This window comes from Pseudomonas sp. B34(2017) (genome assembly GCF_002112915.1).
Taxonomy (GTDB): Bacteria; Pseudomonadota; Gammaproteobacteria; order Pseudomonadales; family Pseudomonadaceae; genus Aquipseudomonas; species Aquipseudomonas pharyngis.
Genome location: NZ_NEJA01000001.1, coordinates 283,850 through 341,520, shown reverse-complemented (window position 1 = coordinate 341,520; position 57,671 = coordinate 283,850). Strand labels below are relative to the sequence as shown.

Below are 57,671 nucleotides of genomic sequence, written 5' to 3'. Positions count from 1 at the left end.
ATCATCGACGACCTGCCGACTGCCAAACCCGACACCGGCTCGGTGGCGGAGGGCGGCACGGTCAATATCAGCGTGCTGGGCAATGACATCAGCGGCGCAGATGGCGCGGCGATCGTGGTCGGCGTGCGCGCCGGCGGCAACACCGCGACCTCGGCCATCGGCGGCCTCAACAGCAACATCAACGGCAACTACGGTTACCTGACCCTCGATGCGGCCGGCAATGCGGTCTATCACAGCAACCCGAACTCGGTGAGCCCGCCGGGCGCCACCGACACCTTCACCTACACCATCCGCGACAGTGACGGCGACGAAAGCACCACCACCATCACCGTCAACGTCGCCGACAGCAAACTCGTGGCCTCGACCGATCAGGACGTGACCGTCTACGAAAAAGCCCTCGACCTGACCAAGGACGGGCAAGACCTGGCCCCCGGCACGGTCACCGGCAGCGACCCGGGCAACACCGGCGAAACCGCGACCGGCACGCTGGTCGGTTCGGTCAGCGGCGGCAGCGGGGCGATCACTTACACCCTGGTCGGCAGCGCCACCGGCACATACGGGCAGATCCAGCTCAACGCCGACGGCACCTACACCTACACCCTGACCTCGGCGCCGAAAACCACGCCGAACGCCAACGACGGGCCGAACACCCTGAGCGAAAGCTTCACCTACAAAGCCACCGATGCGCTGGGCAACAGCACCACCAGCACCATCGTGGTCAACATCGTCGACGACGTGCCAAAAGCGGTGGCGTCGGATCGTTCGGTGGCGGCGGTGGAGATCGACTCCAACATCCTCATCGTCCTCGACATCTCCGGCAGCATGGCCGATGCCTCCGGCGTGCCGGGCCTGTCGCGGCTGGAACTGGCCAAGCAGGCGATCAGCGCCTTGCTCGACAAGTACGACGATCTGGGCGATGTGAAAGTGCAGCTCGTCACCTTCAGCAGCAACGCCACCGACCGCACTTCGGTGTGGGTCGATGTCGCGACGGCCAAGACCCTTCTGGCCGGCCTCAGCGCGGGCGGCGGCACCAACTACGACGCTGCCGTGGCAACCATGTACAACGCGTTCAACACCTCGGGCAAACTCACCGGGGCGCAAAACGTCGGCTATTTCTTCTCCGACGGCAAACCCAACGAGGGTGACATCGGCACCGCCGACGAAGCGACGCTCAAGGCGTTCCTCGATGCCAACAACATCAAGAACTACGCGATCGGCCTGGGCAGCGGCGTGAGCAACGCCAACCTCGATCCGCTGGCGTACGACGGCATCACCCATACCAACACCAACGCGGTGGTGGTCACCGACCTCAACCAGCTCAACTCGGTGCTGTCCGGCACCGTAGAGGGCGCGCCGGTCACCGGTTCGTTGATCGGCGAGGGCGGTACCTTCGGCGCCGATGGCGGGTTCATCAAATCCATCGTGGTCGACGGCACCACCTACACCTATGACCCGAAAGCCAACGGCGGCCAGGGTTCACTGGTCGCCAGCGGCGGCGCCAACCACGGCACGTTCAACACGGTGAACAACACCCTGAGCATCGCCACCAACAATAGCGGCACCCTGGTGGTCAACCTCGACACCGGCGACTACAGCTACACCTCGCAAAAAACCACCGCCGTGGTGATCACCGAGAACATCGGCTTCACCCTCAGCGACAACGATGGCGACCTCGCCAGTTCGACCCTGACCGTGAAAGTGATCCCCAACGCGCCTCCGGTGGCGGCGGATGATCACATCATCACCAACGTGCTGTCGGGCAACATCGTGGTGCCGGGCGAGCTGTTGCTGGCCAACGACACCGACCCGAACGGCGACACCCTCAACGCCACGCCGACCTCGTTCAACACCGGCTGGATCTCCAGATCGGCAGACTTCACCGGCAGCGGCGCGATCAGCTTCACCGGCACCAATGCCAACACCGCCGCCAACCAGAACCTGGCCAACGTGCGTAACTCGTTCAGCGCCAACGCTGCGACCATGACCGCCGTGCTGGTGGTCAGCGGTTACCTCGGCGCGGTGACCAACACCAACGCCAACGATGAAGACCGCATCACCGTCAACCTGCGCCAGGGCGAAACCCTCAACCTGGACCACAACCTGGCGGCCGGTCACATCACCATGGAGTACTCGATCAACGGCGGCGCGTACATCGCCCTCGCGGACGGCCAGACCCTGACAGCGACGTCCGACGGCGTCTACCAGATCCACATCACCAACATCAGCAACACCACGGGCAACAACGTCAACGCGGCGGAAAACTACCAGCTGACCATGACCCTCAACTACGCCGGGGCCCACGACATCACTCCGGACTACCACGGCACCTACACCGCCAACGACAACCACGGCGGCAGCGACACGGCGAACGTGACCATCAGCTATCAGGACGGCCACACCCTCACCGGCACCTCGGGCGATGACGTACTGGTGGCCGGCACCGGCGACAACATCATCAACGCCGGCGACGGCAACGACGTGCTGACCGCAGGCTCCGGCAACAACGAACTGCACGGCGGCGCTGGCAACGACTTGCTCTACAGCGGCCCGGGCAACGACCTGCTCGACGGTGGCACTGGCATCGACACCGCCAGCTACGCCCATGCGACCGCCGGGGTGACGGTCAACCTCGGCCTGCTCGGTGCGCAAAACACCATTGGCGCCGGCACAGACACCCTGACCGGCATCGAAAACCTCGTCGGCTCGAACTTCAATGACACCCTCACCGGCGACAACAATAACAACGTGATCAACGGCGGCCTGGGCAACGACATCCTCAATGGCGGCGGGGGCGATGACCTGCTGATCGGCGGGATGGGCAACAACACCCTGACCGGCGGGCCGGGCGCTGACACCTTCCAGTGGCTCAAGGGCAACAGCGGTCACGACCTCGTCACCGACTTCACCCCCGGCACCGACAAGCTCGACCTGTCGCAACTGCTGCAAGGTGAAAACGGCACGTCGGCGTCACTGGATGACTACCTGCACTTCACCGTCACCGGCAGCGGCGCCTCGCTCATGACCAGCATCGACGTCAGCGCCATGGCCGGCGCCACGCCGAACCAGACCATCGACCTGGCCGGCGTCAACCTGGCCAGCCACTACGGGGTGACACCGGGGGCGGGTGGTCTGATTGCCAGCGGGCACGACACGGCGACCATCATCAACGGCATGCTCAATGATCATTCGTTGAAGGTGGATACGGTTTGATCTGAACGCTGAAACGACAAAACCCGCCGCCCCGATCAAACGGGACGGCGGGTTTTTCTTTGCGCGTAGATCGTTCCCACGCTCCGCGTGGGAATGCAGCCCGGGACGCTCCGCGTCCCAAACAGCGGACGCAGAGCGTCCATTGAGGCATTCCCACGCAGAGCGTGGGAACGATCAGGCGGCGATCAGGCTACAGCGGACGCCTCAGCCTTCAACTCCAGATTATCCAGCGCCCGATTCACCGCCAGCTCCCCCAACATGATCAACTGCGCAATCCCCAGCAACACATGCCGCTGCGGGCCGTCCACCAGCCCGGCGAAGTCATTGGCCATGATCTTGGCCGAGGTCAGGGTTTCGCAGGCATCGGCCAGCAGTTCTTCGCTGTCGATGCCGGGGGCGATGAGGTAGCGGGTGTTGGGTTTGAGCAGCGGTTTGCGGGGGAGCAGCGGATTGAGGTAGTGATCGAGGGCGCGTTCGGCGGCTTCGTGGAATTTCTTCGAATCGAGGGTTTCGTAGGGGGATGTCGAATCGACTTCCGGCGGGTTTGGCGTAGGTTTGATCATTGTGAAGCTCCTTGAGAAATGGAGCCGTCATCCATCGCTGCTAAACGAAGAGGGTGGCGGCTGAACGCGGGTTAGCAGACCAGGCTCAAGGATCCCGGCGCACCGAAGTGCCCCACGTCAGCCGCCATAAAAAACATTGGCGACACCAACGTGCCTTGAAGTTAACCGGGCTGCTAAACCCGATCGCTGTTTTTCAGCGACCGCCAAACAATAGAACCCGCCCCCAAGGCGCACAAGCCGGCGGATTCTGGCGGATGCGTAGGCAAAGGCGCAAGGTTGCGTGGCTTTGCGGACATGTTCTTAAACATGATTCAACTGGGTGTCAGGTTGAAAGGACTGAGTTGCGCCATCGCCCCTTGTCAGGATTTGCGCAACGTCTTCTGCCGCAAGATATAAACCGTCACCAGCACCGCGCTGGTCAACATGAACCCCCGGGCCCAAGGCAGCGGCACCAGGTAGCACGAGAACAGAATGCTCGCCCACATCAGCCCGATCGCGTAGACCTTGCCCTTGAGCGGAATGCCGTTGCCATCCAGGTAATCGCGGATCCATGGCCCGAGCCGGGGATGCTCGACCAGCCATTGATAGAAACGCGGAGAGCTGCGGGCGAAGCAGGCGGCTGCCAGCAGCAGGAAGGGGGTAGTGGGGAGAACAGGCAGGAAAATCCCGATCACCCCCAATGCCACGCTCAGCCAGCCGATGGCCAGCAGGATGTAGCGCAACATCAGGGAGCGGTTGCCTATGGGATTGTCCATAGGCCGGATCTTAGTGGTGACGTGGCTTGAGGATCGCCGGTTTTTCGTCGGGCGCCTGGCACAGCAGGTACAGCGCGGTCAGGGCTTCCGGGATCTGCACGATCATGTCGTCCATCAGGTTGGCGTCCTTGGCGATGTCTTCGAACTCGGGCTGTTCGTCGAACAGGCCCGAACCGACCATGATCGGCAGGAGCATTTCGCTGACTTCTTCTTCGGCGGTTTCGAACCAGGCCGCTTCGCGCAGGAACACGCCTTCCATGAAGCCGATGCACCAGCCGCGCAGTTCGGAATCGTCCGGGTCGTCGCCCAGGTCCAGTTCGCATGGCAGCTCGAATTCTTCGTCCGACGCCAGTTGGCGGGCGATGTGGGCCTTGAGTCCGATCAGCGTGGCTTCGATCTCTTCACGCTGCGCTTCGCTGCTGTAATGCGGCTCTTCGGCGAACAGGGCGTCGATCCATTCACGCTCCGGCACGTCTTCGGCGCAGATCGACAGCGCGGTCAGGTAACCGTGAGCGGCCACGTAGTCCAGCGCCTCTTCATGCAGCTCGTCGGCGTCGAGGAAGACTTGCAGGCGGGTTAGTTGCTCGGCGAAGGACATTAAAGGGCTACCTTGGGGGAATAAACAATGCGGGAATTCTAGGCCTTCTTGAGCCCTCAAGCCAGCCGCACGGCAGATTTGCCCGCACAAGCTTCTTATCGGCGGTGCCCTTTGCCGGGGAGGGCTCGGGTATACTGCCGCGCTTTGCGATCCCTGCCGGTGTCGCGGCTGATTATGTACGGCGCATGCAATGCACGCTTACGTTTTGTTTAAAGCAGCCTCGGCTGTCTTGAACCAGCCTGTGCAGGGATGTTTCGGTGGATTTTTGGAGTTTTTATGCTCGAACAGGCTCAACGCGTCCTCAAGGACATCTTCGGCTACGACAGTTTCCGTGGCCGTCAGGGTGCAATCATTGAGCGCGTGGCCAGTGGCGGTGATGCCCTTGTGCTGATGCCGACCGGCGGTGGCAAGTCCCTGTGCTTCCAGGTGCCGGCGCTGCTGCGCGATGGCCTGGCGGTGGTGGTGTCGCCGCTGATCGCGCTGATGGATGATCAGGTCGCCACCCTCGAAGAGCTGGGCGTGGCCGCCGCGGCGTTGAACTCCACCCTGAGCGCCGAACAACAGCGCGACCTCGCCAACCGGATCAAGCGCGGCGAAGTGAAAATGCTGTATCTGGCGCCGGAGCGGCTGGTGCAGCCGCGCATGCTGTCGTTCCTGCAAGGCTTGAACATCGCCCTGTTCGCCATCGACGAAGCGCACTGCGTATCGCAATGGGGCCATGACTTCCGCCCGGAATACCTGCAACTGGGGCAGTTGGCGGAAATGTTCCCCGACGTGCCGCGCATTGCCCTGACCGCCACCGCCGACAAGCGTACCCGCGAAGAAATCGTCACCCGCCTGCACCTGCAGAATGCCGAGCGTTTCCTCTCGAGTTTCGACCGGCCGAACATCTTCTACCGCATCGTGCCCAAGGAGCAGCCGCGCAAGCAGTTGCTGGCGTTCCTGGCCGAGCGGCGCAGCGATGCCGGCATCGTCTACTGCCTGTCGCGCAAGAAGGTGGAAGAGGTGGCCGCGTTTCTCACCGAGCAGGGTTTCCCGGCGCTGCCGTACCATGCCGGTCTGCCCAACGATCTGCGTGCCTATCACCAGAAACGCTTCCTCAACGAGGAAGGCCTGATCATGGTCGCCACCGTGGCGTTCGGCATGGGCATCGACAAACCCAACGTGCGCTTCGTTGCTCACCTCGACCTGCCGAAATCCCTTGAGGCGTATTACCAGGAAACCGGACGTGGCGGCCGTGACGGCCTGCCGGCGGACGCGTGGATGGCCTACGGTCTGCAAGACGTGGTGATGCTCAAGCAGATGCTGCAGAACTCCGAAGGCGACGAGAGCCACAAGCGTCTGGAGCAGCACAAGCTCGACGCCATGCTCTCGCTCTGCGAAGAAACCCGCTGCCGCCGTCAGGCGCTGCTGGCCTACTTCGACGAAGACATGCCCGAGCCGTGCGGTCACTGCGACAACTGCACCGACGGCGTGCAGACCTGGGACGCCACCGAGCCTGCGCGTCAGGCGCTGTCGGCGATCTACCGCACCGGCCAGCGTTATGGCGTCGGCCATCTGGTGGACGTGCTGCTGGGCAAGGACAACGAAAAGGTCCGCAGTTTCGGCCATCAGCACCTGTCGGTGTACGGCGTCGGCAAGGCGCTGAGCGAGAGCGAATGGCGCTCGCTGTTCCGTCAGTTGGTGGCCCGTGGTCTGGCGGATGTCGATCACGAAGGCTATGGCGGCCTGCGATTGAGTGATACCTGCCGGCCTTTGCTCAAGGGTGAAGTGACCCTTGAACTGCGCCGCGACCTCAAACCACAGATCACCGCCAAGAGCGGCAGCAAGAGCCCGGCCAGTCAACTGGTGCGCGGCGAAGAACGCGAACAGTGGGAAGCCTTGCGCGCCCTGCGGCGCAAACTGGCGGAAGAACACGGCGTGCCGCCGTACGTCATCTTCCCCGACTCGACCCTGCTGGAAATGCTCCGCAGCCAGCCGACCTCGCTGGCGGACATGGCCCGGGTCAGCGGCGTCGGCGCGCGCAAGCTGGAGCGTTACGGCGAGGCCTTCCTCGAAGTGCTCGGCGGCGAGGCCGAGGCGCCGAAAGTGGTGGCCGACGTGCGTCACGAACTGATCACCCTGGCCCGCGCCGGCATGACGCCGTTGCAGATCTCCGGTCAATTGCAGTGCTCGGAAAAGAACGTCTACGCCATGCTCGCCGAAGCCATCGGCAAGCAGCAGCTGTCGCTGGAACAGGCGCTGGATCTGCCGGAAGACCTGATGGGCGAAGTGCAGGATGCTTTCCTCGACGGCGAAGGCGAGTTGCCGTCGGTCGCCGAAGTGGCCGAGCTGTTTGCCGGTCGAGTGCCTGAAGGTGTGCTGTATTGCGTACGGGCTGCGCTGCAATCCGAGTTTGAAATGTGAGAGGGCGTTTGTGCCAACCGCTATACCGATGTAACGATTCAGTACAGGACGCCTCTTGCCTATAGCCAAATGTCATGCTTAGCTGACTAATAATTAGTTTTTCTCTATTTGTTCAGTCTAATCATGAGTGTTTTATGCCGTTAACCGATCAACACCGTTTTGGCATGCAATTGGCCCAGATGTCCCGTGGCTGGCGTGCCGAACTGGATCGCCGGCTGGCCGGTCTGGGCTTGTCCCAGGCACGCTGGCTGGTGCTGCTGCATCTGGCGCGTTTCGAAGAGGCGCCGACTCAGCGGGAGCTGGCGCAGAGCGTCGGCGTCGAAGGGCCGACCCTGGCCCGTCTGCTCGACAGCCTGGAAAGCCAGGGCCTGGTGCAACGCCAGTCCGTGATGGAAGACCGCCGGGCGAAAAAAATCGTGCTGTGCGCACCGGCCTTGCCGCTGATCGAGCAGATCGAAACCATCGCAACACAATTGCGCAAGGAATTGTTCGAAGGCGTCGACGAGGCGGATCTGAAGGTCTGCATGCGGGTTCACGGGCACATTCTGGCTAACCTGGAAAAGTCTTGAGGCATAACCGCGTGCCGTTTTTTTGAGAGATCGCGCTGGGCGGACTATAAGAACTACTGGGCAATATCGTGTTCGTACCGGATGTGCGAACGCATAGAAGTCGGTTTTGCTTATTCAAGGGATGCTCATGCTCGGAAGTCGGCACGTGGTAAAGCGTTGCGCCAACTCGCTGCTGGTGGCCGGTGTTCTCACCTGGTCCACCGCCTCATTGGCGCTGGGGCTCGGTGACATCACCGTGCATTCAGCCCTCAATCAGCCGCTCAAGGCTGACATCGCGCTGGTGGATGTCGGGGGCGTCAGCGAAAGCGAACTGGCGGTTCGTCTGGCCTCGGCGGACGAGTTTGGCCGCGCCGGCGTCGAGCGCGTGTTCTTTCTCAACAACCTCAAGTTCACCCCGATCCTGCGCGGCAATCGCAACATGATCCGGGTGACTTCGACCAAACCGGTCAACGAACCCTTTCTGAATTTCCTGGTGCAGCTCGATCAGCCCAACGGCCACCTGCTGCGCGAATACACCGTGCTGATCGACCCGCCGGGCTCACCGGGAATTGTTCCGGCCACCGACGAGCCGACGGCGCGCGCGCAATCCTCGGAATTCCCGACCCCCGAGACTCCCACCGCAACTACGCCGGCCAAACCTGCTGCGCCGGTGCAGCCACCGGCTCCGGTCGCCGACGCGCAGGCCGAGCAACTGGCGGCGAGCATTCTGCAGAACCAGCAACTGCAAAAAACCATCGATGCATTGAACGTGAAGCTTCAGGCGCAGGAAGTGCTGATCGCTGACGGCAAGAAACAGCTCGGTGATTTGCAGGCCCATCTGATTGAAGTGCAACAGGCGCCGCCGGCACCTGTCGCACCCGTGGCGCCTGTGCCTGCGCCGGTCATTGCCCCGGTTGAGTCCCCGGAGGATTCACTCAACTGGCCGCTGCTCGGCGGACTGCTGCTGGTACTGGGATTGCTGGTGGCAGGGCTGTATGTGCGTCGGCACCGCCAGCAGGAACAAGGGGCTGAGGCGCCGACACCGTTCCTGCCGGTTCGAAACGAACCCCCGGTCGACGACGCCGAACCGATGCAGCCGAGTGCCGTTCACAGTGCTGTCGAACATCGCGAGGAACACGCCAACGGCGATGTGCTGGAAGCGGTCGGCATTTATCTGGCCTACGGACGCTTGGGCGAGGCTGCCGGTCTGTTGCGCGATGCGTTGCAGCGGGAACCGGAGCGCATCGACCTTGGCGTGCAGTTGCTTGAAGTGCTGGGGCGGCAGGGCGACACGCCGATCTATGACGAGCAGGAAAACCGCCTGCGCCAGCTCGGGGTCGAGGATCAGCGCTTGCAGGAGATTCGCGCCCGCTACCCGAAACTGGCCAGCGCCGCACCTCTGGCGGCAGCGGCTCCGGTGATTGCTGCGCTGCCGATCGAACCCCCTGTGGAGCCGGAACCCGAAGACAATTTCGAACTGAACCTGGATCAGCTCTCGATGGCGTCGAGTTGGGATCTTGAGGAGACTCGCTCCACCACCGACGCACCTGAACAGGCGCCATCAACGCTCGGCTCCGATCTGCAGGTACTGCCACAGGATTTCGAACTGCCGGAAACCCTGCCCGACGACGCTGAAACCGCCGAACTGGAATGGATCGCCGAGCCGGAAGCGCAGCCGCTGGACGAGGACTTTCTCAACGAATTTGGCGATCCCGGCACGTCGCTCTCGCTGGAGCCACTGGAGCTGCAGGCGCCGGAATCCGAACCCTCGGACGCCGCAAACGCCGGCAAACTCGAACAGGCCCAGACCTGCATCGACGACGGCGATCTCGACAGCGCCATTGCCTTGCTCAACGAACTGCTCAAGGAAGCCGACGAACCCCTCAGGCAAACGGCGCGCACGCTGTTGGCGGGGATTCGCTGAGCGCCGTCAGAAGGTCTGCCCGAGGTTCAGGTACACCGCCTGCTCATCCGCATCGTTCAGTCCATAGCTGAAGTTCAGCGGCCCCAGCGGCGTATCGAAGCCGATGAACACGCTGGCGGCGTTGATGTAGCCACTGTCGAACTCGTTGTCGTTGTTCCACGCCCGGCCGCGTTCCAGCGAGGCGCCGGCGTACAGCGGGAAGTCCAGCGGCAGGTACGAGCGCGGGGTGAGACGGCGGTAATACACCGCGCGCATCAGACTGACGTTCTGCCCGGAGATGGCGTCCTCGCGGAAACCGGACAGTTGCCGGGCGCCGCCGAGCAGGAAACTGGAGGTCACCACGTTGGCATCGTCCAGCGTTCGACCGTAACGACCGCCCAGGATCAGCGTATCCGGGCCGCTGCTCATGGCCTTGTCCAGTTTGAATTCCCACTGCCGGTAGCGCGTGTCGGAACCCAGGCTCGGCTCGAACTGCACCAGGGTCAGGCCGATGTCTTCGCCTTCGTGGGGGTAGTAGACGTTGTCCAGCGAGTCGAAGGAGTACTTCAGCGCATAGAACCCTTCGTTGAAGTTTTCGCTCGGCAGGTCCTGATCGCCGATCCGTACATCGGCCTTGCCCCAAGCCTCGCCGACGCCGAAACGCACTTCGCCGCTGTTGCCGATCTGCCGGCCGACATTCAGGCCGAAGCCGTAGCGCTCGACGCGATACTGGGCGATCGGATCGTTGTCCAGCACCGAGTCGACGTTTTGTGCGGCGAACGACGCATAAGGCGCCACGAAGTAGCGAGAGCCTACGTCCAGCGGTTGATAGAACTCGCTGTATAACTCTTGTTTATCGCCGATCTGTGCCCGGGTCAGCCATTCCGCGCCGAGCCGGTTGATGCCGTTCATGCGGTAACTGGCGCCGAGGTTGAAGGCGCTGTCACCGCGCATGTCGTCCGACAGGCTGAGGCCGACCCGCAGGTAATCGGTGCCGGTGCGCTTGCCGCGCGCGCTGATCACCAGCGTGTGATCCGCGCCCTTGTGCACCACGCGGTATTGCACCTGCTCGAAATAATCGAGGCCGTACAGGGTGCCCATGTCGGTTTGCAGGCGACCCAGATCCAGCGGTTCGCCGATATGCTGGCGGATGTAATAGCGGATCACGTCATCGCCGACTTTCGAGTCGTTCTCGACCTTGATCGCAGTGATGATCGGCGTGCGCTGGCCCGGCGCGCGGGCAGCGTTGAGTTCGGCGTCCTGCGACTGCACGGGTTTGAGACGCGCGAGGCGCACGTTCAGGGCCTGGGTTGCGCGGTAGCCGGCGTCAATCATCTCCTGGCCGCGACCGAAATCGGTGGAACCGAAACTCGCCAGCGGCGGCTGGATCAGCACGTCGTCGGGATGCAGGGTCGCCAGTTGCTCTTCGGAGTTGCGTCGGGTCATCAGGGTGATCGACTGGTTCAGCACATCGACCACGGTCACCAGTTGCTTGCGGTTGCGCAGTGGGGTGCCGATGTCGACCACGATGGCCACGTCGACGCCCATTTCCCGCGCCACATCGAGGGGAATGTTGTCGGTCATGCCGCCATCCACCAGCAATCGGCCGTCGAGTTCGACCGGGGCGAATACCGCCGGGATCGACATGCTGGCGCGGATCACCTGGGGCAGATGGCCCTTGCGGAACACCACTTTTTCGCCGTTGGCGATGTCGGTGGTCACGGCGCGGAAGGGGATCGGCAGTTTGTCGAAATCCCGGGTGTCGCTGGTGTGGGCCAGCAGGCTTTCGAGCAGCAGCGCGAGGTTCTGGCCCTGGATCACGCCCAAGGGCAGGCCGAGGCTGCCGTCGTCGCGAAAGCTCAGCTTCTGTTTCACCAGAAAATCGCGGTCGTCCTGCTTGCGCCGGAACGGTACGTCTTTGCGGGGCGGGGCGTCGGACAATGCCTGCTGCCAGTCGATGGTCAGGGCGAGTTTTTCCAGCTCGTCAATCTTGTAGCCCGAGGCGTACAGCCCGCCGACCACCGCGCCCATGCTGGTGCCGGCAATCGCATCGATCTTGATGCCTTGTTCTTCCAGCGCCTTGAGCACGCCGATGTGCGCCAGGCCACGGGCCGCGCCACCGGATAGCACCAGTCCGACTTTCGGGCGTGTGGTCTCACTGGCATGGACGCTGACACCAGCGAACAGGGGGAGGAAACCAAGCAGCAGGCAGATCAGAAGACGACGCATCGTGATTCTCGGGGCGAGCGATAAAGCCGGCTATTATAGCGGCGCCCTCTGGCTCAGGAGTTTCAGCAATCATGACCGTCACAAAACCGGAAATCGTCATCACCTATTGCACGCAATGCCAGTGGCTGTTGCGCGCCGCGTGGCTGGCGCAAGAACTGCTCAGCACCTTCGGCGACGATCTTGGCAAAGTGTCACTGGTGCCGGGCACCGGCGGGATATTCCACATCACCTGCAACGACGTGCAGATCTGGGAACGCAAGGCCGACGGCGGTTTCCCCGAAGCCAAGGTGCTCAAGCAGCGGGTGCGCGACCGGATCGACCCTGACCGCGACCTCGGCCACAACGACCGTACTCAGTGAGAGGCGGCTTCGGCCGCGACGGTTTTCTTGTCGCTGCTGCCTGACAGCCGGCTCGACACCACGATCGCAACGATGATCAGCACGCCGCCGATCAGCATGCGCAGGGTCGGATCTTCATCGAACAGCAACCACGCCACGGTAATCCCGTACACCGGCTCCATGGCAAACACCACTGCGGCGGTGCGCGCCTTGATCACCGCGAGACTGGCGACGAACAGACTGTGGGCGACGCCGGTGCAGAACACCCCGAGCAGACCGATCCACAACCAGTCGATGGCCCGTACTTCGCTCAGTTGCGGCGCCGCCACCGGCAGCAGACACAACGCCACCACCACGTTCTGACACAGCGCTGCCTGCACCGCCGGGATGCGTCCTGAGCTGGCTCGGTTGGTCAGGGACAACAGGGAAAACAGCAGGCCGGACAGGATCGCCCAGAGCAGGCCGGTGGTCGCGCCGCTGGCCAGATCGAAGGCGGGGGTCACCAGCACCAGTCCGACACTGACCAGCACCACCAGCACGATTTCATTGATGCGGATGCGCTCGCGAAAGATCAGCCCTTCGAGGATCACCGTGAAGGCCGGGAAACTGGCGAAACCCAGGGTCGCGATGGCAACGCCCGCGACCTTGACCGCAATGAAGAAACTCACCCAATGCCCGGCCAGCAGCACGCCGCTCAGGGCCAGGCGCCGCCAGTCGACGGCCTGCAGTTTCTGCCAGCCGCCCTGTTGGGCGAAGCGGGCGAAAAACGCCAGGGCCAGCACGGCAAACGCGGCGCGCCCGAACACGATGACGGCGGGCGTTGCGGCCGCGAGTTTGCCGAAGACGCCGGTCAGGCCGAACATCAGTGCGCCGATATGCAGGGCGCCGAGGGCGGTACGGGGAGTCATTGCAGTCCTTTTTCCAAACACCATTACAGGCACACATTGAAGCGTGTCACGGCGCAAAAGTCTGTCGGCAGGCTATCGACTTTTGTCGTCAGCCTCGCGTCGCAATTGTGTAGGAGACGTACCGAACTCACGCAGGACGGCGGCCGAGAACGCGCTTTGCGAGTTGTAGCCGACCCGGCTGGCCACTTCACCGACGGGCAGCGTGGTGTTGCGCAACAGCGCCACGGCTTTGTGCAGCCGGCGAGTGCGAATGTAGTCCATAGGCGTTTGCCCGCATTCGGCGACGAACCGCGCATGCAACCGGGCGCTGGACAATCCGGCGACACGCGCCAGATCCGCCACTTGCAGCGGATAGGCCGCGTACTGCTCGATGTGCGCGTCGAGTGCCGCGTAGGGCAGGCGGCGCGCGACGATCTCGGCGGGTGGCACGTGGTTCAGGCTCGCCAGCAGCAACACCGCGCCCTGTTGCGCAATCAACGGATCGTCCACCGGACTGTTCGCCAGCCAGTTGACCAGTTGACCTTGCCCGGCATCCAGCGACAACCGCGCGGCGTTGTCCAGCAGACGGCGGCTGGCATCGGCGTGATTGCCCAGCGAGCGCGTCAGCCATTGTGCGTCCGGCACATCCAGCACCAGACAACGGCTGCCCTTGGGACTGCCGCACGCGTGATGCGCGCCGGCGGGGATCACCACGAAGCTCTGCTGCAAGACCTGGCTGCCGTGCCCTTCGACTTCAAAATCCAGCGCGCCGGACAGGCCGAACACCAGTTGTGCGTGGTCGTGGCTGTGGGCGATCAGGTCGTGGCTGTAATGGCGCAGGGTCAGGATCGGTTGCATGGCGGTCTCCGGGCGAGCCGCCAGTCTACACCGGCACAGGGGCGACGCGTTTGTCACACGACTGACGCACACCTGTCATGGTCGATTAACCGGGCGCGCGCACAGTGGCGAAAACATCGCAGAGGGTTGCCCATGACCAGCGCCGAGCTCGCCAGACCCAGCCGTAAACAACGGGTTCGCACCCTGTGGATCTCCGACGTGCACCTGGGCACGCGGGATTGCCAGGCCGAGCATCTGTCGCAATTTCTCAAGGGCTACCACGCCGACAAGATCTACCTGGTCGGTGACATCATCGACGGCTGGAAACTGCGCGGCGGCATGTACTGGCCCCAGGCGCACACCAACGTGATTCGCCGTTTGCTGACCATGAGCAAGCGTGGCACCGAGGTGATCTACGTCACCGGCAACCACGACGAATTCCTGCGCCGCTATTCGAAACTGATTCTGGGCAACATCCAGCTGGTCGACGAGGCAGTCCACGTCACCGCCGATGGCCGGCATCTGCTGGTGATTCACGGCGACCAGTTCGACGTGATCACCCGTTACCACCGCTGGCTCGCGTTCCTCGGCGATTCGGCCTACGAATTCACCCTGACCCTCAACCGCTGGCTCAATCACTGGCGGGCGAAATACGGTTACGGCTACTGGTCGCTGTCGGCCTATCTCAAGCACAAGGTGAAGACGGCGGTCAGCTTTATCAGCGATTTCGAGGAAGCCATCGCCCACGAATGCGTGAAGCGCGAGTTGCACGGGGTGGTCTGCGGACACATTCACCACGCCGAGATCCGCAAGGTCGGCGAGGTGGATTACCTCAATTGTGGCGATTGGGTGGAGTCGTGTACGGCGCTGATCGAGCACTGGGACGGCACGATCGAGTTGTATCGCCTGGCCGATGCGCAGGCGCGAGAGGCCGAGTTGAAAGCGGCGAAGGTTGCCGAGCTGGTCTGAGTTTTCAAATCGATTCAGGCCGGGCTGTGCTCTTCCATCGCCGCCTTGTAGATCGAGTTCTTCGGCTGGGCAAACAGCCTTTCCATCATCGGCTCGAAGAAGCTCAGCGGCAGGGTGTCGTACTCGGGGTCGAACGCCGCCGCGTCGTATTTGGCGCAGAACTCCGCGGTCGCCAGAAACTGCGGGTGCTCGCTGAACTGCTCGCGCAGGTGCCGATCCATGCCCAGGTGATGGAAGAAGTAGTAGCCCTGGAAGATCCCGTGCTTTTCCACCATCCACAGGTTCTCGGCACTGACGAACGGCTTGAGGATGGCGGCGGCAATGTCCGGGTGATTGTAGGAACCGAGGGTGTCGCCGATGTCGTGGAGCAGGGCGCAGACCACGTATTCCTCGTCGCGCCCGTCGCGAAAGGCGCGGGTCGCGGTTTGCAGCGAGTGGGTCAGGCGATCCACCGGGAAACCGCCGAAATCGCCTTCTAGCAGTTTCAGGTGGGCCATGATCCGGCCCGGCAACTGACGGGCATAGGCGCTGAAATCCGCCGCAATGATCGCCCAGTCGTCCGGTGTGCCGTCCTTCATGTGGGTGAAACGGGCATTGGCATTCATCGGCAATCCTCTTGGTCGGAATTTCTAGAACGGCACGCGGCCCAGGATCATGTCGCGGTACATGACGAAGTCGCCGAGCAGGCTGTAGAACGGGTGCTGGAAGGTGGCCGGGCGGTTTTTCTCGAAAAAGAAATGGCCGACCCAGGCAAAGCTGTAGCCCGCCAGCGGCAACGCAAGTAAAAGCAGCCAGGCGCCCTTGGCGATGGTCAGGGCGAGAATGAAGATCACCAGCGTCGTGCCGATGAAATGCAGGCGACGGCAGGTGCTGTTGCTGTGCTCGCTGAGGTAATACGGATAGAACTCGGCGAAGCTGTTGAAAGGCTTGAGGGTTTCCACGACTGCGATCTCTGTGGCTATTGTTCTGATTGCAAGTTGTTCGGCGGGTAGCTTATTTGAGTCTAGAGTGATCAATGGCGTCGGCCAGTGACAATCGGCGCCACTTTACTATCCTTGGGAAATCGGCCGTAGTATGCGGCTCACCATGTCATCCAAGAAAAAACGCCATGAGCGAACGAACGACATCTGCAAGCTGGGCGATGGGGATTGTCAAGGCACTGGAAATGGACGGCCTGGATTGCCGGGTTCTGTTCAGACAGCTGGGGCTCGACTACGCGGCGCTGGAGGATCCGGACGCGCGCTTCCCACAGGATTCCATGACCCGACTCTGGCAACGGGCGGTCGAGCTGTCCGGGAATCCGGCGATCGGCCTGAACATGGGCAAGGTGGTGCGGCCGGCTTCGTTCCATGTCGCGGGCTATGCACTGATGTCCAGTAATACGCTGGCGGAAGGTTTTCAGCGTCTGGTGCGTTATCAGCGGATCATCGCCGAAAGTGCCGATCTGAGTTTTCGCCTGCTCGATGAAGGTTATGCGCTGATTCTGACGGTGCACGGCGATCATCTACCGCCCACCCGGCAAAGTGCCGAAGCTTCGCTGGCCTGCGCACTCGCGCTGTGCGGCTGGCTGACCGGGCGCACGCTGCACCCGCGCAAAGTGCTGGTGCAGGGCGACGAACCGGATGATCTCGAACCCTACAAACAAGCCTTCCATGCACCGCTGGTGTTCAACGCGCCGTATGACGCGCTGATCTTCGAACGGGCCGACATGGAAGCGCCACTGCCCACAGCCAACGAGGCGATGGCGTTGCTGCATGACCGGTTTGCCGGGGAATATCTGGCGCGGTTTTCCGAAAGCCGCGTGACCCACAAGGCGCGCCAGGTGCTGTGCCGCCTGCTGCCGCAGGGCGAACCGAAGCGCGACACGGTTGCGCAGACCCTTCACTTGTCCCAGCGCACCTTGCAACGACGCTTGCAGGAGGAGGGCACCAGTTTTCAGCAGTTGCTCGACGACACTCGCCGCGAACTCGCCGAGCAATATCTGGCGCAGCCGAGCATGACCTTGCTGGAGATTGCCTACTTGTTGGGGTTTGCCGATCCGAGCAATTTCTTCCGCGCCTTCCGCCGCTGGTTCGACACCACGCCCGGCGATTACCGGGCGCGGCTGCTGGAAGCGCCGAACGCGATCAGTGACGCCAGAACGCCGGAATACACAGTACAAACACCGTAATGATCTCCAGTCGGCCGAGTAGCATGCCGAACGACAGAATCCACTTGGCCGCATCCGGCAGGCTGGCGAAGTTGCCGGCCGGGCCGATGGTCTCGCCCAGGCCGGGGCCGACGCCCGACACGGTGCTGGCGGCGCCGGTCAACGCCGTCATCCAGTCCACGCCCAGCAGCGACAGCAGCAGGGCGATCACGCAAATGGTGATCGCGAAGAAGAACGAGAACGTCAGAATCGACCGGACGATCTCTTCGTCGAGGCGATGACCGTTGTACTTCTGCTTGATCACCGCGCGAGGGTGAATCAGCTGGTTAAGGTTGGCCTTGAGCAAAATGTAGGCGACCTGGAAACGGAAGATCTTGATCCCGCCCGCCGTCGAACCGGAACAGCCACCAACGAAGCCCAGATAGAAGAACAGCATCAGCGAGAAATTGCCCCACAGGCTGTAGTCCCCCAACGCAAACCCCGTGGTAGTGACCACCGACGTCACGTTCAGCGCGACATGGCGCAGCGCGTCCAGCCAATGCAGGTTGGTGGTCCACCAGTACCAGGTGCCGAGCACCAGCCAGGTCACCAGCAACATCCCGAGCAAACCCTGCACCTGTTGATCCTTGATCAGCGCCCGACGGTTGCCGCGCAGTGTCGCCACGTACAGGGTGAACGGCAGGCTGCCGAGAATCATCACCACCACCGCGACCCAGTGCACCGCCGGTTGCGTCCACTTGGCCAGTGACTGGTCGGAGGTCGAGAACCCGCCGGTGGAAATCGCCGACATCGCGTGGTTGATCGCGTCGAACGGGCTCATCCCGGCCCACCAGAACGCCAGGCTGCCGAGAATCGTGATGCCGACGTACGCCGCCACGATCAGCCGCGCCACCATGTGCGAGCGGGGCATGACCTTTTCCGAGCGGTCCGAGGATTCGGTCTGGAACAGCCGCATGCCACCGATGCGCAGCAGTGGCAGGATCGCCACCGCCATGCCGATGAAGCCGATGCCGCCGATCCAGTGCAGCAGCGAGCGCCACATCAGGATGCCGGGGGACATGTCGTCCAGGTGGTTGAGCACGGTCGACCCGGTGGCCGTGATGCCGGACATGCTTTCGAAAAACGAGTCGGTGTAGCTGATGTGCTGGGTCAGCAAAAACGGCAGCGCGGCGAAAATGCACACCACCAGCCAGCTGCTGACGGTCAGCAGGTACATGTCCCGGGGGCGCAGGTGAATGTGTTCCGGGCGACCGGGAATGACCAGCGCGAGGCCGGCGACGAAGGTGATCATGCTCGCCCAGAGGAACGACGGCAGATCGCCGGTGCGCTCGAAAATCACCAGGGTGGCCATGGGCACGACCATGGCGACGGCCAGGGTGATCAGGAAGATGCCGATGATGAAACCAATGATCCGTAAGGTCGGCAACGCCATGAAGTCCGCTCGGGCTGATGTGGGAAGGGCGCCATTCTACCTGCGGTGCAAGGCATGTAAACCGACGCGTCTGGATCACTTGCAGCTAGAATAGCCGGACATTTTTTTCAGGAGGTGGCCGATGCAGGCTCTCGACGCTTTGCTCAACCGTGTTTCCGTTCCACGACTGATCGATCCGGCCCCCACTGCCGCACAGCGCGAAGTGCTGTTCGCCGCCGCGACCCGCGCACCGGATCACGGCCATTTGCAGCCGTATCGCTTCCTGACCGTCGAAGGCGCGGCGCGTGAGCAGATGGGCGAGTTGCTGGCCGAAGCTGCACAGATGCAGGAAGGCGAAGTCACCGAAGCGATGATTGACAAGGCTCGCAACGGCCCGCTGCGGGCGCCGCTGGTGGTCGTGGTCATCGCCAAGTTGCAGGATCACGTCAAATACCCCAAGGCCGAGCAGTTGCTGGCCGCAGGCTGTGCGGCTCACGGGATTCTGCTGGCGGCTTACGCGCAGGGGATTGGCGCGGTGTGGCGCACCGGTGATCTGGCGTACTCGAAACATGTCGCCAAGGGTTTGGGCCTGACGGATGACGAAGAGGTGATTGCGTTTCTGTACCTCGGCACGCCGCAGAAAGAACCGCGGGTGGCGGAGAAGGTTGATTTGGCGGAGTTTGTCAGCGCCTGGCCGGCAAAGGCCTGACAACTAAATAAATGTGGGGCCGAGCCTGCTCGCGATAGGGGGCAGCCAGTCACATCACCATTGACTGACAAAAAGCTATCGCGAGCAGGCTCGCTCCCACATTGGTTTCACGGTTGGACAATTGCCCCCGGTACGAGAGGCAATTCAAGACTCGCCACAAATCCGCCCTGCGGGTGATTGGCCAGCACCAGCGTCCCGCCATGCCGCTCCGCCGCCCGCCGGGCAATCGCCAGTCCCAGGCCATGACCCGCAGCAGTCTGCCCCGGCGCCCGATAAAACGGTTCGCCCAACTGGCTCAGATGTTCAGCCTGCACCCCCGGCCCGTGGTCACGCACGCTGACCACGATCCGCTCGCCCTGACGTGACGCCTGCATTTCAATCGACTGCCCGACCGGGTTGAAGCGCTGGGCATTGCGCAGCAGGTTGTCCACGGCTCGTTCGATCATGGTCGGCCAGCCTATCAGATTAAGTGCCGGCTCGGCCTCCAGACGCACGGTCTGCTCTGGCGAACCCAATTGAGCGTCTTTTTGCAGGGTGGCGAGCAGGGCATTCAAATCCACCCCTTCGGCGCTGGCGTTGTCGGCATCGACTCGCGCCAGCACCAAGATTTCACTGATCAACGCTTCCAGCCGATCACACTCGCGGGTCAGGCGCGGCCAGAGTTTTTCCCGTTCTTCGGGGCTCGCCCGTTCCGCCAGTGCCAAGGCGATGCGCAGCCGTGCCAGCGGTGAACGCAACTCGTGGGACACGTCGCGCAGCAATTGGCGCTGACTGCCGATCAGGCTTTGCAGGCGGGCGCCCATGCGGTTGAAGTCGTTGGCCAGCACGCCGAATTCATCGCGACGGTTGGCCAGTTGCGCCAGGCTGTTCTGTTGATAGGTGGTCTGGCCGAGGTCATGCACCGCGCCGCGAAGGCGACTGAGCGGGCGGGTGATGGAAAACGTCACCAGCAGGCTGAACAGGGTCAGCACCACCAGCGCGATACCCAGCGCACTCAACGGCCAGAGCAGGCTTTCGCGGTGCCAGGCGTCGAGTTCCGGGTGTGGGATGCGGTAGATGAACAGGTAGGTGTCACCGCTTTTGTCGCTGGTGAATTCGTCTGTCAGACGGCGCCAGGGCAGGCGTCGGTCATCGTTGTTCTGCCGCGCCTCGAAGGCCGCCGCGCGCCGAGGGAAGGTGCCGCGCACCACCGGGTCGCCGCTTTCGTTCAGCACTTGCACGTCGATGTGGTACTGGCGTTTGCGCTGTTCGAGGATGTCCTGGGCGGCGTCTTCGCCCTGGGCTTCGTAGGTCTGTGTCCATTCGGCGGCCAGGGTGTTGAGGCCCGGATGGCGGCTGAGGATCCACGCGTCCTGGTTGAGCATGTGCCCCAGCAGAATGGAAAGCCCTGCAACCAGAGCGATGGCCAGCCAGAAGCTGGCGAGAATACGCCAGAACAATGAACGCACAGAAAATCCTCAAACAAAGAAAACCCAACGGCGGTGAGCCGTTGGGTCGGGGCGTGACGCTAGAACATTATTGCGCCTTTTGCGGCTGTTGCGCTTTCCAGGCTTTGAACTCGGCCCATTCGGCGCGACGTTCGGCCTGTTTCTTCTGGATCTCGTCGAATTTCTTCTGTTGATCCGGTTTCAACACGGCGCGGACATCGGACTCGGCCTTCTTGTGGTTGGCCGCCATCTCGTCTTTCATGGCTTTCTGGTCGGCTGGCGAGAGTTTCTCCAGGTATTTTTCGACCGTCTGCTTACGCTCGTGCATCTGCTCGCCCATGATCTTGCGGATCTGCTCGCGCTGTTCGCGGGACAGGTCCAGCTGGCTGTACGGGCCTTTGCCGTGCATGCCGTGCATCTGACCGCCATGGCGCGGGCCGTCCAGCGGGCCACCCATCGGACCGCCATCCTGTGGCATGGCCATGGCGACGGTCGGCAGGGCAGCGGCAAACATCAGAGCGATAAGAGTCTTGCGCATGGTGAATCTCCTTTGTCTCGTTCCCGGTACGTTCCGGATGAGTACAGATTACGGAGATCAAGGTCAGCGGCGGTCAGCGCTGTGTAAAGCTTGGGTAAACACGCTTTCGCGCCGACCTGACAAAACTGACAGACGATCAGAGGCTGTAGTAGTAGCCACGGCTGCGCAGGGCAACGATGCGCGGGCGGCCGTCGGGGTGCGGGCCGATCTTTTTGCGCAGGTTGCTGACGTGCATGTCCAGGCTGCGGTCGTACAGCGTCAGCTTGCGGCCGAGGGCGATCTGCGCCAGTTCCTGTTTGTCCAGCGGCTCGCCCGGTTGCTTGAGCAGGGCTTCGAGCAGGCGGCTTTCGGAGACGGTGAGGGTGAATTCCTTTTCGTCGATGCTGACCACGCCGCGCACCGGGCTGAAGCTCAGGTCGCCCAGCTCGAGCTGGGTCGACACGGCGGCCGGATGACTGCGGCGCAGCACGGCGCGCAGGCGGGCGGTCAGTTCGCGCGGATCACAGGGTTTGGCCAGGTAATCGTCGGCGCCCAGTTCCAGGCCGAGAATCCGGTCCAGCGGCTCGCCCCGGGCCGAAAGCATCAGCACCGGCAGGTCGGCGTGATCGCTGCGCAGTTGCTTGAGCAGTTCCAGACCGCTGCCGTCGGGCAGCATCACATCCAGCACCACGGCCGCCGGCGCGGTTTCGGCCAGCGCCTTGCGGGCGCTCTGACCATCGTGGCAGGCCCGGACCTGAAAGCCTTCCTGGCTCAGCCAGCTACTCAGGAGTTCACACAACTCCTGGTCATCATCAATCAGTAACAGCTCGCTCATGACTCACTCAATTTAGCCATTGCCGACGTTTTCGGCTTGCTCCACTGGCAAAGATACCGCAGAGCAGCGCCAATAGCGCTACCCCGGCCCCGGTGACGAACCATTGCTGCTGTTCGGTCAGCAGGCGCGGCAGCGGGCTGGCCTGGGCTTCCTTGAGTTGCAGCTTCAGACGCTGGTTCTCCTGGCGCAACCGGGCGAGCTGGGCGCTTTCGCGGGTGTTGTCGGCATTTTGCAGTTGTTTGCTCAGTTCTTCCCGTTGCTGCTCGCTGGCCTTCAGGCGCTGCTGCAACTCGGTGATCTGGCTGCCGGCGCTCAATGAAAGCGGCGTGGAGCTGTTGCCTTCGGTGCTTTCTTCACCATGGGCGGGCGCCATGATCGACAACGTGACCAACATCAGACACAACGGACCCTTGCGCATCGCGACTCCTGTTTCCAAATGGATATTGGGCAGGTTGTCGGCCGGCAAACGAGAATAATGAGCGATTGAGAACGCGATGAACCGACAAGGTTCATCGCGCTGAGGGCTTTTGCGGGGGAGGTTACGGCAGGACTTGCTTGAACGGCTTCACGACAACATTGGCGTAGACGCCGGCGGCGACGTACGGGTCGGCATCGGCCCAGGCTTGCGCCGCGCTCAGGGAGTCGAATTCGGCGACGATCAGGCTGCCGCTGAAACCTGCTGCGCCCGGATCATTGCTGTCGACCGCCGGGTGCGGGCCGGCCAGCACGATGCGGCCTTCGCCCTTGAGCACTTGCAGGCGTTCAAGGTGTGCCGGGCGCGCAGCGAGGCGGGCTTCCAGGGAGTTGGCGACGTCGGTGGCAATGATGGCGTAGAGCATGTCAGTCCTCGGTTTTTGGCGTTGTGGTATCGGCGTCGTGCAGGTGACGGGACAGGTAGATGCCCTGACCGACCAGGAACAGCACGGTCATGCCCAGGCTGCCGAACACCTTGAAGTCCACCCAGATGCTCTGGAAGGTAAAGGCGACGAACAGGTTGGCGGCCCCGCAGAACAGGAAAAAGGCGATCCAGGCGATGTTAAGGCGGGTCCAGACCGGATCCGGCAGAGTCAACGCGTGGCCCATGATGCGCTTGATCAGCAGGCGGTCACCGATGAAATGGCTGCCGATGAAGGCCAGGGCGAACAGCCAGTTGACCACCGGGGCTTTCCATTTCAGGAAGGTTTCGCTGTGAAAGGCCAGGGTCAGGCTGCCGAACACCAGGCAGGCGATCAGGGTCAGCCACTGGCTCTTCTCCAGCTTGCGCTGCTTGATGAAGAGCGCGCCGTACACCACCAGGGAGCTGATGATCAGCATGGCGGTGGCACTGTAAATGCCGCCTACCGTCAGTTCATGGCCGGCAACGTCGACGGTGCGTGGATCGAGTTTGTAGACGATGAAGAACAGCAGAAGCGGGATGAAATCGATGAATTGTTTCACAGTGAGAGCCAGAAGCTGGATGTGGCGGCATAATAACAAACATATGGGCGCGCGATAGCGCCAGCTGATTTGAGGTAACACATCCCCGTGAACGTTGATTTGCACTGCCACAGCACGGCCTCCGATGGCGCCCTGGCGCCTGCGGCACTGGTTGCGCGTGCGTTCGAGAACGGCGTGCGAGTCCTGGCCCTGACCGATCACGACACCCTCGAAGGCCTCGACGAAGCGCGCACGGCCGCCGAGGGGCTGGGCATGCAACTGGTCAACGGCGTCGAATTGTCCTGCACCTGGGGCGGGGCGACCATTCACGTGCTCGGCTACGGTTTTGACGTCAATGCCGCGCCGTTGATCGAGGCGATTGCGCAGTTGCACGACGGCCGTTGGCTGCGGTCTGAAGAAATAAGCCGCAAGCTCGCCCTCAAGGGCATGCCGAATGCGCTCGACGGTGCGCGGCAGATCCAGCAGGAACTGGGCGACAGCGGCAACGCGCCGGCCCGCCCGCATTTCGCCGACTGGATGGTGCGTGAAGGTTTTGTAAAGGATCGCGCCGAGGCGTTTCGCAAATGGCTCGGCGCCGGCAAGCTGGGGGACGTCAAGCAGCACTGGCCGACCCTGGAAGACACCGTCGGCACGTTGCGCGCCGCCGGCGCCTGGGTCAGCCTGGCGCATCCGTGGCACTACGATTTCACCCGCAGCAAGCGCCGAAAGCTGATTGCCGACTATATTCAAGCGGGCGGGCATGCGATCGAAGTGGTCAATGGCCATCAGCCTGCGGAACAGGTGGGCAGCCTGGCGATTCTTGCCCGTGAGTTCGGTCTGCTGGTCAGTGCCGGCAGTGATTTCCATGGCCCTGGTGGCTGGTCCGAGATCGGCCAGTACCGGCCGGTGCCGGAGGACCTTCCACCCCTGTGGGGTCGGTTCAAACATGACCCAGTTATTGCCGCCGTCTGAACAGGTAGAGAATGTGAGTCAATTTTTCCAGATTCATCCGGAAAACCCGCAAGCGCGCCTGATCAAACAGGCGGTCGAGATCATCCGCAAGGGCGGAGTGGTGGTCTATCCCACGGACTCTTCCTACGCAATCGGCTGCCAGATCGGCGACAAGAACGCCATCGAGCGCGTTCGACGCCTGCGTCAGCTCGACGAGAAACACAACTTCGCACTGATCTGCAGCGACCTGTCGCAACTGGGCAATTACGCCAAGATCGACACCGGGACGTTTCGAATCCTCAAAGCCCACCTGCCGGGGCCGTACACCTTCATTCTCAACGCCACCCGCGAAGTGCCGCGGCTGTTGCTGCATCCGAAGAAGCGCACCATCGGTCTGCGGGTGCCGAGCCATCCGATCGCGCTGGCGCTGCTGGCCGAACTGGACGAGCCGTTGATGAGCGTGACCCTGATCATGCCGGGCGATGAAGACCCGTTGAGCGACCCGTACGAAATGCGCCAGTTGCTCGAGCATCAGGTGGACCTGATCATCGACGGCGGTTCCGGCGGTATCAAGGCCTCCACCGTGATCGACCTCACGGGCGACGATCCGGAAGTGACCCGCGTCGGTTGCGGCGATCCCGCTCCATTCATGGTCGAGGCCTGAATGTCTGCAGTGGAAACCGTTGATCCCCAGGCCGGTGCCCAGCAGGAACTGCCGTTTGCCATGGTCTACGGCCAGGCCGTCACGGAAATGCCGCTGGACCTGTACATCCCGCCGGATGCGCTGGAAGTCTTCCTCGAAGCCTTCGAAGGCCCGCTCGACCTGTTGCTGTACCTGATCCGCAAACAGAACATCAACATCCTCGACATCCCCGTGGCGGAAATTACCCGCCAGTACATGGGCTATGTCGAGCTGATGCAGTCGGTGCGCCTGGAACTGGCCGCCGAGTACCTGGTAATGGCCGCGATGCTGGCCGAGATCAAGTCACGGATGCTGCTGCCCCGGGCCGAAACCGTCGAGGACGAAGAGGACGACCCGCGCGCCGAACTGATCCGTCGCCTGCAGGAGTACGAACGGTTCAAGGCTGCCGCCGAAGGCATCGATGGCCTGAGCCGGGTCGGTCGCGACGTGATCGTGCCCAAGCTCGACGCCCCGGAAGCTCGCGCGCGCAAGCTGTTGCCGGACGTGGCGCTGGAAGAAATCCTGATGTCCATGGCCGAAGTGCTGCGCCGCGGCGACATGTTCGAAAGCCATCAGGTCAGCCGCGAGGCACTGTCCACCCGCGAGCGCATGAGCGACGTGCTGGAGCGGCTCAAGGGCGGCGGGTTTGTGCCGTTCATCGAGCTGTTCACCGCCGAAGAGGGCAAGCTCGGGGTGGTGGTGACCTTCATGGCCATCCTTGAACTGGTCAAGGAATCCCTGATCGAGCTGGTGCAGAATGAGCCGTTCGCCGCGATCCACGTGCGAGCCCGAGCCGAATAACGAGTCCCGATATGAACCTGACTGAACCCCGCGAGCTGGCGTCCCTGCTTGAAGCCTTTCTGTTGGCCTCGGGAAAGCCGCAATCTCTTGAGCGCCTGTATGAACTGTTCGAGGAAGGCGAGCGCCCGGAACCGCCGGTTTTCAAGAAAGCCCTGACCCTGCTCGGCAAATCCTGCGAGGGCCGGGCGTTCGAGCTCAAGGAAGTCGCCTCCGGTTATCGCCTGCAAATCCGTGAAAAGTTCGCACCGTGGGTCGGTCGCTTGTGGGAGGAGCGTCCGCAGCGCTATTCCCGCGCGCTGCTGGAAACCATGGCGCTGATCGCCTATCGCCAGCCGATCACCCGGGGCGAAATCGAGGACGTGCGGGGCGTGGCGGTCAACACCAACATCGTCAAGACGCTGATCGAGCGCGAGTGGATTCGCATCGTCGGTTACCGCGACGTGCCGGGCAAACCGGCGATGTTCGCCACCACCAAGGCGTTTCTCGACCACTTCAACCTGAAGAACCTCGACGACCTGCCGCCGCTGGCCGAGCTGCGCGAGATCGAGGCGGAACCGGTGCTCGACTTCGACGACGCTCCGGTGCCACCGGGCTTGCAGGAACTGGCCGACGCCAGTGCCGAGCCGGAAGAGCCGAAGGAAGAAACCAGTTTCCACACCCTGCTGCTGGAACTGGACAGCATGGAGGAGGGGATCAAGACCGACTTCGACGACTTGCTGCGTGACGGGTTGGACGGCGAATCGATGCCGACCGGGGTTGAGTCCGATCCGCTCGAGCCGCCGCACGAGGGTGAGCCAGAACCTGAATTCGAGCCTGAATTTGAGCATGAACCTGAATTCGAGCACGAACCTGAGCAGGAAGACGATGTGCTCGGCGTGGCCGAAGCCCGGGAAAAACTGCTGGCCGCCGTCGCCCGGCTTGAACAGCCCGCCCCGGAACCCGCCGCCGAGGAAGAGCTGAGCGAAGAAGAAGCCGAAGCCCGCGCCCTGGCCGAAGCCATTGAAGCCGAACGCCGCGAGTTCGAGGATTGAGCATGAGCTCGACCAAGGACCCGTGCATCAGCGTCTGCAAGTTCAGCGACGACATCTGCCTCGGCTGCGGCCGCAGCAAGCGCGAGATCCGGGCCTGGAAGAAACTCGACAAGGACGACAAGCGCACCGTACTGGCCGAAGCCGCGCTGCGTCTGATCAAGCTCGGGGCCACCGGTCGGCGGAAAAAGAAATAACCTTGGCCTGATCGACTAGTCTCTGATGCGCGCGCGGCCACATCCGCGTATGATTCGCGACCCTTCGGCGATCCCTTCGCCCGAAAACCCAGATTTCAACGCTTCAGCGGCTCAATTCAGCGCCGCTGAACAGACCACACCGGGAGGTGCCCAGATGAGTGACATCAATCAGAAAGACGACCAGGAAATCGGCCCAGCAGGCGAAAAGCTGCAGAAAGTCCTCGCCCGTATCGGCGTCGGCTCGCGCCGTGACGTCGAATCCTGGATCGCTGCCGGCCGGATCAAGGTCAATGGCAAAGACGCCACCCTGGGCCTGCGTGTCGACATGCACGACGCCATCACCATTGATGGCAAGGTCATCAAGCGTGAAGAAGCCGCCGAGTCGGTTCGCCGCGTGATCATGTACAACAAGCCCGATGGCGAGATCTGCACCCGTGACGACCCGGAAGGCCGTCCGACCGTGTTCGACAAGCTGCCGCGTCCGAAAGAAGGCCGCTGGATCAACATCGGTCGTCTCGACATCAACACCACCGGTCTGCTGATGTTCACCACCGACGGTGAACTGGCCAACCGCCTGATGCACCCGTCCTATGAGATGGACCGCGAGTACGCGGTGCGTGTACGCGGCGAAGTCGATGACGAAATGATCGAGCGCCTGAAGGCCGGCGTGGTGCTGGAAGACGGCCCGGCGCGGTTCACCGATATCCAACAGGCACCGGGCGGCGAAGGCTTCAACCACTGGTATCACTGCGTGGTGATGGAAGGTCGTAACCGTGAAGTACGTCGCCTGTGGGAATCCCAAGGCCTGGTGGTCAGCCGTCTGAAGCGCGTGCGTTTCGGTCCGGTGTTCCTCAACTCCGACCTGCCGATGGGCCGCTGGCGCGAAATGAGCCAGTACGAAGTCGACGTACTGAGCGCCGAAGTCGGCCTGACCCCGGTGGCCATGCCGCAACTGAATGCCAAGAGCAAAGACAAGCTCGACCGCATGCAACGCAAGTCGTCGCGTCCGATGGCCCGTACCGAGCGCGTGCGTACCCTGCGTCCGGCCAACGGTGCGCCGATTGGCGCCGGTCCGCGTCCGGTTCGCGAGCCGCAGATCGAAGGCGAGCGTCCAGGTCGCAAACCGGCAGCGCGTCCGGATGGCGAGCGCGGTCCACGCACTCCGCGTCCGGCCAATGGCCGTACCGAGCGTGGCGAAGGTCGCGGTACGCCGGTGGCGGATCGTCCAGTCGACACCAAGCGTCCGTCCAAGCCATCGCCGAAGCGTCCAGGCATCAAGCTGGCTGACGATGACAAACCGTCGGGCAAGCGCCGTGGCGCACCGGCCGGTTCCGGTCAGCGTCCGGGTTTCGGTCGCAAGAAGCCGGAATAACGCGGTTGTAAGCTTCGAGCGGCAAGCTTCAAGCTGAAAACAGAAAACGCCAACCTCAGGGTTGGCGTTTTTTTTTGGACTTTTTATTTCTTTTTTTCGGGCGTGTTTTTCTTTTTTTTAAACAAAAAACTTAACGCCTTTCAAATAGTTAGCCAGCTAACGTCAATCACCGGACGCCTCTTCGAGGGGTCTGGAGTGGAAACTTTACGTTACGCGCTGTCAGTGGATGTTTACGAAAAAGCCCTCGCCGTCCCATGAATCGGGTGGCTTTGCCTGGGTGTAAGGAAAATCTGCCGCAGCCACGCCCGCCGGGCCTTGCGCAGCCCTCTGGCGTGCTTGTTTCAGCGTCGTTTGGAGGGTGAGATGCGCTCCATGCCTGTCGTGCAGGTGCATAACAAGAAGGAGGCGCAATGAACGCCGTTATCCATTTTCACTTCTCCACGTGGGGCGAATCTTCCATCGTCCACGCCGATGGCCTGCAAAGGCCTGACTCAAATTTTGCAGCCGCCCGGGCTTCCCGGGGTGGACACATGCAATCCCGGCAACCGACACGCTGATCCGGCGAGGTCTGGCAGCAGGGGGTTAGCGGTGTACAATGCGCCGCGTTTTAACTGTGACCCTCTGCGTAATCGCGCAAACCTCAAGGTTTATCCGCCTTGTTCACTCCGCCGCGTCACAAGCGTGTCGGGTTCGATTTCGTCACAGATAAAAACAAACAGGTGACGCATGACCGTTGTAAAAAAGCTGAATTCCTGGTGCCTGCGCTGGGGTTTGATCAAGGTTGGCTGAAATCGCAACCTTGCAGCAACGTCTACTGAACATCATCAAACCTTGCGTGAGACCTTTTTCATGAGTGGACAAAACTCGCAATCAGGCGAGCTGAAACGCGGCCTGAAAAATCGCCATATTCAACTGATCGCCCTCGGTGGCGCGATCGGTACCGGACTGTTCCTCGGCTCGGCCGGGGTGCTGAAATCCGCCGGTCCGTCGATGATCCTCGGCTATGCCATCTGCGGCTTCATCGCCTTCATGATCATGCGCCAGCTCGGCGAAATGATCGTCGAAGAGCCGGTGGCCGGTTCCTTCAGTCACTTTGCGCACAAATACTGGGGCGGTTTCGCCGGCTTCCTGTCGGGCTGGAACTGCTGGATCCTGTACATCCTGGTGGGCATGTCGGAGCTGACCGCGGTCGGCAAATACATCCACTACTGGGCGCCGGAGATCCCGAGCTGGGTCACTGCCGCGGCGTTCTTTGTGCTGATCAACGCGATCAACCTGGCCAACGTCAAAGTCTTCGGTGAAGCCGAATTCTGGTTCGCGATCATCAAGGTCGTGGCGATCGTCGGCATGATCGCCCTGGGCAGCTACCTGCTGGTCAGCGGCCATGGCGGTGAGCAGGCGGCCGTGAGCAACCTGTGGTCCCACGGTGGTTTCTTCCCGAACGGCGTCAGCGGCCTGGTGATGGCCATGGCGATCATCATGTTTTCCTTCGGCGGTCTGGAAATGCTCGGTTTCACCGCAGCCGAAGCCGACAAGCCGAAAACCGTGATCCCGAAAGCGATCAACCAGGTGATCTACCGGATCCTGATTTTCTACATCGGCGCACTGGTGATCCTGTTGTCGCTGACTCCGTGGGACAGCCTGCTGGAAACCCTCAACGCTTCCGGCGATTCCTACAGCGGCAGCCCGTTCGTGCAGGTGTTCTCGATGCTTGGCAGCAACACCGCTGCGCACATCCTCAACTTCGTGGTTCTGACCGCGGCATTGTCGGTGTACAACAGCGGCACCTATTGCAACAGCCGCATGCTGCTGGGCATGGCCGAGCAGGGCGACGCGCCGAAAGCGCTGGCGAAGATCGACAAGCGCGGCGTACCGGTACGTTCGATCCTGGCGTCGGCAGCCGTGACCCTGGTGGCGGTGCTGCTCAACTACCTGATCCCGCAACATGCGCTGGAACTGCTGATGTCGCTGGTGGTTGCGACGCTGGTGATCAACTGGGCGATGATCAGCTTCTCGCACTTCAAGTTCCGCCAGCACATGAACAAGACCCACCAGAAGCCGCTGTTCAAGGCGCTGTGGTACCCGTACGGCAACTACATCTGCCTGGCGTTCGTCCTGTTCATCCTCGGCGTGATGCTGCTGATCCCGGGCATTCAGATCTCGGTGTACGCGATTCCGGTGTGGGTCGTGTTCATGTGGGTCTGCTACGTGATCAAGAACAAGCGTGGTGCGCAACAGGCACTGCACGCAGCGAGCGCAGCCAAGTAAGCGTCGTTGCAAAAACAACAAACCCGGCCAAGTGCCGGGTTTTTTGTGCTTTCGCGGTATCCTGCGGGTTCTGATTACGGACGTTTTTCCATGCTGGTGATTTCAAACAACGTGCATCTGCCGGATGCCGAGATCGAACTGACGTACATCCGCGCCCAGGGCGCCGGTGGGCAGAACGTCAACAAGGTCTCCAGCGCCGTGCACCTGCGCTTCGACATTCCGGCCTCGTCCTTGCCCGAGTTCTACAAGGAGCGGCTGCTGGCGCTGCGCGACAGTCGCATCACCGGCGACGGCGTGCTGATCATCAAGGCCCAGCAGTACCGCACGCAGGAACAGAACCGCGCCGATGCACTGGAGCGTCTGACCGAGCTGATCCTCAGCGCCACCAAGGTTGAGAAGAAGCGCCGGCCGACCAAGCCGACGCTGGGTTCCAAGAAGCGTCGGCTCGAATCGAAGACCAAGCGCGGCAGCATCAAGGCCGGGCGCGGCAAGGTGGATTTCTAGTCTTCGCGGTACTTCGCCGTGTGGCGGTAGAGATAGACGCTCAGTGCCAGGCCGCTCAAAGAGGCGAGGGCGGCGAACAGGAAGATCGAGGCAAATCCGAAGCCCGCTGCAATCGCCCCTGCCAGCGGCCCGGTGATGCCCAGCGACAAGTCGATGAACAAAGAATAAGCCCCGACCGCCGCGCCACGGCTGGAGGCCGGCACCAGGTTCACGGCTTCCACGCCCAACGCCGGGAACACCAGCGAGAAACCGAAACCGCTCAATGCCGCACCGGCCAATGCCCAGTGCGCGTCCGGCGCCAGCCACAGCAACAGCAGGCCCAGGGTTTCCACCGACAGGCAGGCAATCGCCACGCGAAAGCCGCCGAGACGGTTGATCAGGTTGCCGAACAGCAGTCGCGCACCGATGAAGCTGGCGCCGAACAGGCTCAGGCACAGCACCGCGTTATCCCAATGCTGCGTGGCGTAATACAGGGTGATGAAGGTGGCGATGGTGCCGAAACCGATCGAGCCCAGCGCAAGTCCGCAGCCGTGCGGAAAGACGCGCCCGAGAACGTGCATGAACGGCAGACGCTCACCGGCCACGATCGGCGCGGCGGTTTTCGGCCAGGCCAGCAGCAGCCCCAGCGTGGCGAGCAGCAGAATGCTCACACCCATGCTCCACAGACCGAAACGGCTGACCAGCCATACCCCGAGCGGCGCACCGACGGCCAGCGCTCCGTAACTGGCGATGCCGTTCCACGAGATGACCTTGGCGGTGTTGGCGGCGCCGACCCGGCCGATGCCCCAACCGATCGAGCCTGACCCGACCAGACTTTCCGCGCTGCCCAGCACCAGACGGCCAACGAACAGGCTGATCAGGCTCAGCAGCGGCAGGTTGGGCGTCCACGCCGAAATCAGCATGAACACACCGCTCAAACCACAACCGGCCAGACCGATCATCACCGCACGTTTGCTGCCCTGGTTGTCGATGATCTTGCCGGCATACGGGCGGCTGAGCAGGGTGGCGAGGTATTGCACGCTGATCACCAGCCCGGCGATGACCGCGCCGAAGCCCAGGTCGCTGTGCACATAGCCGGGCAGCACCGCCAATGGAATGCCGATGTTCAGGTAGCCGATGAAGGTGAACAGGACGATGGAAACGACTTGCAGCGTGACCGCCAGGGGGCGCTGGGGTTCTGGCATAGAGGACGACATGAATTACGATCCACGGGAAGAGCAGAATAGATAGGCTGCTCATGATACCGATGCGGACGCGTCCGGGGCGGGGAAAAGTAAAACTATTTGGCCGGGGCAACCAATTGTGTGGTGACCAGGGCGGCCAGCGCGTTTTCTTCGCTGCCGAAACGGGCGAGCAGGGCGGCCTGTTTCTCGGGCGAGAGACGGCTCCAGATCTCGATCATCTTCTCGGTGGCACCGATCAGGATCTCGGCCTGTTGTTCATCGAATTCTTTGGACATGGCAACTCAGGTTTCAGGCAGTGTGGAAAGCGCATCTTAGCGCTTTCCACACGGTCTGTACGGCGGGTGTTGCTTACTCTTCGCTGTCGGCCGGACGGCTCTCGGCGGCTTCTTTCGGCTCGGGCTGTTGGGCACCGGCTTGTTGCGTGGTCGTCTGCTCAGTTTCGTGCAGGCTTGGGAAGGGGAGATTCGGAATCTCGTGCATGGTTGCGCTCCTCGCTAAGTCTGTTGATAGATCTGGTAGATCCGCGCTTTCAGAAAGCTTGCGCAGGATACAGCAAGAAAAATGACAATCAGACTTTTAAATCCATTTGGTTCGACGGGCGGGATTGTCTAGACAAGTGCGACAGGGTGACGCAGGGCGAATGCAGGGGAGAGCCTGCTCGCGATGAGTGCGCCTGATCGTTCCCACGTCGAGGCGTCGAACCGTCCGCGTGGGAATGCAGCCCGGGACGCTCCGCGTCCCTGCCGAAGCGGACGCGGAGCGTCCATTGAGGCATTCCCACGCGGAGCGTGGGAACGATCAAGACCAGGGGGAGTTATTTGCAGACGTTGGCGATCGCTTCGGCCAGCAGGTCGAGACGCGTCGCATCAATCCCGGCAACGTTGGCCCGGCCCGAGCTGACCATGTACACACTGTGATGCTCGCGCAGGTTCTTCACCTGTTCCGGCGACAGACCGGTGTAGGAGAACATTCCGCGTTGCACGCCGATGTGCGCAAAACGCTCGCGCAGACCGTGCGGTTCCAGCGCTTCCACCAGACCGCTGCGCAATTGGGCGATGCGCAGACGCATGGCTTCCACTTCGTCGGCCCAGCGGCGTTTCAGCTCCGGGTCGGCGAGGATCGTGGCGACGACAGCGGCACCGTGATCCGGTGGCGTCGACCACAGGTTACGTGCGATGTGCGCCAACTGGCTGCGGATGTCGATCAGCTTGTCAGCGGTTTTCGCGCTGACGATCAACGCACCGGTGCGGTCGCGGTACAGGCCGAAGTTCTTCGAGCAGGAACTGGTGATCAGCAGCTCGGGCAACTCGGCGGAGAACAGCCGGGTTGACCATGCATCCTGCTCCAGACCGTCGCCAAAGCCCTGGTAGGCAAAGTCGATCAGCGGCAGCAGGTCACGGCGGCGTACCACCTCCAGCACCCGCTGCCAGTCGTCGTGGCTCAGGTCGAAACCGGTCGGGTTGTGGCAGCACGCGTGCAGCAGCACCACATCACCTTTCGGCACTTCGTTGAGTACGGCGAGCATCGCATCGACGTCGAGGCGGTTGTCGCTGCCGACGTACGGGTAATGGCTGATCTTGACCCCGGCGGCCGCGAAAATCGTTTCGTGGATCGGCCAGGTCGGGTTGCTCAGCCATACGCCTTTGCCCGGCAGGCATTGGGCGATGAAGTCCGCCGCCAGACGCAGGGCGCCAGTGCCGCCCGGCGTCTGAGTGGCGCCGGCACGTTGCTCGGCGATCAGCTTCGAATCGACGCCAAGCACCAGCTCATTGATGACCTTGCCGAACAGCGGATTGCCGTGGCCACCGATGTAAGTCTTGGTGTCCTGGCTCTCGACCAGACGCGCCTCGGCGATTTTCACCGCCTCGGGGATCGGCGTCAGGCCCTGGGCATCCTTGTAGACGCCGACGCCGAGGTCGAACTTGCGCGGGTTGGAGTCCTGCGCGTAGGCCTCCATCAGGCCGAGGATCGGGTCGCCGGGCACCCGGCCGATGGCGTCGAAGTGCATTACTTGCGTCCTTCTGCAGTCTTGGCCACTTCGTCAGTGCGCGCGGCCATGATGAAGTCGTTGCGGTGCAGGCCCTTGATCGAGTGGCTCCACCAGGTCACGGTGACTTTGCCCCACTCGGTGAGCAGGCCCGGGTGGTGACCTTCGGCCTCGGAGATCTCGCCGACGGCGTTGGTGAACGCCAGCGCGTGCTTGAAATTCTTGAACAGGAAGACTTTTTCCAGCTGCATGATGCTGTCGCGTACTTCGATGTTCCAGTCAGGGATCTGCTTGATCAGGATCGGCAGTTCTTCATCGCTGACTTGTGGGGCATCGGCACGGCAGGCTTCGCAATGGGCTTGGTTCAAAGTGGACATGGTGGACTTCCTGAAATCTGAAGGTGTTTTTTTATATTGGCCGTCAAAGTCGCCACGCTAAACCAAAGTGGCGACGACTGACAGACTCACTTGTAAGCAAAAGTCGCGGGTCACGCGGCTTTCGGTTTTGGCGGAAACTTCGGTGCGTGCAGACCCAGCTGCATGCCTTGCTTGACCATGGCCATGATGTCTTCGTGGGCCAAGTCGAACAGGCGCTTGAGGTTCGGCAGGACAAAGTACAGCGGTTGCAGGATGTCGATGCGATACGGCGTGCGCATGGCTTCCAGCGGATCGAAGGCCTGATGCTCGGGCTCGTCCGACAGCGAATAAACAGTTTCTTTTGGCGAGGACAGGATGCCGCCGCCGTAGATGCGTTTGCCTTGCGGGGTGTCGACCAGGCCGAACTCGATGGTCATCCAGTACAGGCGCGCCAGGTAAACGCGTTCTTCCTTGGTCGCCTGCAGGCCGAGCTTGCCGTAGGTGTGGGTGAATTCGGCGAACCACGGGTTGGTCAGCAGCGGGCAGTGGCCAAAGATCTCGTGGAAAATATCCGGCTCCTGCAGGTAGTCCAGTTCTTCACGGGTCCGAATGAACGTGGCCACCGGAAACTGCTTGCTGGCGAGCAATTCGAAAAAGGTCTGGAAAGGGATCAGCGCCGGGACGCGGGCAACCTGCCAACCGGTGGTCTCGCCGAGCACCTTGTTGATCTCGCCCAGTTGAGGAATGCGGTCGTGGGGCAGACCGAGTTTTTCGATACCGTCCAGGTATTCCTGGCACGCACGACCCTCGATCACTTTCATCTGGCGGGTGATCAGCGTGTTCCACACCGCGTGTTCTTCTGCGGGGTAGTCGATAAAACCTTGCGCATCGGGCTCGCGGGCCACGTATTGCGTCTGCTTCATACTGCTCTCCTGCGAGGGGAATTTCGTTCTTGTTATGTCCTGCGATGGACTGAGAAATACCCCGGAACGTTTGTTGTTGCAGCAGGTTGAAGACTGGCTGAGTAGGAAAAGTCTCTTTAATTCGTAAAATTTTCGTTACGCTTCGTGCGATAAGTCGTGTTTGCGGTGACTGTCGGGTTTGAAAAGGCTTATGGCTGTCACATAATCTTGACGACTATCTTGCGCGCGGCGCAGAAAATTCCGGCGTCAGACCACCTTTTCACCTGTTTCGGGCCTTTATATGCGTATCAAAGTCCACTGCCAGAACCGCATCGGCATCCTGCGCGACATTCTCAATCTGCTGGTGGAGTACGGGATCAACGTCGCCCGTGGCGAGGTGGGTGGTGAGCATGGCAACGCGATCTATTTGCATTGCCCGAACCTGATCAACATTCAGTTCCAGGCGCTGCGACCGAAGTTCGAGGCAATTGCCGGAGTGTTCGGCGTCAAGCGGGTAGGGCTGATGCCCAGCGAGCGGCGGCACATGGAGTTGAATGCGCTGCTCGGTGCGCTGGAGTTTCCGGTGCTGTCGATCGACATGGGCGGCTCCATCGTGGCGGCCAACCGGGCGGCGGCGCAGTTGCTCGGGGTGCGGGTGGACGAGGTGCCGGGGATTCCGTTGTCGCGTTACGCCGAGGACTTCGACCTGCCGGAACTGGTGCGCGCCAACAAATCGCGAATCAACGGCATGCGGGTCAAGGTCAAGGGCGACATCTTTCTGGCCGACATCGCGCCGCTGCAATCTGAACACGACGACAGCGAAGCCATGGCCGGTGCTGTGCTCACCTTGCACCGCGCGGACCGCGTCGGCGAGCGGATCTACAACGTGCGCAAACAGGAGTTGCGCGGTTTCGACAGCATCTTCCAGAGCTCGAAAGTGATGGCAGCGGTGGTGCGCGAGGCCCGGCGCATGGCGCCGCTGGATGCGCCGTTGTTGATTGAGGGCGAAACCGGCACCGGCAAGGAATTGCTGGCGCGGGCCTGCCACCTGGCGAGCCCGCGTGGTCAGTCGCCGCTGATGGCGCTCAACTGCGCGGGGCTGCCGGAGTCGATGGCCGAGACCGAACTGTTCGGCTACGGCCCCGGTGCCTTTGAAGGCGCTCGGGCCGAAGGCAAGCTCGGGCTGCTGGAGCTGACGGCGGGCGGCACGCTGTTCCTCGATGGTGTCGGCGAAATGAGCCCGCGCTTGCAGGTGAAACTGCTGCGCTTCCTGCAGGACGGCTGCTTCCGCCGTGTGGGCAGTGATGAAGAGGTTTACCTGGATGTGCGGGTGATCTGCGCAACCCAGGTGGATTTGTCGGAGCTGTGCGCGCGCGGCGAATTTCGCCAGGATCTGTATCACCGCTTGAACGTGCTTTCGCTGCACATCCCGCCACTGCGCGAATGCCTCGACGGTTTGACGCCGCTGGTGGAGCACTTCCTCGATCAGGCCAGTCGACAGATCGGCTGCCCGCTGCCGAAACTGGCACCGGCGGCGATGGATCGGCTCAGTCACTACCATTGGCCGGGCAATGTGCGGCAACTGGAGAACGTGCTGTTCCAGGCGGTTTCGCTGTGCGACGGTGGCACGGTCAAGGCCGAGCACATTCGCCTGCCGGATTACGGTGTGCGTCAGCCGCTTGGCGATTTCTCCCTCGAAGGCGGGCTCGACGAGATTGTCGGGCGCTTCGAGAAGGCGGTGCTGGAGCGCTTGTATTCCGAGCATCCGAGCAGCCGGCAACTGGGTAAGCGGCTCGGGGTTTCGCACACTACGATTGCCAACAAGCTGCGTGAGTATGAAGTCGGCAAGGAGTCAGGCAGCGCCTAATCAGCCCCACACTGATCCCCCCCCCCACGCTGATCGTTCCCACGCTCTGCGTGGGAATGCCTCAATGGACGCTCTGCGTCCGCTTTGGGACGCGGAGCGTCCCGGGCTGCGTTCCCACGCGGACGGTTCGACGCCTCGACGTGGGAACGATCCGCGATCCGCGATCAGCAATCAGCAATCAGGGTCAGGTGTTTGCCGCCAAGCGGCATGACACCGCCGGTTTTTCGTCTTCGATACATTTCCCTCCTCCCCGCAAAATCCCTCAAGTCCTTTGTTTACCGGGTCGTGGGCCGCCAGAAAAAAGTTGGTCTGCAAATTGCTTATGGCTCAGCAGTACAGCGGTGGGCGGCAAACGTCCGGCATGCAGAGGAAAGAGTGTGGACAAGTACCTTTATGTGGCAATGACCGGCGCCAGCCAGAACGCACTGGCGCAAAAGGCTCATGCCAACAACCTGGCGAACATCTCCACCAACGGTTTTCAGCGCGACCTGGAGCAGGCGCGTTCGATGCCGGTGTTCGGTGACAGCTTTCCGGCGCGTGCGTTTGCGATGAGCGAACGGCCCGCCACCGACTTCACGCCGGGCTCGCTGGTGCAGACCGGCCGTGACCTCGACGTCGCCGTGTCGGGTAACGGCTGGATCGCCGTGCAGAACCCAAATGGCGGTGAAAGCTACGTGCGCACCGGCAGCCTCAACATCGATGCCCTCGGCGTGTTGCGTGCCGGCAACGGCATGCCGGTCATGGGCAATGGCGGGCCGATCGCGGTGCCGCCGGAGCAGCAGGTGGAAGTCGGCGAAGACGGCACCATCAGTATTCGAGCGATGGGCGAGGGCCCGCGCGTCATGGCCGAAGTCGACCGCATCAAGCTGGTCAATCCGGACATCAAGAACATGAACAAGGGCCTGGACGGTTCGATTTACACCAAGGACGGCCAGCCTGCGCCGGCCGATGCCAACGTCAAACTGGTGTCGGGTTTCCTGGAATCGAGCAACGTCAATGCCGTGGAAGAAATGACGTCGGTGCTGGCCCTGGCCAAGCAATTCGAATTGCACGTCAAGATGATGAACACCGCCAAAGACGACGACCAGGCCATGGCTCGGGTCTTGCAGATCAGCTAATTATCAGAACGTCGCGCCGTAAAACAGGCGCACGAGGAGAATCGAATGCTTCCGGCTCTATGGGTTGCCAAAACCGGTCTGTCCGCCCAGGACACCAACCTGACCACCATTTCCAACAACCTGGCGAACGTGTCGACCACGGGTTTCAAACGTGACCGCGCCGAGTTCCAGGACCTGCTGTACCAGATCAAGCGTCAGCCAGGCGCCCAGTCGACCCAGGACAGCGAACTGCCGTCGGGTCTGCAAGTGGGTACCGGTGTGCGCATCGTCGGCACCCAGAAAAACTTCACCGCCGGCAGCCTGCAAACCACCGAGCAGCCGCTGGACATGGCCATCGACGGTCGCGGTTTCTTCCAGATCCTGCAGCCGGACGGCACCACGTCCTACACCCGTGACGGTACGTTCCACCTCGACTCCAACGGCCAGATCGTCAACGCCAGCGGTTTCGCCCTGGAACCGGCCATCGTCATCCCGAACAACGCCCAGACCTTCACTGTGGGCCGTGACGGCACCGTGTCGATCACCACCGCCGGCAACGCCGCCTCGCAAGTGATCGGCAACCTGCAAACCGCCGACTTCATCAACCCGGCCGGTCTGCAAGCGGTGGGCAACAACCTGTTCCTGGAAACCGCCGCCTCCGGTGCGCCGCAAGTCGGTACGCCGGGCCTGAACGGTTTCGGTACCACCCTGCAGAACACCCTGGAAACCTCCAACGTCAGCACCGTGGAAGAGATGGTCAACATGATCACTACTCAGCGCGCGTACGAGATGAACTCCAAGGTGATCTCCACCGCCGACCAGATGCTCTCGTTCGTAACGCAGAATCTGTAATCAAGTCTATGAGGCGGCCATGAGGCTGCCTGCAACACCGTGAGGTAAGGGTCATGAAACGCTTTGTATCTGTTGTGGCATTGAGCGGGGTCGTCTCGCTCGCGGGCTGCGTCGCTCCGACGCCCAAGCCCAATGATCCTTACTACGCCCCGGTGTTGCCGCGCACACCGTTGCCGTCGGCCGCCAACAACGGCTCGATCTATCAGGCCGGTTTCGAGCAGAACCTGTACAGCGACCGCAAGGCGTTCCGGGTCGGTGACATCATCACCATCACCCTGAACGAGAGAACCCAGGCCAGCAAGAACGCCAACTCTCAGGTGGCCAAGAACAGCAAGACCGGCATCGGCCTGACGTCGTTGTTCGGCAGCAGTGCAACCACCAACAACCCGATCGGCGGCAATGACCTGAGCCTGAGCGCCAGCTATGAAGGCGACCGCGCGACCAAGGGTGACAGCAAGGCCGCCCAGGGCAACACCCTGACTGGCTCGATCACCGTGACCGTCGCCGACGTGTTGCCCAACGGCATCATCGCCGTGCGTGGCGAGAAGTGGATGACCCTCAACACCGGCGACGAGCTGGTGCGGATCGCCGGTCTCGTGCGGGCCGACGACATCGCCACCGACAACACCGTGTCCTCGACCCGGGTCGCCGATGCGCGCATCACCTACTCGGGCACCGGTTCGTTCGCCGATGCGAGTCAGCCAGGCTGGTTCGACCGTTTCTTCCTCAGCCCGCTGTTCCCTTTCTAGGTGGCTACGTTGAATTTCAGAAGCCTCATGATGGCCGCGTTTTTGTTGTCGGCGGCCTTCAATGCACAAGCCGAGCGGCTGAAGGACATCGCCAGTATTTCCGGCGTGCGTTCCAACCAGTTGATCGGCTACGGCCTGGTGGTCGGCCTCAATGGCACCGGCGACCAGACCACGCAGACCCCGTTCACCCTGCAGACCTTCAACAACATGCTCTCGCAGTTCGGCATCAAGGTGCCGCCGGGATCGGGCAACGTGCAGCTGAAAAACGTCGCGGCAGTGTCGGTGAGTGCCGATCTGCCGGCGTTCGCCAAACCGGGTCAACAGGTCGACATCACCGTGTCGTCCATCGGTAACTCCAAGAGCCTGCGCGGCGGCACGCTGTTGCTGACCCCGCTCAAGGGTATCGACGGCAACGTCTACGCCATCGCCCAGGGCAACCTGGTGGTCGGTGGTTTCGATGCTGAAGGTCGTGACGGTTCGAAGATCACCGTCAACGTTCCGTCGGCCGGTCGCATCCCGGGCGGTGCGTCGGTCGAGCGTTCGGTGCCGAGTGGTTTCAACCAGGGCAACAGCCTGACGCTGAACCTCAACCGTTCCGACTTCACCACTGCCAAGCGCATCGTCGACAAGATCAACGACATGCTCGGCCCAGGCGTGGCCCAGGCCATCGACGGCGGTTCGATCCGTGTGACCGCGCCGCTCGATCCGAGCCAGCGCGTCGACTATCTGTCGATCCTGGAAAACCTCGAAGTCGATCCCGGTCAGGCCGTGGCGAAAGTCATCATCAACTCGCGTACCGGCACCATCGTCATCGGCCAGAACGTGAAGGTGTCGCCGGCCGCCGTGACCCACGGCAGCCTGACCGTGACCATCACCGAAGACCCGATCGTCAGCCAGCCGGGCCCGCTGTCCAACGGCCAGACCGCCGTCGTGCCGCGCTCGCGGGTGAATGCCGAACAGGAAGCCAAGCCGATGTTCAAGTTCGGCCCGGGCACCACCCTCGACGAGATCGTCCGTGCGGTGAACCAGGTCGGCGCCGCGCCGGGTGACCTGATGGCCATCCTTGAAGCACTGAAGCAGGCCGGCGCGTTGCAAGCCGACCTGATCGTGATCTGAGGACGGCGACCATGGATATGCGCAAAAGCGGTCTGGTCAGCAGCAGCGATTCGGGTTCGTACTCCGACCTCAATCGTCTGAATCAGCTCAAGGTCGGCGACAAGAACAGCGATGCGAACATGCGCAAGGTTGCGCAGGAATTCGAATCGCTGTTCCTCGGTGAAATGCTCAAGTCGATGCGTTCGGCCACTGAAGCGCTGGGTCAGGACAACCCGCTGAACACGCCGGCGGCCAAGCAGTATCAGGAAATGTACGACCAGCAACTGGCGGTTTCCATGTCCCGCGAGGGTGGGGGTATCGGCCTGGCCGACGTGCTGATGCGCCAGATGTCGAAGAACAAACCGATGGCGCCGGGCGAGGCTGCGGCCGCATCCGCTGCCAAGCAGGAAGAAGCCAAAGCCAAGGCCGCTGCCGTGGCCACGCCGATTGCTGCCGGCACCGTGGCTACGAATGGCCCGTTGTCGCGACTCAATGGCGAGCGTCCGCTGTGGGCGTCGCGTTCGGTGCATGCGCCGAGCACCGAACTGACCCATCGCAATGACATGGAAATGATCAACCAGCGTCGTCTGGCACTGCCGCCGAAACTGGCGGATCGCTTGCTCGCCGGTCTGGTGCCGTCGGCCACGCCGGCGGCGACCACTCAACTGCCGCAACGCGCCACGACCGCCGCTGTCACCGGTTCCGGCCCGCTGTACAACGGCGACTGGCTGGACCGCGCCGAGGCCGATAAAGCCTCGGGCGGGCAGATGCAGATTTACGGCCGCGCCATGGCGCAGATCCCGCTGGCACCGGCGAAGAAAGCGTTCGGCAACGCCGACGAATTCGTTAACACCATGCTGCCGATGGCGCAGGAAGCCGCGGCACGCATCGGCGTCGATCCGCGTTATCTGGTGGCTCAGGCTGCGCTGGAAACCGGCTGGGGCAAATCGGTCATGCGCGCCCAGGACGGCAGCAGCAGTCACAACCTGTTCGGCATCAAGGCGAGCAGCAACTGGAAGGGCGATTCGGCCCGGGCGATCACCAGCGAATTCCGCAACGGGCAGATGGTCAAGGAGACGGCCGAGTTCCGTTCCTACGCCTCGTACAAGGACAGCTTCCACGATCTGGTGACTTTGCTGCAGAGCAATAATCGCTATCAAGATGTGCTGAAGTCGGCCGATAACCCAGAACAGTTTGTACGCGAATTGCAAAAGGCCGGTTACGCGACCGACCCGAACTACGCGACGAAGATTTCGCAGATTGCCAGGCAGATGACGGTCAATCAGAACTACGCTGCGGCCGGCGTTTCAACAACGCCCTTATAAACACAAGGTAAGGTTTGAATCATGAGTTTGCTCAATATCGGGATGTCGGGGTTGGCCGCGAGTTCATCCTCTCTGGCTGTGACGGGTAACAACATTGCCAACGTCGACACCGCCGGTTATTCACGCCAGCAAACCGTGCAGGGCACCAAGTCCTCGATTCAATACGGTAACGTGTTCATCGGTACCGGTACGACCCTGGCCGACGTGCGCCGGGTGTACAACTCCTACCTCGAATCTCAGCTGCGTACCGCCACGTCGCTCAATAGCGAAGCCGCCGCTTTCGGTGCGCAGGCGACCGCACTGGACGGCTCGCTGTCCGACACCAACACCGGCCTGACCGGCGTGCTGCAGAAATTCTTCACCTCGATGCAAGGCGTATCGACCTCGGCCACCGACGACACTTCCCGTCAGTCGGTACTGACCGGCGCGCAGGCCCTGACCAGTCGCTTCAATGCACTGGCCAAGCAGATGAACGATCAGAACGCCACGCTCAATGGCAACCTGTCCGACATGGCGTCCCAGGTGAACAAGCTGGCAACCTCGATTGCCACGCTGAACCAGAAGATCGGCGAGATCTCCACCAGCGGCGGCCAGCCGAACGATCTGCTCGACAGCCGTAACGAAGCCGTGCGTCAGCTCTCCGAGCTGACCGGCGCGCAAGTCGTTGAGCGTGGCACCAGCTTCGACATCTACATCGGTAGCGGCCAGCCGTTGGTCATCGGCAATACCACCAATACCCTGAGCACCGTGCCGCTCAAGGGTGACCCATCGCGCATGGGCATCCAGATGGATCGTGGTTCGAGCACCATCGACATCACCTCGGCGATGACCGGCGGTGAAATCGGTGGTCTGCTGACTTATCGCAAGGAAGTGCTCGATCCTGCACTCAACGAGCTGGGCCGTGTGGCACTGGTCGTTGCCGACCAGATCAACCGCCAGCAAGCCCAGGGCATCGACAAGAACGGTGACTTCGGCGCAGCGATTTTCAACAACATCAACAGTGCCGCCCTGATCAGCCAGCGCAGTATTGCCCAGTCCGGCAATAGCGCAGGTTCGGGCAACCTTGATGTCACCATCAAGGACACCGGCAAGCTGACCACCAGCGACTACCAGGTCACCTTCACCAGCGCGACCAACTACACGGTCAAGCGCTCCGACGGCACCGACATGGGTTCGTTCAGCACCACGACCACGCCGCCTCCGGTAATCGACGGCTTTACCCTGGCCCTTAACGGTGGTGCCCTGAGTGCCGGCGACACGTTCAAGGTCACCCCGACCCGCAACGCGGCGGCCAGCATCCAGACCGTTCTCACCGATCCGAAGAAAATCGCGGCAGCCGCACCGTTGACCGGCGTGGCCAGTGCCAACAACTCAGGCACCTACACCCAGCCGACGCTGACAGACGTCGTCGATATCTACAACCCGGCGTCCCAGGCGGAGCTGCAGAACGCGCTCAAGTATTCGACCCCGGTCAAACTGGTATTCGGCGCCACCACCAGCGGCAGCCAGACTTACAACATGGTTGATGCCAAGGGTGCCACGATCGGTTCCGGCGTCATCGTTCCCGGTCAGGCGAACACCCTGAACCTGAAGATCGGCATGGTCGACTCCACCGGGGCTCCGGTGATGGACACCACCGTCATCCCGAACGTGCAAAAGACCTTCACCGTGCAGACCACCGTGGGCGCGACGCCGAAGTCCGGCGAAACCTTCACCATCAACCTGACCGGCGCAGCCTCTTCGGACAACCGCAACGCCCAGGCACTGGTCGGTCTGCAGACCAAGCAGACCGTCGACACCGGCACGGCGAGCAAGGGCATCAGCCTGACCGACGCCTACAACAAACTGGTGACCAACGTCGGTACCCAGGCCGCCCAGAGCAAGTCCGACGGTGCGGCCACCACGGTGATCCTGGATCAGGCCCAGGGTGCGCGGGACTCGCTGTCCCAGGTCAACCTGGATGAAGAGACCGGCAACCTGGTCAAGTATCAGCAGTACTACACAGCGTCTTCGCAGATCATCAAGGCTGCGCAGGAAACTTTCGCCACGCTGATCAACAGCCTTTAAGGAGCCGTAATTCATGCGCATTTCCACCGCCCAGTATTACGCGACACAAGCTGCCCAATATCAGCGCAACTACAGCAAGACGGTCGCGACCGCCAACGAAGCCAGCAGCCTGCAGCGCATCAACACCGCCGCCGACGATCCGATCGGGGCTGGTCGTTTGCTGCGCCTGGGTCAGCAGGCCGCGATGCTCGATCAGTACAAAGGCAACATCGACACCACCAAGAGCTCGCTGACTGTTCAGGAATCTACGCTGACGGCCATCACCGACGCTTTGCAGCGCGCCAAGGAAATCGGGCTGGCAGCCAATAACGGCATCGCCACCGACAAGGACCGCCAGGCTTACGCCGCCGAACTGAGCCAGATCCAGCAACAAGTGCTGGGCCTGATGAACTCCAAGGACGCCAACGGCAACTACCTGTTCTCCGGCTCGAAGACCGATACCGCGCCGTACTCGCAGAACGCCGATGGCACCTACACCTACAACGGTGACCAGACCCAGATCAACCTGGGCATTGGCGATGGTTTGTCGGTGGCCACTAACACCACCGGTTGGGATGCTTTCCAGCAGACCATCAATACTGCGCGCACCCAGACCAACATGACGGCTCCGGCCGTTGATGACGGTCGCGTTGTGCTGACCAACGGTGTCGTTGGCAACGCGGCGACGTACAACTCCAAGTTCACGGCCGGCCAGCCGTACACCGTGGACTTCATCAGCAGCACTCAGCTGAAGATTACCGATGCCTTGGGCAACGATGTGACGGCCGAAGCCAGCCAGAACGGTCTGATCAGCAACAGCAACGGCGCCAACCAGACGGTCAGCTTCCGCGGTGTCGATCTGAAGCTGAACATCAATCTCAAGGCTGGTGATACCAACCCGGATGCGGTGATTGCCGGCCACAGCTTCCAGCTGTCGGCCACGCCGGACACTTTCAATACCGCACGCAGCCCGGGCAACCCGTCGACTGCGGTTATCACCGGTTCCAGCGTGACCAACCAGGCAGCCTACAACGCGGCCTTCCCGTCGGGCGGCGGTGCAGTCTTGAAATTCACCAGCGCCACCGCGTTCGACTTGTATGCGGCGCCTGTCACCGCTGACAGCAAGCCGATCTCGTCGGGCACCGTGGCTGGCGGCAACGCGACGGCGGCCGGTGTGACCTTCGCTCTCGGTGGCACGCCCGCGGCCGGTGACCAGTTCTCGATCCAGTCCAACAACCACCAGACCCAGAACGTGCTCGACACCCTGGGCCAGATGGTCACGGCGCTGAACACCCCGATCGACGGTGATCCGGTGGCCAAGCAGAAATTCCAGGGGGCAATGGAGTCGGCACTGGGCAACATCGACAGTGCCGCCAACCAGATCGGCAGTGCGGTGACGTCCATCGGTGCCCGCGGGCAGTCGCTGGATGACCAGAGCACCACCAACCAGAGCCTGCAACTGGCGAACGCCACCACCCAGGGCACGATCCGTGATTCGGATCCGGCCGAAGTGATGACCCGCCTGACCTTGCAGCAGACCATGCTGCAGGCCTCGCAGCTGGCGTTCAGCAAAATCTCTCAGTTGGGCCTGTTCAACAAGATCTGAAGCCTGAGCGGGCGCGCAAGCGCCCGCTTGCTCCGTTCGCTCTGTATCATTTGTCTTTTTCTGCGGTTTCAAAGGGCTCGCTGTTCCGGGCGGGTTCCCGCCGCTTGCGAGTCCGCCGTGAATTCACTTCCTCTTGTCAGCCTCGTCATTCCTGCCTTCAATCCGCGCTTCTTCGAGCGGACATTGAACAGTGCTGTCAGCCAGACTTACAGCCCTCTGGAAATCATCGTCTGCGATGACAGTCGGGGTTCCGAGATCGAACGCATCGTCGCGTCGGTCATCGAGCAGTCCGGCGTCGAGGTGCGCTACGTGCGCAATCCGCGCACCCTGGGAATGATCGGCAACCTCAAGGCGTGCCTGAGTCAGGCGCAGGGCGAGTTCATCAAGTTCCTGTGCGACGACGATCACTTGTATGCCGACTGCATCCGGCAGCAGGCCCAGGAGATGATGCGTGAAGAGGTCAGGCTGGTACTGGCTCAGCGACTGTTCTGGGATGCGCAGGACATCATCCTGCCCGCGCGCCTGGAAAACACGTCGTTGTCGCCGCACAGCGGTCTGTTCAAGGGCGACGATCTGCTGGGCATCTTCGAGAAATTCCCGGTCAACGTCCTCGGTGGATTCACCAACGCACTGTTCCGGCGTGCCGACGTTGAAGAGCTGTTGCCGGCGCTGACTCAGGAAGGTCACTGCTTCGTCGCGTCGCTGGATTTTGCCCTGTACGTCTGCCTGCTGCGGCGCGGCAATCTGGCCGTCTCCAACAACGTGCTCAGCGCCGAGCGGCTCTACCCGGAACGTCTGAGTGCGCAACAGCCGATGAAAGACGCGCTCGAGGTCGAGCGTGAGTGGATGCTGCAGATGCTCAAATCGCGCAGCGGCGAAGCCGCGCCGGCGCCGGGATGGGTTCGCTATGTTCCGCTGAGCAAGGCCGATGAGTCTCCGCGGGTCTGGGAAGAGCTGCCGCTGAGTCGCACCCTGGGCTCCAAACAGAGCCGTCAGGAGTGGAGTGTCGGCATCGACAGCTGGAGTTTTGCCGAGCTCTACGCGCAGTGGCTCAACTGCCGGGTACTGACCGAAGGTCAGCGCACGTTGCTGCCGGAAACCCTGGCCGGCTGGTCGCATCAACCCCGGATCGTGCCGATCGTCATCGACGGGCAGGGCAGTCGTGACAGTGTCGAACGCACACTGGCGTCGCTCGCCGCTCAGGATTATCCGCCGGAGCTGATCCTTGTCCTGTCCGCCTCGTGTACCGAAACCGAGCTGGACGGGCGGGTGTTCCGCATGCCTTTGCAAGACGACGGCATGGAGCAGATCAATGCGCTGCTGCCGCAACTGGCGGGAGCCGACTGGTTCTACCTGCTGCAGGCGGGTGATCGGCTGGTGGCGCCGGCGTTGCTGGTCATGGCCGAGCGCATCGTGCATTCCCCGTCACTGAAATGTCTGTACAGCGACGAGGGCAGCTTGCGTGACGGGGAGTCGGCAGAACCTGCGTTCAAGCCGGATTTCAACCTCGACCTGATGCGCAGCTACCCTTATGTGGGCCGGGCACTGGCGTTCGAGCGTGAGCGTTTTCTGGCGCTCGGTGGTTTTGCACCTGACTTCGCTCAGCTCGCGCCGCACGATGTGTTGTGGCGTCTGGTCGAGAGCGATGGCACACAGGTTGTCGGCCACATTGCCGAGGTCATGCTGGAGTCGCCTTTCGACCTGTCGAAGTGGCTGGCGGCCCCGGGCGTCCTCGAACAGAATCCGCGCGTGCTCGAAGCGCATCTGCAGCGTCTGGGTCTGGCCCACGACATTCGCCGTGGCAGCTGCGAGCTGCTCAATCGTGTCGACTATCATCACGCCCGGCGTCCGCTGGTGTCGGTCATCATTGTGACCCGGGACCAGACCGCCGCCTTGCAGCGTTGCGTCGAGACGCTGCTGGAAAAAACCGCCTACACCGAGTACGAGCTGCTGCTGGTCGATAACGGCAGCACCAGTGCCGAGGCGCTGGCCTGGCTGGACGGCATGGCGCAACTGGGCAGCGACCGGGTTCGCGTGCTGAGCTTCGCGCAACAGGGCAATGCAGCCGCCACGCACAACTTTGCGGTAGGGCAGGCCCGCGGCGAATACGTGCTGATGCTCAATACCTTTGCGGTGATCACCCAGTCCGACTGGCTGGACGAACTGCTCAATCATGCGCAGCGCCCGGAAGTCGGGGTCGTCGGCGCCAAGTTGTACAATCCGGACGGTTGTGTGCTGCATGCCGGCCTGATTCTGGGTATGCAGGGCGCCGTGGGATTGCCCTTCTATGGTCAGTCGCTGCAGGCGGACGGGTACATGTTCCGCTTGCAGGCGGTGCATGACCTGAGTGCGGTCGGCGGTGATTGCCTGATGATTCGCAAGGCTGTCTTTGATGCTGTCGACGGGCTCGACGAACAGGATCTGGCGCAGGCCCTCAATGTGGCGGATCTGTGTCTGCGCGTCGGCCGGGAAGGTTACCTGGTGGTCTGGACTCCTTATGCCATGCTGGCCCTGGGCGCGCGGCCGACGGCCGAGGCCACGGCAGAAGAAGAGCAACTGCAGATTCAGGAACACGAAACGTTCTACAAGCGCTGGTTGCCACTGATTGCGCGCGATCCTGCGTTCAACGTCAATCTGGCGGTGCAGGGTGTCGGTGCGACCAGCTTCAGTCTGGAGCCGGGCCTGCGTACCGGCTGGAGTCCGTTTTCGCGCAAACAGTTGCCGAATGTGCTGGCGGTGCCCATCAACGCTTCCGCCATTGGTCACTATCGCATCAGCCAACCGATGATCGAACTGGAGGCGGCCAACCGTGCCGAGGGGCGGATCTGCTACGGTTTGCCTTCGATCATCGACATCGAGCGGCAGGCTCCCGATGTGATCGTATTGCAGGGGCGCTATTCGGAAAGTGCCATCGATGAAATTCCACCGCTGAAAAACTTTTTCAACGCCCGGCGGATCTACGAGCTCGATGACTATGTCATCGATGTCCCTCATCGCAACGCGCACATTCGCAACATGCCGAACAAGCAGGAAATGGAGCGGCTGGTGCGGCGGGCGATCGGTCTGTGCGATCGGGTGGTGGTGTCTACCCAACCGCTGGCCAACGTTCTGTCGGACATGCATCACGACATCCGGGTCGTACCGAACATGTTGTCGCGGCACTTGTGGACCGACTTGCGCAGCCAGCGTCGCACCTCGAAAAAGCCGCGGGTCGGCTGGGGCGGCGGCACCAGCCACCACGGTGATCTGGCGGTGATTGCCGATGTGGTCCGTGAACTGGCAAACGAGGTCGACTGGGTGTTCTTCGGCATGTGCCCGGATGACTTGCGTCCGTACATGCACGAGTTCCACGGCGTGATCCCGCTGGATGTGTATCCGGCGAAACTGGCCAGCCTCAACCTTGACCTGGCCCTGGCACCGCTGGAGTTCCACATCTTCAACGACTGCAAGAGCAACCTGCGCCTGCTGGAGTACGGCGCGTGCGGCTACCCGGTGGTCTGCACCGATACCGAGGCCTATCAGGGTTACCTGCCGTGCACCCGGGTCAAGACCAACTCCACCGAGGAGTGGCTGCAAGCGATCCGCATGCACCTGGCTGATCCGGATGCCAGTTACCGCATGGGTGATCAGCTGCGTGAAGTCGTACTGCGCGACTACGTGCTGCGCGGCGACAACCTGCGGTACTGGGAAAACGGCTGGCTGGCCGACTGACCGGCACTGCTGAAAAAAAAGGCGACTTTCGAGTCGCCTTTTTTGCGTCTTCAAGATTCTGTTTGTATCGGTATTGATACTTTTTTCACCGCAGAGCCTCAAGAATCGGAATTTTCCTGTCGATACTTCTCTATTCGCTGACCTCGGACGGTTGCTGCTGGCGTGATCGGCTTGTGCCCGGGAGGCCGGTTTCCCGATTCAACAACAACGCAAGGAAGACGCAAATGTCAGTAGTGAATGGAACGAGTGAGGCAGATGTCCTGTCGGGCACCGATGGCAATGACGAACTCTATGGAATGGAGTCGGACGATGTGTTGCTGGCAAGTGCCGGCAATGATCTGCTGGATGGCGGTGAAGGGTTTGATACGGCGAATTATTACGCCTTGTCCTCGGGGGTGAGCGTCGAGTTCAACGATACCTCGACGACCGTCACTGCCGCTGACGGCAAGGTCGATACGCTGATCGGCGTGGAGAAGGTCTTCGGCACTTTTCAAAATGACACCTTCACCAGCAATGTGGCCGGCGTGACGCTGGAAGGCAGTGCCGGTGACGATGTGTATATCGTCGGCAGCGAAGGTGTAACGATCATCGAGGAAAACTATCTCGGCTACGACGAGCTGCGCACCAGTCTCAATACCATCAAGATGGACCCGTTCATCGAGAAGCTGACCTTTACCGGCACGGGCGACTTCAAGGGTTACGGCAATGCCAGCGACAACGAGATCATCGGTGGCACCGGCAACGACTGGCTGTGGGGCGGCGCCGGCGCTGATCACTTCGTGGGTGGCGAAGGCTTCGATACCGTCAGCTATAGCGACAGCCTTGAAGGTGTGAGAGTCCACGACTTCGAGAACTACGACGCATTGACCATCGCCGCTGGCGACACCTTCACCGGCATCGAGGCGATTCAGGGATCGAATTTCGATGACGTGGTGTATCTGCTCGATAACGCCATGATCGTGGATGGCGCTGATGGTTACGACACCGTGAGCTACCGCCTCTCCTGGGACGGCGTCAATATCGGCATTGGTCAGCAGGCAGGTGCTCCGGATGTCACGTTGGTGAACGTGGAGAAAGTCATCGGTACGCCGTTCGCTGACCACTTCACCGCCAACGTCGGCGGCCTGACCCTGGAGGGCGGCGCGGGTGATGATGTGTACACGATCAACAGCGAGGGCGTGACCATCGTCGAGCAGAATTTCCCCGGTGGCATCGATCAACTGAACACCAGCCTGTCGTCGATGCACATGGCTGCGTTCATCGAGAACATGACCTACACCGGCACTGCGGACTTCACTGGATACGGTAATGACGAATCCAACAGAATCATCTCCGGTGCCGGCAATGACGTCCTGTCGGGTGGCGCGGGCGGTGATCGCTTTGAGGGCGGAGCCGGTATCGACATCGTCAGCTACGACGACAGCAACGAAGGGTTGAGCGCCTCGCTGGGCTGGGGGCCGCAAAGCGGTATCGCGCTCTACGATACCTACGTCGATATTGAAGGGCTGCGCGGTAGCCGGTTCGATGACTTCCTGCGAGGCGACTCGGGTGACAACGTCCTCGAAGGCGGGTCTGGTAGTGACCAGATTGTGGGTGGCGATGGCAATGACTATCTCTATGGCGGACTGAAATCCGGTCTCGACACAAATGTCGCGCAGGCCGACTTGCTGTCTGGCGGTTCGGGCGATGACGTCATCGTCAGTGTCGTGAATGACCTGGGTACATTGGCCCATGGAGACGAGGGCGATGACACCGTCACGGTCAACCGCGGCGGTGCCTACGGTGATGAAGGCAATGACGTGCTGACCGGGACCGGCAGCAACTACATGCTGTTCGGTGACAGCGGTAATGACGTGCTGGTTCTCAACCTTGCGGGCCAGTCCGGCACTGGCGGCTTCGCGTTCGGCGGTACGGGTGATGACACCTATGTCGTGAACACCACCGGGCTGGTAACGATTCAGGACGAAGGCTGGGACCTCAATGACACGCTGATCCTGAATACTGTCGCCAATCTCAGCCAGCTGAACGTCACTCGCATCGGTGATGACGCCTATCTGCATGGCGCCAACGACGGCAGCGTCGGCGTTCCCGACAGCGGCGTGAAACTGCAAGGCTGGTACGCCGAGTCTGCCGGGTATCCCGGGTATGCCGGGTACAACAAAATCGAGCATCTGCAGACCGCTGACGGCAAGGTCTACGACCTGCCGGCCACGATCGATGGATTCGCGATGTTTGGCTGATTCGTCCGACTCATTGAAGTAGCTTGATGAAAGGGATGATTCCGGCAACGGAGTCATCCCTTTTTCATGTCCGGATGTCCCGCCGACGCAGGGCTGGCGGAGCTGGCGCGTTTCCTGCAAGTCCTCCTCAAATCGCCATAAAACGAGCGCTCGCGGTCATTCACCTGCGCCCGGACTGGCAAAGGTTCAGCCGCAAAGGCCTGCAACAGCGAGGCCAAGCCCTGTGACGTAGAAGAGGGGAGACGATGAAGGCAGTTATTTTGGCGGGTGGCCTCGGCACGCGCATCAGTGAAGAGTCGCACCTCAAGCCCAAGCCAATGATCGAGATTGGCGGCAAGCCAATTCTCTGGCACATCATGAAGCAGTATTCCGCCCACGGAATCCACGACTTCGTGATCTGCCTCGGCTACAAGGGCTACGCGATCAAGGACTTCTTCGCCAACTACTTCCTGCACACCTCCGACGTCACGTTCGACATGCGCAACAACCGCATGGACGTTCACCAGAACTACAGCGAGCCGTGGAGCGTCACCCTGATCGACACCGGCGAGGAAACCATGACCGGCGGCCGTCTGCTGCGTGCCGGCCGTTACCTCAAGGACGAAGAAGCGTTCTGCTTCACCTACGGCGACGGCGTCTCCGACATCAACATTGCTCAACTGGTCGACTACCACAAGGCTCATGGCCGTCTGGCGACCGTCACCGCCGTGCAGCCGCCGGGCCGTTACGGCGCCCTTGAACGGCAGGGTGATCAGGTCCTCGGCTTCACCGAAAAACCGCGCGGCGACGGCGGCTGGATCAATGGCGGCTTCTTCGTGCTGTCGCCAAAAGTGCTGTCGTATATCGCCGGCGACGAAACTACCTGGGAAGCGGAGCCATTGGCTCGACTGGCCCAGGACGAACAACTGAAAGCCTTCGAGCACGAAGGCTTCTGGCATCCGATGGACACCCTGCGCGACAAGAACCATCTCGAAGCGCTGTGGCAGAGCGGGGAGGCCCCATGGAAGCAATGGGCCTGAGTTCTGAGTTCTGGCGCGGCAAGCGGGTTCTGGTCACCGGGCATACCGGTTTCAAGGGCAGTTGGCTGACCCTGTGGCTGCAAAGCCTCGGCGCGCAGGTCAGCGGTTTTTCCCTCGATCCGTCGACCGAGCCGAGTCTGTTTGAACTGGCGCGCGTGCACGAAGGCATCAACGATCAGCGCGGCGACCTGCGTGATCTGGGCGCCTTGCTCGAGATCATCGCCGACACCGAACCGGAGATCGTCCTGCACCTGGCGGCCCAGCCGCTGGTGCGCGAAGGCTATCGCGATCCGCTCGGCACTTATTCCAGCAACGTCATGGGCACCCTCAACCTGCTCGAAGCGATTCGTCAGGTCGGTTGCGTGCGGGCCTGCGTGCTGGTGACCACCGACAAGGTCTACGCCAACAAGGAATGGCTGTGGCCGTACCGCGAGGACGAAGCCCTCGGTGGCCACGACCCTTACAGCAGCAGCAAAGCCTGTTGCGAGTTGCTGGCGCAGTCTTACGCGGCATCGTTTTTCCCGGCCGACAAGTACGCCGAGCACGGTCTGGCCCTGGCCACTGCGCGCGCCGGCAATGTGCTGGGCGGCGGCGATTTCGCCCCAGAACGGCTGATTCCCGATGTACTGAAAGCCTGGTCGGCCGACGAGCCGGTGACCCTGCGTTACCCGCAAGCCGTGCGCCCGTGGCAGCACGCGCTGGAGCCGCTGGCCGGCTACCTGCAACTGGCCGCCGGGCTCTACGAACAAGGCCCGGAATACGCCGGGGCGTGGAACTTCGGCCCGGGCGAAGCAGACATGTGCAGCGTCGGCGAAGTGGTTGAACTGCTCTCCAACCGCTGGCCTCAGGCCCGTGGCCTGCGCCTCGAAAAGAGTGACCTGCACGAAGCCGGCCTGTTGCGTCTTGACAGCAGCCGCGCTCGTCAGGTGCTCGGCTGGCAACCGCGCTGGTCGTTGCAGCAATGCCTGACCCAGACCCTCGACTGGCATCTGGCATGGCAGAACGGCGACGACATGCGCACCGTGACCCTCGGCCAACTGAACCTGTACCGGGGCGCGCTGTGAGCGAGTTTTCCTTGAAACAGCTACCGCTGGCCGGATTGTTCAGCGTCCAGCACAAGCGCTTCGAAGACCAGCGCGGGCACTTCGCCCGGCTGTTCTGCGAGGGCAGTTTGAAGGCGTTCGGCAGTGAATTTCACATCCGCCAGATCAACCATTCCTGCACCCGCGAGCAGGGCAGCGTGCGCGGTCTGCATTACCAGAATGCCAACGCGCCGGAAGCCAAGTTGATCACCTGCCTGCGCGGTGAGGTGTGGGACGTGGCGGTAGACCTGCGCCCGGACTCGGAAACCTTCCTGCACTGGCACGCCGAGCACCTGAAGGCCGGCGACGGTCGTAGCCTGTTGATTCCGGCCGGTTTCGCCCACGGTTTCCAGACCCTTACCGAAGACGCCGAACTGCTTTATCTGCACAGCGCCGATTACGCGCCGGAGCACGAGGGCGGCCTGTCGGTGAACGATCCACGGCTGGCGATTGCCTGGCCGTTGCCTGTCAATAATTTGTCAGCGCGTGATTCCAGCCATCCCGCGCTCGATCAACACTTTGCTGGAGTGCGTCTATGAACTGCCGTGGGTGCGCTGCACCGCTGAGCCTGCCGCTGATCGACCTCGGCACCTCGCCACCGTCCAATGCCTACGTCCACGCCGATCGGCTGGAGCAGGCCGAACAATGGGTGCCGCTGAAGGTCGCCGTGTGCGAGCAATGCTGGCTGGTGCAGACCGAGGATTACACCTCCGCCGACAGCCTGTTCGACGCCGAGTATGCCTACTTCAGTTCGTTCTCCAGCACCTGGCTGGCCCACGCCGAGCGTTATGTGGCCCAGATGGTCGAGCGCTTTGGCCTGACCGCTGACAGCCGCGTGGTGGAAGTCGCCGCCAACGACGGCTACCTGCTGCAATACGTGGCCGGTCGCGGCATCCAGTGCCTGGGCGTCGAGCCGACCCGCAGCACCGCGCAGGCAGCACGGGAAAAAGGCCTGGAGATTCGTGAACTGTTCTTCGGTCGCGATACCGCCACCCAGCTGAAAAGCGAAGGCTGGGCCGCCGACCTGATGGCCGCCAACAACGTGCTCGCCCACGTGCCGGACATCAACGATTTCCTCGGTGGTTTCGCTGCGCTGCTCAAACCGACCGGCGTCGCCACCTTCGAATTCCCGCAACTGCTGACGCTGATGGCCGGCGCGCAGTTCGACACGCTGTATCACGAACACTATTCGTACCTGTCGTTGACCGCCGTGCAGACCCTGTGCGAGCGCAACGGCCTGGAAGTGTTCGACGTCAGCCAGCTGACCACCCATGGCGGATCGCTGCGGGTGTTCGTCCAGCGCAAGGACGGCGAACGCCGCGCCGTGCAGCCGACCGTGCAACAGCAGTTGCAGGCCGAGCTCGACGCTGGGGTGAAAACCTTCGAGTACTACGCGACGCTGGCGCCGGCTGCCGAACGTATCAAGCATGATCTGCTGCGTTTCCTGTTGCAGGCCAAGGCCGACGGCAAACGTGTGGTCGGCTACGGCGCCGCTGCCAAGGGCAACACCTTGCTCAACTATGCCGGGGTCAAACCGGATCTGCTGGCCTGGGTCGCCGATGCCAACCCGCACAAGCAGGGCAAGTTTTTGCCGGGCAGCCGCATCCCGATTGTCGCGCCGGCGCAGATCGATATCGAGAAGCCGGATTACGTGCTGGTGCTGCCATGGAACCTGTTGCACGAAGTCAGCCAGCAGCTGGCTCAGGTGCGTCAGTGGGACGGTCGCTTCGTGATCGCCGTGCCTGAGTTGAGCGTGCTGTGAAGGTTCTGGTCACCGGGGCCACGGGCTTCGTCGGTCGTCATCTGGTCGCGGCGTTGCTGGCCCGTGGTTGCACGGTGCGGGCGGTGGCGCGCGATGTGCAGAAAGCTGCGGACATGCCGTGGATCAAGGACGTCGAGTTCGTGAGCGCGGATATTCACGCGGCGGATCTGAATGTCGCGGCGCTGACCAAGGGCGTCGATGCACTCGCGCACCTGGCCTGGCCGGGGTTGCCGAACTATCGGGCGCTGTTCCATTTCGAGCACAACCTGATGGCCGACTATCGCTTCATCAAAGGCGCGGTAGAGGCGGGCGCGAAGCAGGTGCTGGTGACCGGCACCTGCTTCGAGTACGGCATGCAGAGCGGCCCGCTGAGCGAGCAGAACGACGCGCAGCCGGCCAATCCTTACGGTTTGGCCAAACACACGCTGCACCTGTTTTTGCAACATCTGCAGCAGGAGCATCCGTTCACCCTGCAATGGGCGCGGCTGTTCTATCTGCACGGTAAAGGGCAGAACCCCAACAGTCTGCTGGCGGCGCTGGACCGGGCCATCGATGTCGGCGATGCGACGTTCAACATGTCGGCCGGTGAACAGCTGCGCGATTTTCTGCCGATTGAAACCGCTGCCGTTCAACTCGCCGCGATCCTGCACAAACGCGACTTCGACGGCACGATCAACTGCGCCAGCGGCCAGCCGGTTTCGGTGCGGTCGCTGGTTGAACAGCGCGTGCGAGAGCGCGGCGCGACCATCGGTCTGAACCTCGGCCACTATCCGTATCCGACCCACGAGCCGCTGGCGTTCTGGGCGGTGACCGAGCGCTTGCAACAGTTATTGGGAGAGCCGCAATGAGGCACGAGTTGTATCGGGTCACCGACCTGCCGGTGCTGCAGAACCGCACCTTTGCCGATCCCGAATCGGCGAAGGCATCGGCCCGCGCCGACATGTTGCTGGTGCAGGATGAGCGCAGCGGTCTGATCTTCAATGCGGCGTTCGACGCCGACAAGCTCAGCTACGACGCCGACTACCAGAACGAGCAGGCGCATTCCGGTCAGTTCCAGAAGCACTTGAGCGATGTCGAAGGCATCATTGCCCGGCACTTCAAGGGTCAGGAACTGATCGAAGTCGGCTGCGGCAAAGGCTATTTCCTGGAGCTGCTCAAGGGCCTGGGTTATCGCATCACCGGCATCGACCCGGCCTATGAAGGCGATAACGCCGACGTGATCAAGGCCCCGTTCACCCAAGGTCTGGGCCTTGAGGCGGACGCCATCGTGCTGCGTCATGT

Annotated in this window: 53 protein-coding genes (2 of these 53 running past the window's edge); 32 read left to right on the top strand and 21 right to left on the bottom strand. The window is 62.1% G+C overall.

The genetic code is table 11. The features are described from left to right. A protein-coding gene (locus CAF80_RS01620; RefSeq protein WP_085666734.1) for a retention module-containing protein crosses the window boundary here: on the top strand, positions 1–3,210 show its 3' end. 4,695 nt of this gene lie to the left of the window's left edge; the window shows 3,210 of its 7,905 coding nt (coding positions 4,696–7,905); its start codon lies off the left edge, out of view; it ends in the stop codon at positions 3,208–3,210. A 185-nt stretch (positions 3,211–3,395) separates the two neighbouring features. Here CAF80_RS01620 and CAF80_RS01615 read toward each other — a convergent pair whose 3' ends face one another. The 3 genes from CAF80_RS01615 to CAF80_RS01605 form a co-directional block, all read right to left on the bottom strand. Continuing rightward, positions 3,396–3,773, bottom strand: coding sequence for a DUF6124 family protein (locus CAF80_RS01615; protein ID WP_085666733.1), 378 nt, complete (start codon positions 3,771–3,773; stop codon positions 3,396–3,398). Positions 3,774–4,132: 359 nt separating this feature from the next. Beyond that, on the bottom strand, positions 4,133–4,528 hold the full coding sequence (locus tag CAF80_RS01610) for a YbaN family protein (protein WP_085666732.1): 396 nt from the start codon (positions 4,526–4,528) through the stop codon (positions 4,133–4,135). A 10-nt stretch (positions 4,529–4,538) separates the two neighbouring features. After that, complete coding sequence (locus CAF80_RS01605) at positions 4,539–5,126, bottom strand: YecA family protein (protein WP_039765475.1); 588 nt, start codon at positions 5,124–5,126, stop codon at positions 4,539–4,541. A gap of 276 nt (positions 5,127–5,402) precedes the next feature. On the opposite strand from CAF80_RS01605, the gene recQ reads away from it, so the two are divergent. The 3 genes from recQ to CAF80_RS01590 all read left to right on the top strand — a co-directional run bounded on the left by recQ (position 5,403) and on the right by CAF80_RS01590 (position 10,004). Then, positions 5,403–7,532, top strand: a complete 2,130-nt coding sequence (recQ, locus tag CAF80_RS01600) for a DNA helicase RecQ (RefSeq protein WP_085666731.1) — start codon at positions 5,403–5,405, stop codon at positions 7,530–7,532. A gap of 134 nt (positions 7,533–7,666) precedes the next feature. Further along, complete coding sequence (locus CAF80_RS01595) at positions 7,667–8,101, top strand: MarR family transcriptional regulator (protein WP_039765478.1); 435 nt, start codon at positions 7,667–7,669, stop codon at positions 8,099–8,101. A 127-nt stretch (positions 8,102–8,228) separates the two neighbouring features. Next, positions 8,229–10,004: a FimV/HubP family polar landmark protein gene (locus CAF80_RS01590; RefSeq protein ID WP_085666730.1), complete on the top strand. Its 1,776-nt coding sequence runs from the start codon at positions 8,229–8,231 to the stop codon at positions 10,002–10,004. 6 nt (positions 10,005–10,010) lie between these two features. Here the strand turns inward: CAF80_RS01590 and CAF80_RS01585 are convergent, their stop codons facing one another. After that, on the bottom strand, positions 10,011–12,212 hold the full coding sequence (locus CAF80_RS01585) for a patatin-like phospholipase family protein (protein ID WP_085666729.1): 2,202 nt from the start codon (positions 12,210–12,212) through the stop codon (positions 10,011–10,013). A gap of 71 nt (positions 12,213–12,283) precedes the next feature. Between CAF80_RS01585 and CAF80_RS01580 the strand changes: the two genes are divergently transcribed. Next, positions 12,284–12,571 carry a SelT/SelW/SelH family protein gene (locus CAF80_RS01580; protein ID WP_039765482.1) on the top strand — a complete coding sequence of 96 codons (288 nt, stop codon included), beginning with the start codon at positions 12,284–12,286 and terminating at the stop codon, positions 12,569–12,571. On the opposite strand, the gene CAF80_RS01575 is transcribed toward CAF80_RS01580, so the two are convergent. After that, on the bottom strand, positions 12,565–13,458 hold the full coding sequence (locus tag CAF80_RS01575; protein WP_085666728.1) for a DMT family transporter: 894 nt from the start codon (positions 13,456–13,458) through the stop codon (positions 12,565–12,567). The genes CAF80_RS01580 and CAF80_RS01575 overlap by 7 nt on opposite strands. 72 nt (positions 13,459–13,530) lie before the next feature. Continuing rightward, a complete protein-coding gene (locus tag CAF80_RS01570; protein WP_039765486.1) occupies positions 13,531–14,295 on the bottom strand; it encodes an AraC family transcriptional regulator in 765 nt (254 codons plus the stop codon). A 132-nt stretch (positions 14,296–14,427) separates the two neighbouring features. On the opposite strand from CAF80_RS01570, the gene CAF80_RS01565 reads away from it, so the two are divergent. Continuing rightward, entirely contained in the window at positions 14,428–15,243 is an 816-nt protein-coding gene (locus CAF80_RS01565) for a UDP-2,3-diacylglucosamine diphosphatase (RefSeq protein WP_039765488.1), read from the top strand. A 14-nt stretch (positions 15,244–15,257) separates the two neighbouring features. Here CAF80_RS01565 and CAF80_RS01560 read toward each other — a convergent pair whose 3' ends face one another. Next, positions 15,258–15,848, bottom strand: coding sequence for an HD domain-containing protein (locus tag CAF80_RS01560; RefSeq protein ID WP_039765489.1), 591 nt, complete (start codon positions 15,846–15,848; stop codon positions 15,258–15,260). A 24-nt stretch (positions 15,849–15,872) separates the two neighbouring features. Continuing rightward, positions 15,873–16,184: a DUF962 domain-containing protein gene (locus tag CAF80_RS01555; protein ID WP_041475173.1), complete on the bottom strand. Its 312-nt coding sequence runs from the start codon at positions 16,182–16,184 to the stop codon at positions 15,873–15,875. A gap of 167 nt (positions 16,185–16,351) precedes the next feature. Between CAF80_RS01555 and CAF80_RS01550 the strand changes: the two genes are divergently transcribed. After that, on the top strand, positions 16,352–17,413 hold the full coding sequence (locus tag CAF80_RS01550) for an AraC family transcriptional regulator (protein ID WP_202949245.1): 1,062 nt from the start codon (positions 16,352–16,354) through the stop codon (positions 17,411–17,413). Here CAF80_RS01550 and CAF80_RS01545 read toward each other — a convergent pair. Continuing rightward, complete coding sequence (locus tag CAF80_RS01545; protein ID WP_085666727.1) at positions 17,370–18,824, bottom strand: TrkH family potassium uptake protein; 1,455 nt, start codon at positions 18,822–18,824, stop codon at positions 17,370–17,372. The genes CAF80_RS01550 and CAF80_RS01545 overlap by 44 nt on opposite strands. A gap of 121 nt (positions 18,825–18,945) precedes the next feature. Between CAF80_RS01545 and CAF80_RS01540 the strand changes: the two genes are divergently transcribed. Then, positions 18,946–19,512 carry a nitroreductase family protein gene (locus CAF80_RS01540; RefSeq protein ID WP_085666726.1) on the top strand — a complete coding sequence of 189 codons (567 nt, stop codon included), beginning with the start codon at positions 18,946–18,948 and terminating at the stop codon, positions 19,510–19,512. 107 nt (positions 19,513–19,619) lie between these two features. Here the strand turns inward: CAF80_RS01540 and CAF80_RS01535 are convergent, their stop codons facing one another. The 6 genes from CAF80_RS01535 to CAF80_RS01510 form a co-directional block, all read right to left on the bottom strand. After that, on the bottom strand, positions 19,620–20,960 hold the full coding sequence (locus CAF80_RS01535; RefSeq protein ID WP_074692287.1) for a HAMP domain-containing sensor histidine kinase: 1,341 nt from the start codon (positions 20,958–20,960) through the stop codon (positions 19,620–19,622). A gap of 67 nt (positions 20,961–21,027) precedes the next feature. Beyond that, positions 21,028–21,477 carry a Spy/CpxP family protein refolding chaperone gene (locus CAF80_RS01530; RefSeq protein WP_007958371.1) on the bottom strand — a complete coding sequence of 150 codons (450 nt, stop codon included), beginning with the start codon at positions 21,475–21,477 and terminating at the stop codon, positions 21,028–21,030. 136 nt (positions 21,478–21,613) lie between these two features. Further along, positions 21,614–22,291: a response regulator transcription factor gene (locus CAF80_RS01525; protein WP_007958370.1), complete on the bottom strand. Its 678-nt coding sequence runs from the start codon at positions 22,289–22,291 to the stop codon at positions 21,614–21,616. A gap of 7 nt (positions 22,292–22,298) precedes the next feature. Continuing rightward, entirely contained in the window at positions 22,299–22,709 is a 411-nt protein-coding gene (locus CAF80_RS01520; protein WP_039765500.1) for a translation initiation factor 2, read from the bottom strand. Between the two features lie 121 nt (positions 22,710–22,830). Then, positions 22,831–23,130 (bottom strand): YciI family protein, encoded by a 300-nt coding sequence (locus CAF80_RS01515; RefSeq protein ID WP_039765503.1) that lies wholly within the window; start codon positions 23,128–23,130, stop codon positions 22,831–22,833. 1 nt (position 23,131) lies between these two features. After that, the gene (locus CAF80_RS01510) at positions 23,132–23,728 is read right to left on the bottom strand and encodes a septation protein A (protein WP_011333003.1); all 597 of its coding nucleotides are present in this window, start codon (positions 23,726–23,728) and stop codon (positions 23,132–23,134) included. 87 nt (positions 23,729–23,815) lie between these two features. On the opposite strand from CAF80_RS01510, the gene CAF80_RS01505 reads away from it, so the two are divergent. The 8 genes from CAF80_RS01505 (at position 23,816) to arfB (ending at position 31,510) form a co-directional block, all read left to right on the top strand. Further along, positions 23,816–24,679, top strand: a complete 864-nt coding sequence (locus CAF80_RS01505; RefSeq protein ID WP_085666725.1) for a PHP domain-containing protein — start codon at positions 23,816–23,818, stop codon at positions 24,677–24,679. A 13-nt stretch (positions 24,680–24,692) separates the two neighbouring features. Further along, complete coding sequence (locus CAF80_RS01500) at positions 24,693–25,322, top strand: L-threonylcarbamoyladenylate synthase (protein WP_039765617.1); 630 nt, start codon at positions 24,693–24,695, stop codon at positions 25,320–25,322. A 120-nt stretch (positions 25,323–25,442) separates the two neighbouring features. Further along, entirely contained in the window at positions 25,443–26,141 is a 699-nt protein-coding gene (locus CAF80_RS01495) for a ScpA family protein (protein WP_170928268.1), read from the top strand. A gap of 11 nt (positions 26,142–26,152) precedes the next feature. Further along, positions 26,153–27,172, top strand: coding sequence for an SMC-Scp complex subunit ScpB (gene scpB, locus CAF80_RS01490; RefSeq protein ID WP_085666724.1), 1,020 nt, complete (start codon positions 26,153–26,155; stop codon positions 27,170–27,172). A gap of 2 nt (positions 27,173–27,174) precedes the next feature. Next, complete coding sequence (locus tag CAF80_RS01485; RefSeq protein ID WP_007958358.1) at positions 27,175–27,366, top strand: DUF1289 domain-containing protein; 192 nt, start codon at positions 27,175–27,177, stop codon at positions 27,364–27,366. Between the two features lie 154 nt (positions 27,367–27,520). Beyond that, a complete protein-coding gene (gene rluB, locus CAF80_RS01480; RefSeq protein ID WP_007958356.1) occupies positions 27,521–28,738 on the top strand; it encodes a 23S rRNA pseudouridine(2605) synthase RluB in 1,218 nt (405 codons plus the stop codon). An 849-nt stretch (positions 28,739–29,587) separates the two neighbouring features. Beyond that, on the top strand, positions 29,588–31,006 hold the full coding sequence (locus CAF80_RS01475; protein WP_039765508.1) for an amino acid permease: 1,419 nt from the start codon (positions 29,588–29,590) through the stop codon (positions 31,004–31,006). Positions 31,007–31,096: 90 nt separating this feature from the next. Beyond that, a complete protein-coding gene (arfB, locus tag CAF80_RS01470; protein WP_011333010.1) occupies positions 31,097–31,510 on the top strand; it encodes an alternative ribosome rescue aminoacyl-tRNA hydrolase ArfB in 414 nt (137 codons plus the stop codon). Here arfB and CAF80_RS01465 read toward each other — a convergent pair. From CAF80_RS01465 to phhA, 6 genes are all read right to left on the bottom strand, one after another. Beyond that, on the bottom strand, positions 31,507–32,694 hold the full coding sequence (locus CAF80_RS01465) for an MFS transporter (protein ID WP_170844945.1): 1,188 nt from the start codon (positions 32,692–32,694) through the stop codon (positions 31,507–31,509). The two genes, arfB and CAF80_RS01465, sit on opposite strands and share 4 nt — an antisense overlap. 95 nt (positions 32,695–32,789) lie before the next feature. Further along, positions 32,790–32,969, bottom strand: a complete 180-nt coding sequence (locus CAF80_RS01460; RefSeq protein WP_007958348.1) for a hypothetical protein — start codon at positions 32,967–32,969, stop codon at positions 32,790–32,792. A 73-nt stretch (positions 32,970–33,042) separates the two neighbouring features. Beyond that, complete coding sequence (locus CAF80_RS29000; protein ID WP_007958347.1) at positions 33,043–33,174, bottom strand: hypothetical protein; 132 nt, start codon at positions 33,172–33,174, stop codon at positions 33,043–33,045. A gap of 334 nt (positions 33,175–33,508) precedes the next feature. Next, complete coding sequence (locus CAF80_RS01450; RefSeq protein ID WP_085666722.1) at positions 33,509–34,702, bottom strand: amino acid aminotransferase; 1,194 nt, start codon at positions 34,700–34,702, stop codon at positions 33,509–33,511. Next, positions 34,702–35,058 (bottom strand): 4a-hydroxytetrahydrobiopterin dehydratase, encoded by a 357-nt coding sequence (locus CAF80_RS01445; RefSeq protein WP_003222798.1) that lies wholly within the window; start codon positions 35,056–35,058, stop codon positions 34,702–34,704. The genes CAF80_RS01450 and CAF80_RS01445 overlap by 1 nt, the downstream gene beginning before the upstream one ends. A 110-nt stretch (positions 35,059–35,168) precedes the next feature. Further along, a complete protein-coding gene (gene phhA / locus CAF80_RS01440; protein ID WP_039765515.1) occupies positions 35,169–35,960 on the bottom strand; it encodes a phenylalanine 4-monooxygenase in 792 nt (263 codons plus the stop codon). Positions 35,961–36,240: 280 nt separating this feature from the next. Here phhA and CAF80_RS01435 point away from each other — a divergent pair, with 280 nt between their 5' ends. From CAF80_RS01435 to CAF80_RS01360, 16 genes are all read left to right on the top strand, one after another. Then, a complete protein-coding gene (locus CAF80_RS01435) occupies positions 36,241–37,806 on the top strand; it encodes a sigma-54-dependent phenylalanine hydroxylase transcriptional regulator PhhR (protein ID WP_039765517.1) in 1,566 nt (521 codons plus the stop codon). Between the two features lie 377 nt (positions 37,807–38,183). Further along, positions 38,184–38,924 (top strand): flagellar basal body rod protein FlgF, encoded by a 741-nt coding sequence (locus tag CAF80_RS01430; protein ID WP_007958343.1) that lies wholly within the window; start codon positions 38,184–38,186, stop codon positions 38,922–38,924. Between the two features lie 45 nt (positions 38,925–38,969). Beyond that, the gene (gene flgG / locus CAF80_RS01425) at positions 38,970–39,755 is read left to right on the top strand and encodes a flagellar basal-body rod protein FlgG (protein WP_039765524.1); all 786 of its coding nucleotides are present in this window, start codon (positions 38,970–38,972) and stop codon (positions 39,753–39,755) included. Between the two features lie 53 nt (positions 39,756–39,808). Continuing rightward, positions 39,809–40,504, top strand: coding sequence for a flagellar basal body L-ring protein FlgH (gene flgH / locus CAF80_RS01420; RefSeq protein ID WP_039765527.1), 696 nt, complete (start codon positions 39,809–39,811; stop codon positions 40,502–40,504). Between the two features lie 27 nt (positions 40,505–40,531). Next, positions 40,532–41,620 carry a flagellar basal body P-ring protein FlgI gene (locus CAF80_RS01415; protein WP_074692277.1) on the top strand — a complete coding sequence of 363 codons (1,089 nt, stop codon included), beginning with the start codon at positions 40,532–40,534 and terminating at the stop codon, positions 41,618–41,620. A gap of 11 nt (positions 41,621–41,631) precedes the next feature. Further along, complete coding sequence (gene flgJ / locus CAF80_RS01410; protein ID WP_085666721.1) at positions 41,632–42,924, top strand: flagellar assembly peptidoglycan hydrolase FlgJ; 1,293 nt, start codon at positions 41,632–41,634, stop codon at positions 42,922–42,924. A gap of 21 nt (positions 42,925–42,945) precedes the next feature. After that, on the top strand, positions 42,946–44,991 hold the full coding sequence (flgK, locus tag CAF80_RS01405) for a flagellar hook-associated protein FlgK (protein ID WP_039765533.1): 2,046 nt from the start codon (positions 42,946–42,948) through the stop codon (positions 44,989–44,991). 13 nt (positions 44,992–45,004) lie between these two features. Further along, positions 45,005–46,576 carry a flagellar hook-associated protein 3 gene (locus CAF80_RS01400; RefSeq protein ID WP_039765536.1) on the top strand — a complete coding sequence of 524 codons (1,572 nt, stop codon included), beginning with the start codon at positions 45,005–45,007 and terminating at the stop codon, positions 46,574–46,576. A gap of 117 nt (positions 46,577–46,693) precedes the next feature. After that, positions 46,694–50,287, top strand: coding sequence for a glycosyltransferase (locus CAF80_RS01395; RefSeq protein ID WP_085666720.1), 3,594 nt, complete (start codon positions 46,694–46,696; stop codon positions 50,285–50,287). A gap of 224 nt (positions 50,288–50,511) precedes the next feature. Further along, positions 50,512–52,527: a calcium-binding protein gene (locus CAF80_RS01390; RefSeq protein ID WP_085666719.1), complete on the top strand. Its 2,016-nt coding sequence runs from the start codon at positions 50,512–50,514 to the stop codon at positions 52,525–52,527. Positions 52,528–52,772: 245 nt separating this feature from the next. Next, positions 52,773–53,546 carry a glucose-1-phosphate cytidylyltransferase gene (rfbF, locus tag CAF80_RS01385; protein WP_085666718.1) on the top strand — a complete coding sequence of 258 codons (774 nt, stop codon included), beginning with the start codon at positions 52,773–52,775 and terminating at the stop codon, positions 53,544–53,546. After that, positions 53,528–54,610, top strand: a complete 1,083-nt coding sequence (gene rfbG, locus CAF80_RS01380) for a CDP-glucose 4,6-dehydratase (protein ID WP_074687524.1) — start codon at positions 53,528–53,530, stop codon at positions 54,608–54,610. Before rfbF ends, rfbG begins: the two co-directional genes overlap by 19 nt. Beyond that, entirely contained in the window at positions 54,607–55,167 is a 561-nt protein-coding gene (gene rfbC / locus CAF80_RS01375) for a dTDP-4-dehydrorhamnose 3,5-epimerase (protein ID WP_085666717.1), read from the top strand. Before rfbG ends, rfbC begins: the two co-directional genes overlap by 4 nt. Beyond that, positions 55,164–56,390, top strand: coding sequence for a class I SAM-dependent methyltransferase (locus CAF80_RS01370; protein WP_085666716.1), 1,227 nt, complete (start codon positions 55,164–55,166; stop codon positions 56,388–56,390). The genes rfbC and CAF80_RS01370 overlap by 4 nt, the downstream gene beginning before the upstream one ends. Next, entirely contained in the window at positions 56,387–57,238 is an 852-nt protein-coding gene (locus CAF80_RS01365) for an NAD(P)-dependent oxidoreductase (protein ID WP_085666715.1), read from the top strand. Before CAF80_RS01370 ends, CAF80_RS01365 begins: the two co-directional genes overlap by 4 nt. Then, positions 57,235–57,671 carry the 5' portion of a class I SAM-dependent methyltransferase gene (locus tag CAF80_RS01360; RefSeq protein ID WP_085666714.1) on the top strand. Its footprint extends 637 nt past the window's final position, so the window shows 437 of its 1,074 coding nt (coding positions 1–437); its start codon is at positions 57,235–57,237; the stop codon falls past the right edge of the window. Before CAF80_RS01365 ends, CAF80_RS01360 begins: the two co-directional genes overlap by 4 nt.

Coding starts and splice junctions, on each gene's coding strand:
- CAF80_RS01615 (WP_085666733.1), bottom strand. CDS start 3,773: ATGATCAAACCTACGCCAAACCCGCCGGAAGTCGATTCGACATCCCCC.
- CAF80_RS01610 (WP_085666732.1), bottom strand. CDS start 4,528: ATGGACAATCCCATAGGCAACCGCTCCCTGATGTTGCGCTACATCCTG.
- CAF80_RS01605 (WP_039765475.1), bottom strand. CDS start 5,126: ATGTCCTTCGCCGAGCAACTAACCCGCCTGCAAGTCTTCCTCGACGCC.
- recQ (WP_085666731.1), top strand. CDS start 5,403: ATGCTCGAACAGGCTCAACGCGTCCTCAAGGACATCTTCGGCTACGAC.
- CAF80_RS01595 (WP_039765478.1), top strand. CDS start 7,667: ATGCCGTTAACCGATCAACACCGTTTTGGCATGCAATTGGCCCAGATG.
- CAF80_RS01590 (WP_085666730.1), top strand. CDS start 8,229: ATGCTCGGAAGTCGGCACGTGGTAAAGCGTTGCGCCAACTCGCTGCTG.
- CAF80_RS01585 (WP_085666729.1), bottom strand. CDS start 12,212: ATGCGTCGTCTTCTGATCTGCCTGCTGCTTGGTTTCCTCCCCCTGTTC.
- CAF80_RS01580 (WP_039765482.1), top strand. CDS start 12,284: ATGACCGTCACAAAACCGGAAATCGTCATCACCTATTGCACGCAATGC.
- CAF80_RS01575 (WP_085666728.1), bottom strand. CDS start 13,458: ATGACTCCCCGTACCGCCCTCGGCGCCCTGCATATCGGCGCACTGATG.
- CAF80_RS01570 (WP_039765486.1), bottom strand. CDS start 14,295: ATGCAACCGATCCTGACCCTGCGCCATTACAGCCACGACCTGATCGCC.
- CAF80_RS01565 (WP_039765488.1), top strand. CDS start 14,428: ATGACCAGCGCCGAGCTCGCCAGACCCAGCCGTAAACAACGGGTTCGC.
- CAF80_RS01560 (WP_039765489.1), bottom strand. CDS start 15,848: ATGAATGCCAATGCCCGTTTCACCCACATGAAGGACGGCACACCGGAC.
- CAF80_RS01550 (WP_202949245.1), top strand. CDS start 16,352: ATGAGCGAACGAACGACATCTGCAAGCTGGGCGATGGGGATTGTCAAG.
- CAF80_RS01545 (WP_085666727.1), bottom strand. CDS start 18,824: ATGGCGTTGCCGACCTTACGGATCATTGGTTTCATCATCGGCATCTTC.
- CAF80_RS01540 (WP_085666726.1), top strand. CDS start 18,946: ATGCAGGCTCTCGACGCTTTGCTCAACCGTGTTTCCGTTCCACGACTG.
- CAF80_RS01530 (WP_007958371.1), bottom strand. CDS start 21,477: ATGCGCAAGACTCTTATCGCTCTGATGTTTGCCGCTGCCCTGCCGACC.
- CAF80_RS01525 (WP_007958370.1), bottom strand. CDS start 22,291: ATGAGCGAGCTGTTACTGATTGATGATGACCAGGAGTTGTGTGAACTC.
- CAF80_RS01520 (WP_039765500.1), bottom strand. CDS start 22,709: ATGCGCAAGGGTCCGTTGTGTCTGATGTTGGTCACGTTGTCGATCATG.
- CAF80_RS01515 (WP_039765503.1), bottom strand. CDS start 23,130: ATGCTCTACGCCATCATTGCCACCGACGTCGCCAACTCCCTGGAAGCC.
- scpB (WP_085666724.1), top strand. CDS start 26,153: ATGAACCTGACTGAACCCCGCGAGCTGGCGTCCCTGCTTGAAGCCTTT.
- CAF80_RS01485 (WP_007958358.1), top strand. CDS start 27,175: ATGAGCTCGACCAAGGACCCGTGCATCAGCGTCTGCAAGTTCAGCGAC.
- rluB (WP_007958356.1), top strand. CDS start 27,521: ATGAGTGACATCAATCAGAAAGACGACCAGGAAATCGGCCCAGCAGGC.
- CAF80_RS01475 (WP_039765508.1), top strand. CDS start 29,588: ATGAGTGGACAAAACTCGCAATCAGGCGAGCTGAAACGCGGCCTGAAA.
- arfB (WP_011333010.1), top strand. CDS start 31,097: ATGCTGGTGATTTCAAACAACGTGCATCTGCCGGATGCCGAGATCGAA.
- CAF80_RS01465 (WP_170844945.1), bottom strand. CDS start 32,694: ATGCCAGAACCCCAGCGCCCCCTGGCGGTCACGCTGCAAGTCGTTTCC.
- CAF80_RS01460 (WP_007958348.1), bottom strand. CDS start 32,969: ATGTCCAAAGAATTCGATGAACAACAGGCCGAGATCCTGATCGGTGCC.
- CAF80_RS29000 (WP_007958347.1), bottom strand. CDS start 33,174: ATGCACGAGATTCCGAATCTCCCCTTCCCAAGCCTGCACGAAACTGAG.
- CAF80_RS01450 (WP_085666722.1), bottom strand. CDS start 34,702: ATGCACTTCGACGCCATCGGCCGGGTGCCCGGCGACCCGATCCTCGGC.
- CAF80_RS01445 (WP_003222798.1), bottom strand. CDS start 35,058: ATGTCCACTTTGAACCAAGCCCATTGCGAAGCCTGCCGTGCCGATGCC.
- phhA (WP_039765515.1), bottom strand. CDS start 35,960: ATGAAGCAGACGCAATACGTGGCCCGCGAGCCCGATGCGCAAGGTTTT.
- CAF80_RS01435 (WP_039765517.1), top strand. CDS start 36,241: ATGCGTATCAAAGTCCACTGCCAGAACCGCATCGGCATCCTGCGCGAC.
- flgG (WP_039765524.1), top strand. CDS start 38,970: ATGCTTCCGGCTCTATGGGTTGCCAAAACCGGTCTGTCCGCCCAGGAC.
- flgH (WP_039765527.1), top strand. CDS start 39,809: ATGAAACGCTTTGTATCTGTTGTGGCATTGAGCGGGGTCGTCTCGCTC.
- CAF80_RS01415 (WP_074692277.1), top strand. CDS start 40,532: ATGATGGCCGCGTTTTTGTTGTCGGCGGCCTTCAATGCACAAGCCGAG.
- flgJ (WP_085666721.1), top strand. CDS start 41,632: ATGGATATGCGCAAAAGCGGTCTGGTCAGCAGCAGCGATTCGGGTTCG.
- flgK (WP_039765533.1), top strand. CDS start 42,946: ATGAGTTTGCTCAATATCGGGATGTCGGGGTTGGCCGCGAGTTCATCC.
- CAF80_RS01400 (WP_039765536.1), top strand. CDS start 45,005: ATGCGCATTTCCACCGCCCAGTATTACGCGACACAAGCTGCCCAATAT.
- CAF80_RS01390 (WP_085666719.1), top strand. CDS start 50,512: ATGTCAGTAGTGAATGGAACGAGTGAGGCAGATGTCCTGTCGGGCACC.
- rfbF (WP_085666718.1), top strand. CDS start 52,773: ATGAAGGCAGTTATTTTGGCGGGTGGCCTCGGCACGCGCATCAGTGAA.
- rfbG (WP_074687524.1), top strand. CDS start 53,528: ATGGAAGCAATGGGCCTGAGTTCTGAGTTCTGGCGCGGCAAGCGGGTT.
- CAF80_RS01370 (WP_085666716.1), top strand. CDS start 55,164: ATGAACTGCCGTGGGTGCGCTGCACCGCTGAGCCTGCCGCTGATCGAC.